Source organism: Ligilactobacillus sp. 110_WCHN (genome assembly GCF_030518115.1).
In the GTDB taxonomy this organism is placed as follows: Bacteria; Bacillota; Bacilli; order Lactobacillales; family Lactobacillaceae; genus Ligilactobacillus; species Ligilactobacillus aviarius_C.
This window is the reverse complement of record NZ_JAULLI010000013.1, coordinates 1-50,993: the sequence shown is the minus strand read 5'-3', so window position 1 is coordinate 50,993 and position 50,993 is coordinate 1. Positions and strand designations below refer to the sequence as shown.

At 41.6% G+C, this 50,993-nt stretch carries 55 protein-coding genes, 1 tRNA gene, 1 other RNA gene and 1 other annotated feature; of the genes, 45 read left to right on the top strand and 12 right to left on the bottom strand.

Annotated elements, in window-relative coordinates; translation table 11 throughout:
- Positions 1-282, bottom strand: a complete 282-nt coding sequence (locus Q3C15_RS05860; RefSeq protein ID WP_283579966.1) for a hypothetical protein — start codon at positions 280-282, stop codon at positions 1-3.
- Between the two features lie 112 nt (positions 283-394).
- Here Q3C15_RS05860 and Q3C15_RS05855 point away from each other — a divergent pair, with 112 nt between their 5' ends.
- The 20 genes from Q3C15_RS05855 (at position 395) to Q3C15_RS05760 (ending at position 17,361) form a co-directional block, all read left to right on the top strand.
- On the top strand, positions 395-931 hold the full coding sequence (locus tag Q3C15_RS05855; RefSeq protein WP_302704617.1) for a dUTP diphosphatase: 537 nt from the start codon (positions 395-397) through the stop codon (positions 929-931).
- 15 nt (positions 932-946) lie between these two features.
- On the top strand, positions 947-2,317 hold the full coding sequence (gene radA, locus Q3C15_RS05850) for a DNA repair protein RadA (RefSeq protein WP_302704616.1): 1,371 nt from the start codon (positions 947-949) through the stop codon (positions 2,315-2,317).
- Between the two features lie 15 nt (positions 2,318-2,332).
- Positions 2,333-3,448, top strand: coding sequence for a PIN/TRAM domain-containing protein (locus tag Q3C15_RS05845; protein ID WP_283579968.1), 1,116 nt, complete (start codon positions 2,333-2,335; stop codon positions 3,446-3,448).
- 130 nt (positions 3,449-3,578) lie between these two features.
- Positions 3,579-5,069, top strand: a complete 1,491-nt coding sequence (gltX, locus tag Q3C15_RS05840; protein ID WP_057826794.1) for a glutamate--tRNA ligase — start codon at positions 3,579-3,581, stop codon at positions 5,067-5,069.
- Positions 5,070-5,134: 65 nt separating this feature from the next.
- Positions 5,135-6,541: a cysteine--tRNA ligase gene (cysS, locus tag Q3C15_RS05835; RefSeq protein WP_278852256.1), complete on the top strand. Its 1,407-nt coding sequence runs from the start codon at positions 5,135-5,137 to the stop codon at positions 6,539-6,541.
- Positions 6,541-6,954: a Mini-ribonuclease 3 gene (locus tag Q3C15_RS05830; protein ID WP_086427368.1), complete on the top strand. Its 414-nt coding sequence runs from the start codon at positions 6,541-6,543 to the stop codon at positions 6,952-6,954. Before cysS ends, Q3C15_RS05830 begins: the two co-directional genes overlap by 1 nt.
- Before the next feature lie 10 nt (positions 6,955-6,964).
- Positions 6,965-7,687: a 23S rRNA (guanosine(2251)-2'-O)-methyltransferase RlmB gene (gene rlmB / locus Q3C15_RS05825; protein ID WP_064215206.1), complete on the top strand. Its 723-nt coding sequence runs from the start codon at positions 6,965-6,967 to the stop codon at positions 7,685-7,687.
- A gap of 3 nt (positions 7,688-7,690) precedes the next feature.
- Positions 7,691-8,212: an NYN domain-containing protein gene (locus Q3C15_RS05820; protein ID WP_278852253.1), complete on the top strand. Its 522-nt coding sequence runs from the start codon at positions 7,691-7,693 to the stop codon at positions 8,210-8,212.
- Positions 8,213-8,271: 59 nt separating this feature from the next.
- On the top strand, positions 8,272-8,424 hold the full coding sequence (gene rpmG, locus Q3C15_RS05815; RefSeq protein ID WP_057826791.1) for a 50S ribosomal protein L33: 153 nt from the start codon (positions 8,272-8,274) through the stop codon (positions 8,422-8,424).
- Between the two features lie 13 nt (positions 8,425-8,437).
- Positions 8,438-8,602, top strand: coding sequence for a preprotein translocase subunit SecE (gene secE / locus Q3C15_RS05810; RefSeq protein WP_289554988.1), 165 nt, complete (start codon positions 8,438-8,440; stop codon positions 8,600-8,602).
- Between the two features lie 113 nt (positions 8,603-8,715).
- Complete coding sequence (nusG, locus tag Q3C15_RS05805; RefSeq protein WP_204779241.1) at positions 8,716-9,267, top strand: transcription termination/antitermination protein NusG; 552 nt, start codon at positions 8,716-8,718, stop codon at positions 9,265-9,267.
- An 88-nt stretch (positions 9,268-9,355) separates the two neighbouring features.
- Complete coding sequence (locus Q3C15_RS05800) at positions 9,356-10,081, top strand: alpha/beta fold hydrolase (RefSeq protein ID WP_283579971.1); 726 nt, start codon at positions 9,356-9,358, stop codon at positions 10,079-10,081.
- A 28-nt stretch (positions 10,082-10,109) separates the two neighbouring features.
- Positions 10,110-10,994 (top strand): ribose/proton symporter RbsU, encoded by an 885-nt coding sequence (locus tag Q3C15_RS05795; RefSeq protein WP_302704615.1) that lies wholly within the window; start codon positions 10,110-10,112, stop codon positions 10,992-10,994.
- 137 nt (positions 10,995-11,131) lie between these two features.
- Complete coding sequence (gene rplK / locus Q3C15_RS05790) at positions 11,132-11,557, top strand: 50S ribosomal protein L11 (RefSeq protein WP_057826786.1); 426 nt, start codon at positions 11,132-11,134, stop codon at positions 11,555-11,557.
- A gap of 99 nt (positions 11,558-11,656) precedes the next feature.
- Positions 11,657-12,352 carry a 50S ribosomal protein L1 gene (gene rplA, locus Q3C15_RS05785; protein ID WP_057826785.1) on the top strand — a complete coding sequence of 232 codons (696 nt, stop codon included), beginning with the start codon at positions 11,657-11,659 and terminating at the stop codon, positions 12,350-12,352.
- Positions 12,353-12,393: 41 nt separating this feature from the next.
- Positions 12,394-12,509: a sequence feature (ribosomal protein L10 leader region), on the top strand.
- A 22-nt stretch (positions 12,510-12,531) separates the two neighbouring features.
- Positions 12,532-13,053: a 50S ribosomal protein L10 gene (rplJ, locus tag Q3C15_RS05780; protein ID WP_064208593.1), complete on the top strand. Its 522-nt coding sequence runs from the start codon at positions 12,532-12,534 to the stop codon at positions 13,051-13,053.
- 39 nt (positions 13,054-13,092) lie between these two features.
- Complete coding sequence (gene rplL / locus Q3C15_RS05775; RefSeq protein WP_057826783.1) at positions 13,093-13,461, top strand: 50S ribosomal protein L7/L12; 369 nt, start codon at positions 13,093-13,095, stop codon at positions 13,459-13,461.
- Positions 13,462-13,627: 166 nt separating this feature from the next.
- Positions 13,628-16,210, top strand: coding sequence for a bifunctional lysylphosphatidylglycerol flippase/synthetase MprF (gene mprF, locus Q3C15_RS05770; protein ID WP_283579973.1), 2,583 nt, complete (start codon positions 13,628-13,630; stop codon positions 16,208-16,210).
- Positions 16,211-16,322: 112 nt separating this feature from the next.
- Positions 16,323-16,859, top strand: a complete 537-nt coding sequence (locus tag Q3C15_RS05765) for a phenolic acid decarboxylase (protein WP_064208448.1) — start codon at positions 16,323-16,325, stop codon at positions 16,857-16,859.
- A gap of 16 nt (positions 16,860-16,875) precedes the next feature.
- Positions 16,876-17,361 carry a PadR family transcriptional regulator gene (locus Q3C15_RS05760; RefSeq protein WP_283579974.1) on the top strand — a complete coding sequence of 162 codons (486 nt, stop codon included), beginning with the start codon at positions 16,876-16,878 and terminating at the stop codon, positions 17,359-17,361.
- Positions 17,362-17,444: 83 nt separating this feature from the next.
- Here Q3C15_RS05760 and Q3C15_RS05755 read toward each other — a convergent pair whose 3' ends face one another.
- From Q3C15_RS05755 to nrdH, 5 genes are read right to left on the bottom strand one after another with little or no spacing between them, the layout of a single operon-like run.
- Entirely contained in the window at positions 17,445-17,855 is a 411-nt protein-coding gene (locus tag Q3C15_RS05755; protein ID WP_283580813.1) for a hypothetical protein, read from the bottom strand.
- 16 nt (positions 17,856-17,871) lie between these two features.
- Positions 17,872-18,855 carry a class 1b ribonucleoside-diphosphate reductase subunit beta gene (gene nrdF, locus Q3C15_RS05750; protein ID WP_057826778.1) on the bottom strand — a complete coding sequence of 328 codons (984 nt, stop codon included), beginning with the start codon at positions 18,853-18,855 and terminating at the stop codon, positions 17,872-17,874.
- A 19-nt stretch (positions 18,856-18,874) separates the two neighbouring features.
- Positions 18,875-19,315 (bottom strand): class Ib ribonucleoside-diphosphate reductase assembly flavoprotein NrdI, encoded by a 441-nt coding sequence (gene nrdI / locus Q3C15_RS05745; RefSeq protein ID WP_064208450.1) that lies wholly within the window; start codon positions 19,313-19,315, stop codon positions 18,875-18,877.
- A gap of 33 nt (positions 19,316-19,348) precedes the next feature.
- Positions 19,349-21,523 (bottom strand): class 1b ribonucleoside-diphosphate reductase subunit alpha, encoded by a 2,175-nt coding sequence (gene nrdE / locus Q3C15_RS05740; RefSeq protein ID WP_283579977.1) that lies wholly within the window; start codon positions 21,521-21,523, stop codon positions 19,349-19,351.
- 26 nt (positions 21,524-21,549) lie between these two features.
- Positions 21,550-21,783: a glutaredoxin-like protein NrdH gene (nrdH, locus tag Q3C15_RS05735; protein WP_057826775.1), complete on the bottom strand. Its 234-nt coding sequence runs from the start codon at positions 21,781-21,783 to the stop codon at positions 21,550-21,552.
- A gap of 194 nt (positions 21,784-21,977) precedes the next feature.
- Between nrdH and Q3C15_RS05730 the strand changes: the two genes are divergently transcribed.
- The 6 genes from Q3C15_RS05730 (at position 21,978) to Q3C15_RS05705 (ending at position 25,888) form a co-directional block, all read left to right on the top strand.
- Positions 21,978-22,595, top strand: a complete 618-nt coding sequence (locus Q3C15_RS05730) for a class I SAM-dependent methyltransferase (RefSeq protein ID WP_302704614.1) — start codon at positions 21,978-21,980, stop codon at positions 22,593-22,595.
- A 1-nt stretch (position 22,596) separates the two neighbouring features.
- Positions 22,597-23,058, top strand: a complete 462-nt coding sequence (locus Q3C15_RS05725; RefSeq protein WP_064208453.1) for a nucleoside deaminase — start codon at positions 22,597-22,599, stop codon at positions 23,056-23,058.
- Positions 23,059-23,104: 46 nt separating this feature from the next.
- Positions 23,105-23,204: signal recognition particle sRNA small type (gene ffs / locus Q3C15_RS05720), an RNA gene on the top strand.
- Positions 23,205-23,267: 63 nt separating this feature from the next.
- The gene (gene dnaX / locus Q3C15_RS05715) at positions 23,268-25,019 is read left to right on the top strand and encodes a DNA polymerase III subunit gamma/tau (RefSeq protein WP_302704613.1); all 1,752 of its coding nucleotides are present in this window, start codon (positions 23,268-23,270) and stop codon (positions 25,017-25,019) included.
- Between the two features lie 12 nt (positions 25,020-25,031).
- Entirely contained in the window at positions 25,032-25,631 is a 600-nt protein-coding gene (gene recR / locus Q3C15_RS05710; protein WP_064208455.1) for a recombination mediator RecR, read from the top strand.
- On the top strand, positions 25,631-25,888 hold the full coding sequence (locus tag Q3C15_RS05705; protein WP_057826770.1) for a YaaL family protein: 258 nt from the start codon (positions 25,631-25,633) through the stop codon (positions 25,886-25,888). Before recR ends, Q3C15_RS05705 begins: the two co-directional genes overlap by 1 nt.
- Positions 25,889-25,924: 36 nt before the next feature.
- Here the strand turns inward: Q3C15_RS05705 and Q3C15_RS05700 are convergent, their stop codons facing one another.
- Positions 25,925-26,311, bottom strand: a complete 387-nt coding sequence (locus Q3C15_RS05700; protein WP_302704612.1) for an iron-sulfur cluster biosynthesis family protein — start codon at positions 26,309-26,311, stop codon at positions 25,925-25,927.
- Between the two features lie 319 nt (positions 26,312-26,630).
- Here Q3C15_RS05700 and tmk point away from each other — a divergent pair, with 319 nt between their 5' ends.
- The 10 genes from tmk to Q3C15_RS05650 all read left to right on the top strand — a co-directional run bounded on the left by tmk (position 26,631) and on the right by Q3C15_RS05650 (position 34,282).
- Positions 26,631-27,278, top strand: a complete 648-nt coding sequence (tmk, locus tag Q3C15_RS05695; protein WP_278852231.1) for a dTMP kinase — start codon at positions 26,631-26,633, stop codon at positions 27,276-27,278.
- A complete protein-coding gene (locus Q3C15_RS05690; RefSeq protein WP_064208458.1) occupies positions 27,275-27,607 on the top strand; it encodes a cyclic-di-AMP receptor in 333 nt (110 codons plus the stop codon). Before tmk ends, Q3C15_RS05690 begins: the two co-directional genes overlap by 4 nt.
- Before the next feature lie 15 nt (positions 27,608-27,622).
- Positions 27,623-28,621, top strand: coding sequence for a DNA polymerase III subunit delta' (gene holB / locus Q3C15_RS05685; protein ID WP_302704611.1), 999 nt, complete (start codon positions 27,623-27,625; stop codon positions 28,619-28,621).
- A gap of 12 nt (positions 28,622-28,633) precedes the next feature.
- Positions 28,634-28,996 (top strand): DNA replication initiation control protein YabA, encoded by a 363-nt coding sequence (locus Q3C15_RS05680; RefSeq protein WP_057906573.1) that lies wholly within the window; start codon positions 28,634-28,636, stop codon positions 28,994-28,996.
- Complete coding sequence (gene rsmI, locus Q3C15_RS05675) at positions 28,974-29,858, top strand: 16S rRNA (cytidine(1402)-2'-O)-methyltransferase (protein WP_302704610.1); 885 nt, start codon at positions 28,974-28,976, stop codon at positions 29,856-29,858. The genes Q3C15_RS05680 and rsmI overlap by 23 nt, the downstream gene beginning before the upstream one ends.
- A gap of 25 nt (positions 29,859-29,883) precedes the next feature.
- Positions 29,884-30,630, top strand: a complete 747-nt coding sequence (locus Q3C15_RS05670; RefSeq protein ID WP_283596975.1) for an acyl-[acyl-carrier-protein] thioesterase — start codon at positions 29,884-29,886, stop codon at positions 30,628-30,630.
- 70 nt (positions 30,631-30,700) lie between these two features.
- Complete coding sequence (tsaB, locus tag Q3C15_RS05665) at positions 30,701-31,432, top strand: tRNA (adenosine(37)-N6)-threonylcarbamoyltransferase complex dimerization subunit type 1 TsaB (protein WP_302704609.1); 732 nt, start codon at positions 30,701-30,703, stop codon at positions 31,430-31,432.
- On the top strand, positions 31,407-31,976 hold the full coding sequence (rimI, locus tag Q3C15_RS05660; RefSeq protein ID WP_057826762.1) for a ribosomal protein S18-alanine N-acetyltransferase: 570 nt from the start codon (positions 31,407-31,409) through the stop codon (positions 31,974-31,976). The genes tsaB and rimI overlap by 26 nt, the downstream gene beginning before the upstream one ends.
- Complete coding sequence (gene tsaD / locus Q3C15_RS05655) at positions 31,976-33,004, top strand: tRNA (adenosine(37)-N6)-threonylcarbamoyltransferase complex transferase subunit TsaD (RefSeq protein ID WP_302704618.1); 1,029 nt, start codon at positions 31,976-31,978, stop codon at positions 33,002-33,004. Before rimI ends, tsaD begins: the two co-directional genes overlap by 1 nt.
- 93 nt (positions 33,005-33,097) lie before the next feature.
- Positions 33,098-34,282: an MFS transporter gene (locus Q3C15_RS05650; RefSeq protein WP_302704608.1), complete on the top strand. Its 1,185-nt coding sequence runs from the start codon at positions 33,098-33,100 to the stop codon at positions 34,280-34,282.
- 171 nt (positions 34,283-34,453) lie between these two features.
- Here the strand turns inward: Q3C15_RS05650 and Q3C15_RS05645 are convergent, their stop codons facing one another.
- Together Q3C15_RS05645 and Q3C15_RS05640 are read right to left on the bottom strand one after the other, a co-directional pair.
- On the bottom strand, positions 34,454-36,409 hold the full coding sequence (locus tag Q3C15_RS05645; RefSeq protein WP_302704607.1) for an ABC-F family ATP-binding cassette domain-containing protein: 1,956 nt from the start codon (positions 36,407-36,409) through the stop codon (positions 34,454-34,456).
- 56 nt (positions 36,410-36,465) lie between these two features.
- Positions 36,466-37,101, bottom strand: coding sequence for a CPBP family intramembrane glutamic endopeptidase (locus tag Q3C15_RS05640; RefSeq protein WP_204779260.1), 636 nt, complete (start codon positions 37,099-37,101; stop codon positions 36,466-36,468).
- 194 nt (positions 37,102-37,295) lie between these two features.
- Here Q3C15_RS05640 and groES point away from each other — a divergent pair, with 194 nt between their 5' ends.
- A complete protein-coding gene (groES, locus tag Q3C15_RS05635; protein WP_057826757.1) occupies positions 37,296-37,580 on the top strand; it encodes a co-chaperone GroES in 285 nt (94 codons plus the stop codon).
- A 26-nt stretch (positions 37,581-37,606) separates the two neighbouring features.
- Positions 37,607-39,226 carry a chaperonin GroEL gene (gene groL / locus Q3C15_RS05630; RefSeq protein WP_204779261.1) on the top strand — a complete coding sequence of 540 codons (1,620 nt, stop codon included), beginning with the start codon at positions 37,607-37,609 and terminating at the stop codon, positions 39,224-39,226.
- 61 nt (positions 39,227-39,287) lie between these two features.
- On the opposite strand, the gene Q3C15_RS05625 is transcribed toward groL, so the two are convergent.
- Positions 39,288-39,977, bottom strand: coding sequence for a YjjG family noncanonical pyrimidine nucleotidase (locus tag Q3C15_RS05625; protein WP_283596971.1), 690 nt, complete (start codon positions 39,975-39,977; stop codon positions 39,288-39,290).
- Between the two features lie 176 nt (positions 39,978-40,153).
- On the opposite strand from Q3C15_RS05625, the gene Q3C15_RS05620 reads away from it, so the two are divergent.
- Positions 40,154-41,251, top strand: coding sequence for a glycosyltransferase family 4 protein (locus Q3C15_RS05620; RefSeq protein WP_057826754.1), 1,098 nt, complete (start codon positions 40,154-40,156; stop codon positions 41,249-41,251).
- A gap of 19 nt (positions 41,252-41,270) precedes the next feature.
- Here the strand turns inward: Q3C15_RS05620 and Q3C15_RS05615 are convergent, their stop codons facing one another.
- Entirely contained in the window at positions 41,271-41,909 is a 639-nt protein-coding gene (locus Q3C15_RS05615) for a YigZ family protein (RefSeq protein ID WP_302704606.1), read from the bottom strand.
- Between the two features lie 51 nt (positions 41,910-41,960).
- Between Q3C15_RS05615 and Q3C15_RS05610 the strand changes: the two genes are divergently transcribed.
- From Q3C15_RS05610 to glmS, 5 genes are all read left to right on the top strand, one after another.
- Positions 41,961-43,292, top strand: a complete 1,332-nt coding sequence (locus Q3C15_RS05610; protein ID WP_302704605.1) for a DEAD/DEAH box helicase — start codon at positions 41,961-41,963, stop codon at positions 43,290-43,292.
- A 193-nt stretch (positions 43,293-43,485) separates the two neighbouring features.
- Entirely contained in the window at positions 43,486-43,977 is a 492-nt protein-coding gene (locus tag Q3C15_RS05605) for a ComF family protein (protein WP_302704604.1), read from the top strand.
- A 118-nt stretch (positions 43,978-44,095) separates the two neighbouring features.
- Positions 44,096-44,644 (top strand): ribosome-associated translation inhibitor RaiA, encoded by a 549-nt coding sequence (gene raiA, locus Q3C15_RS05600; RefSeq protein ID WP_057826750.1) that lies wholly within the window; start codon positions 44,096-44,098, stop codon positions 44,642-44,644.
- Between the two features lie 238 nt (positions 44,645-44,882).
- Positions 44,883-47,246 carry a preprotein translocase subunit SecA gene (gene secA / locus Q3C15_RS05595; RefSeq protein WP_302704603.1) on the top strand — a complete coding sequence of 788 codons (2,364 nt, stop codon included), beginning with the start codon at positions 44,883-44,885 and terminating at the stop codon, positions 47,244-47,246.
- Positions 47,247-47,458: 212 nt separating this feature from the next.
- On the top strand, positions 47,459-49,276 hold the full coding sequence (gene glmS / locus Q3C15_RS05590; protein ID WP_302704602.1) for a glutamine--fructose-6-phosphate transaminase (isomerizing): 1,818 nt from the start codon (positions 47,459-47,461) through the stop codon (positions 49,274-49,276).
- Between the two features lie 36 nt (positions 49,277-49,312).
- On the opposite strand, the gene rpoN is transcribed toward glmS, so the two are convergent.
- Complete coding sequence (gene rpoN, locus Q3C15_RS05585; protein ID WP_302704601.1) at positions 49,313-50,587, bottom strand: RNA polymerase factor sigma-54; 1,275 nt, start codon at positions 50,585-50,587, stop codon at positions 49,313-49,315.
- Between the two features lie 68 nt (positions 50,588-50,655).
- Here rpoN and Q3C15_RS05580 point away from each other — a divergent pair.
- Positions 50,656-50,727 (top strand) — tRNA-Arg (locus Q3C15_RS05580).
- The last annotated feature ends 266 nt before the right edge of the window (positions 50,728-50,993 follow it).

Here is a 50,993-nt window from a genome sequence, read left to right as displayed (position 1 = left end):
TTAAATTGAGTGAAGTGGTTTGGCTAAATATGAATTAAATTCAGGATGGTGGTTGAAAAATTCAAGGGCTTCAGGCCAAAGCGGGATAATTTGCAGATCATCGGCTTTGAAGTGCTGAATAAAGTCCTGAATTAATTTAATTTTCAAACTTTGGTCATCTTTGACCCACACCCGTTCAATAACATAGAGGGATGAAGGTGAAAAATGACGGAATCCAAGATTAGCGATCATTTCATCGTTCTCCTGGTAGATCAGTTCATTTTCATTCCAAATCGTTTCCATAATTTAACCTCCACTTACCATAAAGTTTAGCATATTCGCGCCAATAAAGTTATCCATATTCAAGTTTTTAATGGTATGATTAATAAATAAGAATGAGCAGAGGAGAATTACTATGAATCGTGGTTTTGAAGTTGTTTCACGTTATCAAAATGCAGGGCTGACGTTGCCGCAAAGAGCAACTCAGCATGCTGCCGGCTATGACTTTTGTGCAGCCGAAGATTTTGTTCTTCCAAGCATTTGGAAATTGAATTTTGTTAAAATTTTTAAAGCATTACGGGAGCAAAAGTCCCTTACTGATCAAGATTATGAAGATGCCAATCATGTTTTGAAACCATACCTTGTTCCAACGGGGATCAAGGCTTATATGGGCGATGATGAATTTTTGATGTTGGCGAACCGTTCAAGTTCACCATTAAAGCACGGCATCGTTCTTCCCAACGGGGTTGGAATCGTGGATGCCGATTATTACGGCAATGCAAATAACGAAGGCGAAATTTTCTTCCAATTAGTGAATTTTGGGGTCCGCGATCAAGTGATCAAAAAGGGTGAACGGCTTGGTCAAGGAATTTTTATTCCATATTTAACAAGTGATAATGAACAAGCTCCGCAAATGAAACGGACCGGAGGCTTTGGTTCATCAGGAAAATAAATAGGATGATTGAAAATGGCAAAAGCAAAAACACAGTATGTATGTCAGGAATGCGGGTATGTTTCCCCCCGTTATCTTGGTCGGTGTCCGAATTGCGGGGCATGGAATTCCTTAATTGAAGAGGTTAAAGAACAGCCGTCAGCAATTAAGCAGAAACCTCACATGACATTTGCAGGCAACGAAGTTAAACCGCAACTGATCGATGAAGTTTCAACTTCGGAAACGCCGCGGGTCAAAACGCAATATGAGGAATTTAACCGGGTGCTTGGCGGCGGCGTGGTTCCGGGCTCCCTTGTGCTGATCGGTGGGGATCCTGGGATTGGGAAGTCAACGTTGTTGTTGCAAGTTTCCGGCCAATTGGCTCAAACCCAAAAGGTACTGTATGTTTCAGGTGAAGAAAGTGCAGTTCAGATCAAATTACGGGCTAACCGGCTGGGTGTCGGCGGTAATAACTTTTACCTGTATCCAGAAACGAATATGGATCGTATTCGGCAAAATATCGAAGAGTTAAAACCAGATTATGTCATTATTGATTCGGTTCAAACCATGCAGGAGCCGGAGATGACTTCGGCAGTCGGCAGCGTTGCCCAGATTCGTGAAGTAACATCCGATTTGATGAAAATCGCGAAAACGAACGGCGTAACGGTTTTTGTTGTTGGTCACGTTACCAAAGGCGGCGCAATTGCTGGTCCGAAAATTTTGGAACACATGGTTGACACGGTGCTTTATTTTGAAGGCGACCAGCACCGGGCTTATCGGATTTTACGAGCAGTTAAAAACCGGTTTGGTTCGACAAATGAAATCGGAATTTTTGAAATGAAACAGGGTGGCCTGGTTGAAGTTGCGAACCCATCTGAAGTTTTTCTTGAAGAGCGGCTCCGTGGTGCAACTGGTTCCTCGGTGGTCGTTTCGCTTGAAGGAACGCGCCCGATTTTAGTTGAGATCCAAGCCCTGGTAACCCCAACGGCTTTTGGAAATGCTAAACGAACAACAACGGGGCTTGATCATAACCGCGTGGCTTTGATCATGGCGGTGCTTGAAAAGCGGGCCGGTCTGTTGTTACAAAATCAGGATGCATATTTGAAAGCGGCCGGCGGAGTGAAACTTGATGAACCGGCGATTGACCTTTCAATTGCAATCAGTATTGTTTCCAGCTACCGTGATGCAGAAACGTCGCCGACAGATTGTTTTATTGGTGAACTCGGATTAACGGGGGAAGTTCGGCGGGTTAACCGCATCGAACAACGGGTTGCTGAAGCCGCCAAACTGGGTTTCAAACGTGTTTTTATTCCGAAGAATAATCTTGATGGCTGGCAGATTCCAGATAATATTCAAGTTGTGGGGGTTCAAACCCTTGCGGAAACATTGAAAATGGTTTTCAGATAGGAAGAAGGTGAGATTATGCGGAAAAAGTTGATTCGCATTGCATTAATGATTTTAGGAATCGGTGCCGGATATTCATTCTTGCCGGCAGTTTGGGCAACATTTCATATTCACAATCCGTGGTTGGCAAATGCGCCAATGGATATGATGATTGGATTGATCGTCTTTACGTTGCTTTCATTTTTGCTTGTTGATCCATTTGACCGGATAATCGATCGGATTGAAGAGAATTTACTACACCAGCAAACAGATAGTTTGCTTTCAGAAGTAATCGCGATTATTTTAGCGTTGATTTTGGGCTTTTTGATTACGACCCCACTGACGCGGTCGCATTCGCTTTTCGTGAATGCCTTTTTGCCGATTGCAATTTTAATTTTATTGGGGTATCTCGGTTTTGTGGTCGGTCGTTCGCGGACGCTGGAATTCCGGAATCTTTTTAATCGCAAAAAGAAGGAAAAAAATTCACCGGATGGAACGGTTTTGGAACGCAAGGCCGGACAGAATTTTTACCACTATAAATTACTGGATACCAACATTTTGATCGATGGGCGAATCTATGATCTGGCCAAAACCGGTTTTCTTGAAGGAACTCTGGTCGTGCCCAACTTTGTATTATATGAGCTTCAATACATTGCTGATTCCGGTGATAGTATCAAGCGGGTTCGCGGTCGGCGCGGCCTGGACATTTTGAATAAATTACGGGCTGAAAAAATTGTCCCAATTGAAATGTATGATGGCGATTTTGATGATATTCAAGAAGTTGATAGTAAGTTGATCAAACTGGCGAAACTGATGGACGCTGAGATCATTACGAACGATTATAATTTAAACAAGGTCAGCGAGTTTCAAAACGTGCGGGTCTTGAATATCAATCAGTTAGCGAAGTCATTGAAACCGCGGGTCATTCCGGGTGAAAAATTACAGGTCACGATCATCAAAAACGGGACTGAACGGCAACAAGGGGTTGCATACCTTGACGATGGAACGATGATCGTGGTTGAAGACGGAAAATTCTTCATGAATAAAATGGTTGAAGTTGAGGTTACAAGTGCAATTCAAACGGATGCCGGTCGAATGATCTTTGCGAAATTGGCTCATTCCAAACGCGAACTGAATGAAAAAAATGATAATTAATGATGAAGCATTTATTTTTTTAAGATTTCATTGTAAAATTAAACGGTAAATATTTATAAATAAGAACGGCAAAGCGTGATCGCGGTTTGTTGCAGCTTTAGATAAAAATAACAAGGAAGAGGCGCTATTAATGGCTAAGAATAAAGTCAGAGTGCGTTACGCACCAAGTCCAACAGGACACTTACACATTGGAAATGCTCGAACAGCATTGTTTAACTATCTTTTTGCTCGGCATAACAAAGGAACTTTCGTTTTACGGATCGAAGACACTGATACAAAACGGAATGTTGCTGATGGTGAAAAGAGCCAAATGGAAAACTTAAAGTGGCTTGGAATCGACTGGGATGAAGGTCCAGACAAGCCAGGGAAGTATGGTCCATATCGTCAATCAGAACGGAAAGACATTTATCAGCCATTAATTCAAGAATTGCTTGATAAGGGCTTAGCATATGAATCATACATGACCGAAGAAGAACTTGAAAAGCAACGTGAAGAACAAAAGGCACGTGGCGAAGCTCCCCGGTATGTTTATGAATATGAAGGAATGTCGGATGACGAAATCAAGGCAAGTCAAGAAGCTGCACGGGCAAAGGGCATCAAGCCGGTTATTCGGATTCACGTTCCGCACAACAAGACATATGAATGGGATGACATCGTAAAGGGCCACATCAGTTTCCAATCAGACACGATTGGCGGCGACTTTGTCATTCAAAAACGGGACGGAATGCCAACTTACAACTTTGCGGTTGTTGTTGACGATCACATGATGGAAATCACCCACGTTTTGCGGGGTGACGACCACGTTGCTAATACACCAAAGCAATTGGTTGTTTACGAAGCCTTTGGATGGGAAGCTCCTCAATTTGGTCACATGTCATTGATCATTAATTCAGAAACCGGGAAGAAGTTAAGTAAGCGGGATGAAACGGTTCTTCAATTTATTGAACAATACCGTTCACTTGGTTACTTACCAGATGCAATGTTTAACTTCATTACATTGTTAGGCTGGTCACCAGTTGGCGAATCAGAAATCTTTAACCAACGGGAATTCATCAAGATGTTTGATCCAAACCGGTTAAGCAAGTCACCTGCTGCTTTTGATATTAAGAAACTTGAATGGATCAACAACCAGTACGTCAAGGCTGCAAACTCAGACGTAATTGCTGATTCGGCATTGAAGCAATTGATCAAGGCAGGTAAGGTCGAAGAAAACCCAGACACAATGAAGATCGAATGGGCACGTCAATTGACAAGCTTATACAAACAACAAATGTCATACACGGGTCAAATCGTTGAAATGGCTGATGTTTTCTTCAGTGAACCAGATAAGCTGGATGATGCTGCTAAGGAAGAACTTGCAGTTGAAACGGCACCGGTTGTATTAAAAGAATTTGCAGAACGCGTAAAGAAGCTGCCAATTTTTGATGCAACTGAAATTCAAAACACGATCAAAGCAATTCAAAAGGAAACCAAGATTCGCGGACGGCAATTATACATGCCGATTCGAATTGCCACAACGCGCGCAATGCACGGTCCGGACCTCGCACCATCAATTGAATTGCTTGGACGGGAAAAGGCATTGAAGCACCTTGAACAAACATTAAAGGAAATTGGTGCTTAGTGAAGGCAAATATTTGATAAAAGAGGGCGGACATTGTCACCCTCTTTTGTGTACAGGAGAGCAAAATGCAGATTTACAATACATTAATTAATCAAAAAGAAGAATTTAAGCCGATCCACCCGGGCAAGGTCATGATGTATGTTTGCGGGCCAACCGTTTACAACTACATTCATATCGGTAACGCCCGGAGTGTGGTTGCGTTTGATACTGTTCGCCGGTATTTAGAATACAAGGGCTTTGATGTTCAGTACGTTTCAAACTTCACGGATGTTGATGATAAGCTGATCAAGGCAAGTCAGGAAACTGGAATGACAGTCCCTGAATTAGCAGATAAATACATCAAAGCATTTTATGAAGATATTGATGCGTTAAACGTTAAACGGGCAACGTTAAATCCGCGCGTAATGGAAAATATGGATGAGATCATTGCGTTTATTAACGAATTAGTTCAAAAAGGCGCTGCCTATGCTGTTGACGGTGATGTGTACTTTAAAACCCGCGAGTTTAAGACTTACGGGAGACTTTCAGGCCAATCGATCAACGACCTTGAACAGGGCGCAAGCGAACGGGTAACGGATGAAGAACAAGCCAAAAAGCGTGATCCGCTTGACTTTGCTCTTTGGAAAAAGGCCAAACCGGGTGAGATTGCCTGGGATTCACCGTGGGGAAAGGGCCGTCCGGGATGGCACATTGAATGCTCGGTGATGGCAACTAAGTATCTCGAAGACACGATCGATATTCATGCTGGCGGGGCTGACCTTGAATTTCCACATCATGAAAATGAAATTGCCCAAAGTGAATCCAAGACAGGACATAAATTTGTTAATTACTGGATGCATAACGGGTTCGTAACGATCGGCAAGGAAAACGAAAAAATGAGCAAATCGCTGGGAAACTTTGTTACGGTTCATGACCTGGTAAAGAAGGTCGATCCGCAAGTAATTCGGTTCTTTATGGCAACAACGCATTATCGGCGGCCAGTTCAATATACAGAAGAAAACCTTGCCGAAGCCAAGACAAACCTTGAAAAGTTGACAACGGCTTACCGAAACCTTGATTACCGGATGAAGGATGCCAGTGAAATCTCAGTTGATGAAGCGGTTCAGCAACAATTTGAACAATTGGTCAACGACTATGAAAAGGCAATGGACGATGATTTTAACGTTCAAAATGCGATGACTTCGCTCTATGAATTTGCTAAGTTAATGAATGTTTACGCTGAAAAGGAGCAGGTTTCAAAGGATCTTGCCAAGGCAATGTTGGCGAAGTTTGAAGCATTGACCCAAATTATCGGAATCAAGATGCCGAAACAGGAATTACTAGATGAAGAAATTGAAAAGTTGATTCAAGAACGAACCGAAGCCCGGGCAAATAAAGACTATGCCCGCAGTGATGAAATTCGGGATGAATTGAAGTGCCAAGGAATCATTCTTGAAGATACTGCGCAAGGAACACGGTGGAGAAGAGAATAATGGCAATTGCAGATTATAATCAGATGAACGGAATTGCGCTTGCGTATATTGGCGACGCAATTTATGAAGTGTATGTCCGGCAGCATTTGCTTCAAAAGGGACTTACCAAACCAACTAAGTTGCACCATATCGCAACCCGGTATGTTTCGGCAAAGGCCCAAGCGTTTTTGGTCGGACGAATGGAAGATCAACACCTTCTGACAGAAGAAGAACAAGAGTATTTTAAGCGCGGCCGGAATGCGAAAAGTCATACATCAGCCAAAAACACATCGGTGATGACTTATCGGATCTCGACGGGATTTGAAGCCCTTTTCGGCTACTTATATTTAAGTGAACAAAAGGATCGGTTAGATGAAATAGCAGCATGGTGTATTAAAACGGTTGAGGAGGAAAATTTAAGTGGCTCAAAGTAATACAAATGACATGGTGATCGGGCGGCACCCCGCAATGGCAGCCCTCAAGTCGGGCCAGACGATCAATAAGGTTTTTGTCCAGGCGGGCTCAAACTCAGATGCCATCGCTGAAATCGTGACTCGGGCAAAACAAAAGGGAATCATTGTTTCCCAAGTTCCGAAAACTAAGCTGGATCAACTGAGCAATAATCAAAATCACCAAGGCGTTGTTTTAACGGTTTCGCCATTTGAATATGCAACGGTTGATGATTTATTTGCGCGGGCTGCCAAGCGCAATGAAGATCCGCTTTTCTTGATTCTTGATGGGATCGAAGACCCGCACAATTTAGGATCGATTTTACGGACCGCAGATGCAGCCGGCATTCATGGGATTATTATCCCCAAGCGCCGGGCAGTTCAATTAACGTCAACGGTTGCGAAGACTTCAACCGGCGCCATTGAATACGTTCCAGTAGCACGGGTCACCAATTTAGTTCAAACCGTAAAGCAGTTAAAGGAACGCGGAGTATGGGTCTTTGGAACGGATATGAAAGGCCAAGATTTCCGGAAGTGGAGTGCTAAGGGACCGACGGCAATGGTCATTGGAAATGAAGGAAAAGGAATTTCACCGCTTTTGAAAAAGGAATGTGATGAAATGCTGACGATTCCGATGGTGGGGCATGTTCAAAGTTTAAATGCCAGTGTGGCTGCTAGTTTATTGATGTATCAAGCATTTTCATCGCGAGGAGAATAACCGATGAAAAAGCGGATTTTAATTGTGGATGCCTATAATATGATCGGCAACTGGCCGCAGCTTGATAAGTTAAAGAAGGCTGACCGGTTAGAAGATGCGCGTGATCAGTTATTGAAAGTTCTTTCGAATTATCGCAAGCAAATGGACATGGAGATCATTGTTGTGTTTGACGCGATGTACGTTCCGGGACTTTCAAAAAGCTATCAACAATATGACTTAACGATCATTTGGACGGATGAAGGGCAGACCGCTGACAGTTATATTGAATCTTTGGCTGGAAGGCTCTTTTCACCATTGACGCAGGTAACAGTCGCAACCAGTGATCAGGCCGAACAATGGACGATCTTTTCACAAGGAGCGCTTCGGAAGCCGGCATGGGAATTATATCAGGACATTAAGCATGCCCGGCGAAAAGTCAGTGAAGCAACGAAAAATTATCAAATTCAGTCAACGGTTCGAAAAAGTCCGTGGGATGAGCAGCAATTGGAAAAACTTGCGCAATTGCGGGATGAACTTTCAGAATAATTTGACACGTGCAAAGAATTAATTGTATAGTTATCTTGAGATTTTAGAAGGAGAGAATTATGTCTTCAAAACGTAAAATTGCATTAGCTTGTTCAGTTTGCGGTTCACGGAACTATACGATTACTGAGAATCCGAACCGGACTGAACGCCTTGAAGTAAAGAAATTCTGTAAATACTGTAATAAACATACTCTTCACCGAGAAACGAAATAAAGGAGCGAGAACGTTGAAATTTTTTAAAGAAGTTATTCAAACAATGAAGGATACAACGTGGGAAAATGCCCGTGAAACCCGGAAGGATACATCAACGGTTGTTACAATGTCAATTCTCTTGATTATCTTTTTTGCAGTCATTGATGCTGCAATTCAAGGTTTGATTTCCTTTATCTAGTCAAACGCAGAAAAGTTTGTTATACTAACGTTAGTTGAAAGAACCTTCGCTTTGCGAGGTTTTTTTATTTTGCTTTGAAATTAACTGAATTAATGATGAATGGAAGGATTACAATGGCAGAAACATCAGAAAAAAAGTGGTATGTTTTGCACACATACTCTGGATATGAAAACAAGGTCAAGACAAACCTTGAATCACGAGCCCAATCAATGGGAATGGAAGACTACATTTTTCGCGTAGTTGTTCCGGAAGAAGAAAAGCATGAAACAACCAAGACGGGGAAGGAAAAGATCGAAACGTTAAAGACCTTCCCTGGCTACGTGTTAGTTGAAATGGTAATGACGGATCAATCATGGTACGTTGTCCGGAATACCCCAGGGGTTACCGGATTTGTTGGTTCTCACGGTTCAGGAAGCAAGCCAGCACCATTATTGGATTCAGAAATCCAAACAATTTTACATGGCCTTGGCATGAGTACCCGTCATCAAGACTTTAAGGTCAATGTGGGTGATTCGGTTGCAATTATCGATGGACCATTTAAAGGTCAAGTAATTAAAGTAACTGAAGTTGATGGCGAAAAGATGAAGATCAAAGGGAACATCTTAATGATGGGTCATGAAACAAACGTTGAAGTTGGTTTTGATGAAATCGACAAGATCGTTTAATTTGAGATTCAGTTTTAAGATTAACTATAATGGATGAGGTTGCGGAAACAACCTCATTTTTATTAAGAAATAGAAAGAATTGATAAAAATGCGAGTTCAAGAACCAACGCTTTTCATTCATGGTTATTCGGGAACGTATTTTTCTTTTCGCAAGATGTTGAAACGGTTTGCGAAAAACCACTGGGGAGAGAAGTCATGTATCGTGATCATTTCGCGCACCGGTCAGATTTATTTTTGGGGCCGGCCGCATTCATTGATCCAAGTTTTATTTTTAGAAAACCGCGATAATGTTGCCCATCAAGTTAAATGGATCTGGAAATTATTGAACCAGTTGAAGACAAATTATGGGATTCCGCATGTGAACCTGGTTGCCCATTCGATGGGATGCGTATCGGTTTTAATGTATTTGAATCAATATGGATATGATGAACGGAATTCGAAGGTCAAACGGGTGGTTACGATTGGCGCTCCGTTCAATGACCTTGAAGTTGGTAAGCGAACGCCGTACATTGAAGATCATCCGTTAACGACAACGGGGCCGGTTGAAATGTCGCCGCTTTACCGGTGGATGAAAGTCAATAATATTGGGATGCCCGCAGACATTCGTTTCCTAAACATCGCGGGAAATTTGCAGAACGGAACTTTTTCTGATGGTCAGGTTTCGGTCAATTCGGCGCTGTCATTACGTTATTTGGTCAGGGATGTTCGGCGGCAATATCAGGAGTATATTATTCGTGGGAAACAGGCTGAACATAGTCTTTTACATGAAAACGAACAGGTCGATCAAATTATCGGCAAGTTTTTAACTCACTAATAAAGGAATTGAAATGGAGTGAAATTCAATGAAGTTAGTTGCGATTTTAATTGGATTAGGGCCGTTGATTGGATGGGGAATTTATCCGACAATTGCATCCAAATTTGGCGGCAAACCCGTAAATCAAATTCTTGGATCAACGATTGGAACGTTAATTTTTGCGATTGTTTATAATCAGCTCGAGCATTTAGGCTTTCCTCAGGGTAAAGACCTGCTGCTGGCGATCCTTTCGGGAATTGGATGGGCAGTGGCGCAAGTGATCACCTTTTATTCATTTACGTTGATCGGGTCTTCGCGGGCAATGCCAGTTACAACTGCTTTTCAACTTTTAGGAGCTTCGCTTTGGGGCGTCGTTGCGCTTGGCGATTGGCCAACGATGGTCGATAAGGTTGTTGGTTTTGTTGCTTTGGCGGTAATTATTCTCGGTGCTTGGATGACAGTCTGGAGTGAGCATAAAACCAAGGAAGACAGTAATTCTTTGCGCAAAGCCGTTATTGTTTTGCTGATCGGTGAAATTGGATATTGGGCTTACTCAGCCGCTCCGCAAGCAGCAAGCATTAACGGCAAACAAGCTTTCTTGCCGCAAGCGATTGGAATGGTAATTGTCGGGGTGATTTATGGAATCATTACTTTGGTTCGAAAACAAGGCAATCCGTTTGCTCAAAAAGTAACGTATAAGCAAATTATTTCAGGATTTTTCTTTGCGTTTGCGGCCCTTACATATTTAATTTCGGCACAACCGAATATGAATGGACTGGCAACCGGTTTTATCTTGTCACAGACGTCCGTTGTTTTAGCAACGTTAACCGGAATCTGGTTTTTGGGACAGAAGAAAACGCATCGTGAAATGGCAGTTACGGTTGGTGGCTTGATTTTGATCATCGCTGCGGCTGCGATTACAGTCATTGTTTAAAAGCATAAGTTTCAGTGCAGACCATTGCACTGAAACTTTTTTTGTGGTATATTTTAAAAGTATGTTTTACACATACTTAGTGGGAGGTCAAATCTAAATGGCCATCCGAACCACACACGGAAGAGGAGGTTTTTACCGTGGCAAAGAATGTAGTAAACGTAGTTAAGTTACAAATTCCTGCTGGAAAAGCAACTCCAGCTCCTCCTGTAGGTCCAGCTTTAGGACAAGCAGGTATCAACATTATGGGATTCACAAAGGAATTTAATGCACGGACAGCTGACCAAGCTGGCATGATTATTCCTGTTGTTATCAATGTATATGAAGACCGTTCATTCGACTTCATTACAAAGACACCACCTGCTTCAGTATTACTTAAGAAGGCTGCTGGTGTACAAAAAGGCTCAGGCGAACCTAACACAAAGAAGGTCGCAACAGTTACAAAAGACCAAGTTAAGGAAATCGCTGAAACAAAGATGCAAGATCTAAACGCTGCAGACGTTGAAGCTGCTATGCGCATGATTGAAGGTACTGCACGGAGCATGGGCTTTGTTGTTAAAGACTAAGCATAACTAACATGCTTCTCAGTCGGACACTTTGCGAAAGTAAAGATGTCAAGTGGGAGGTTTATCCGATGACCACATTTTGCAAGGAGGAAAACACTAATGGCTAAAAAGAAAAGCAAGAAATATTTAGAAGCTGCAAAGCAAGTTGAAGCTGACAAGAGCTACACATCAGAAGAAGCCCTTGAATTAGTTAAGAAGATCGACTTTGCTAACTTTGATGCAACTGTTGAAGCTGCATTTAACTTAAACCTTGATACAAAGCAAGCTGACCAACAATTACGGGGCGCAATGGTTTTACCAAACGGTACAGGTAAAGACCAAAAAGTTATCGTATTTGCTAAGGGTCCTAAAGCTCAAGAAGCTAAGGATGCCGGTGCAGATGTTGTTGGTGACGACGATTTGGCACAACGGATCCAAGATGGCTGGTTAGACTTTGACGTTGCAATCGCAACCCCAGACATGATGGCTCAAGTAGGTCGTTTAGGTCGAGTTCTTGGTCCTAAAGGCTTAATGCCAAACCCAAAGACTGGTACAGTTACAATGGATGTTAAGAAGGCCGTTACAGACGCTAAATCAGGTCAAGTAACATACCGGACAGACCGTGATGGTAACGTTCACGTTCCAGTTGGTAAGGTTTCATTTGATGCCAAGGCATTAAACGAAAACTTCATGGCAATTTACGAAGTAATTGCTAAGGCTCGTCCAGCTGCCGTTAAGGGAACATACATCAAGCACTTATCAGTTGCTTCAACATTCGGACCAAGTGTTACAATCGACGTTAACACTCTTAAATAAAAAAGTAATTGACCGGTAAGACCGGTTATGATAAACTAAAAATGTTGATAATAGTTCTACCTAAGACTCAGGTGGCGCAAGCCTCAAAATCCTGCCGAGGAGAATACGGTTCTTTCTCTATGTCTTAGTGTAGACATAGAGTTTTTTATTACTCTAATCTACAACTAGGAGGTGAAAACATGGTTAAAGAAATTATCGCTAAGAAGGCTGCGATCGTTGACGAAGTTGCTGACAAGTTCAAAAACTCAGTCTCAAACGTTGTTGTTGACTATCGTGGTTTAACTGTTGAAGAAGTTACAGACTTACGTAAACAATTACGTGAAGCCGGAGTTGAAATGCGCGTTATTAAGAACACATACTTAAAGCGTGCCGTAGCTAAGGCTGAAATTGAAGGCTTAGATGACGTATTTGCAGGTCCAACAGCTGTTTGCTTCTCTGAAGAAGATGTTACAGCTCCAGCACGGATTTTGGTTAAGTTTGCTGAAGATCACGAAAACCTTGAAATCAAGGGTGGCATGATTGAAGGTAAGGTTTCATCATTAGACGAAATCAACGCTTTATCAAAACTTCCAGATCGCGAAGGTTTGCTTTCAATGTTACTCTCTGTATTACAAGCACCAGTCCGCAACTTTGCATATGCTGTTAAGGCTGTTGCAGATAGCAAGGACGAAGGTGCTGACGCAGAAGCAGATGCAGAATAATTAATTAAAAATAATTTTTAAATTTCGGAGGAAAATAAAATGGCATTAGATACAGAAAAGATCATTGCTGACTTAAAAGAAGCTAGCATTCTTGAATTAAACGACTTAGTAAAAGCTATCGAAGATGAATTTGGTGTTTCAGCTGCTGCTCCAGTTGCTGCTGCAGGTGCAGCAGGTGCAGACGGCGCTGCTGAAAAGTCAGAATTCGACGTTGAATTAACAGACGCAGGTTCAGCTAAGGTTAAGGTAATCAAGGCTGTTAAGGACATTACAGGTCTTGGCTTGAAAGATGCTAAGGGCTTAGTTGATGACGCTCCTTCAGTAATCAAGGAAGGCGTTGCTAAGGACGAAGCAGAAGACATGAAGGCTAAACTTGAAGAAGTTGGCGCAAAGGTTACTCTTAAATAATTAAGAGCGTGTCTTCAAGGAGGATGGATTTCCATCCTCCTTTTTTTTGTTGGAATTTTTAAAAATAGTTTTTAATTCAGAAGAGATTTCTCTTTTTTCCTTTTATCAAAAACGAACTTATTATATTATTTTAATTAGGACTGTTTAAGATTAAGGAGGAGCGATAATGCGAAAAGCATTTACGCGAGTAAAAGATTTTTATGAAAAACATGCCACGTTGCTGAAAATGGTTTTCATCCTTTCAGTATTACTGTTTGTTTTTACTGAAATCGGAAGAATTTTTCATCAATTAAATTGGCATCAAGTTGGCGAAGCCCTTTCAGATCAATCGCCCGTTGTCATTATCGCAATGTTGGTTTGCGGTTTGATTGCGGTCTTACCAATGTTGATTTATGACTTTGTCATTGTTAAGTTTTTACCGGGTGATTTTTCAACCGGATACATTGCGCGCAGCGGGTGGGTAACAAATACGTTTACCAACGTTGCGGGCTTTGGCGGTTTACTTGGAGCGACGCTGCGGGCAAACTTTTATAAAGACGGAGCAAGTAAAAAGGAAATTTTATATGCAATCTCCAAAATTGCATTGTTCCTGTTAGCCGGGCTTTCAATTTTTTGTTGGATCTCATTGGTAATGATGTTTGCCATTCCATCAGAAGCAATTTTCCATAAGTATTCGATTTGGCTGCTGGCCGGCGGATTGTACTTTCCAGTTTTATTCTTTATTACGAAGTTCAAAGATAATGAATTCTTCAAGGATTTAACGTGGAAACGTGAATTTGCATTGATTATTGGGTCAACGGTTGAATGGGGCTGTGCGGCCTTATTCTTCCTTGTGATCGGTGCCTTGATGGGGATTCACATCAAGTTGATCGATGTTATCCCGTTGTACATCATTGCTGAAATCTTAGGGATTATTTCAATGGTTCCGGGTGGATTAGGCTCATTTGATGTGTTCATGATTTTGGAATTGACCCACTTAGGAGTTTCAAGTGAATTGGCGGTCGTTTGGATTCTCTTCTTCCGGCTGTTTTATTACATTGTTCCGTTTATTTTAGGAGGCGTTTTCTTCGTCCATGATATGGGTCATCAAATCAATGAAAACTTTGATGGAATCCCGCAATCAGTTATTCAAAAGGTTGCCCATGGGTTGGTAACGTTATTTATGTACTTTTCAGGAATCTTCATGTTACTTGAATCTGCGTTGCCGAACTTTACCTTCTCAAATTCAATTTTGATGAAGTTTATGCCGTATACGTTCTTCTTCCTGAATCAGATGACGAATATTTTGTTTGCGTTCCTGTTGTTGGGAATGGCGCGGGCAATTCAACTTAAGCAACGCAAAGCGTATGTTCCAACGTTGATTATTTTGGCAATTGGGATTGTGAACACGTTGTGGAAAGAGTATACCCCGACCCTGGCAATTTTCTTGGTCTTTGTAATGATTTGCATTGTGCTTTCACGCAAAGAATTATACCGGGAAAAGATGCAGTTTTCATTTGAAAGTACGGTCTTAAGCATGTTGATGTTCGGAGGAGCGTTCTTGCTCTACATGTTAGTCGGAATCTTAAACCGGCCGCATCAACATCACCATCACCGGATCCCAGCTGGTTTGATTTTCCCTGATCAGCAAGTTTGGCTGTACGGATTAGTTGGAATGATCATTGCCGGCTTGATTTTGTTAGTCATGATGAATTACTTTACGAAGGGGAAAGATCCGTTTAATCAAATGAAATTCCCTGAAGAGCGCATTAAGGCAATCATTGACCAATACGGCGGGAATGAAGTTAGTCATCTTGCTTACTTAAAAGATAAGTTTATTTACATTTTCCAAAAAGATAATGAAGATCAGCTTTACCTGATGTACCAGATCAAAGCTGATAAAATTATCATTATGGGCGAACCGGTCGGAAATCAGCGGTATTTGAAGGACGCGGTGCGGGAATTAGTTTCACTATCGGATAAATATGGTTATCAGTTAGTATTCTACGAAATTAATTCGAAGTTAACGATGATCCTTCACGAGTTTGGTTTTGACTTTATCAAGACCGGGGAAGAAGGTTACGTTGAACTTGATAAGTTTACGTTGAGCGGAAAGAAACAACGGGCACAGCGGGCTTTAATGAACAAGTTCGAACGCGAAGGCTACGAGTTTTCAATAGTTGAACCGCCGTTTAGCGAAGAATTAATGACCGAATTAAAGGAAGTTTCTGATAGTTGGCTAGGCAGCCGGAACGAAAAGGGCTTCTCCCTTGGATTCTTTGATGAAAGTTATATTCAACGCGCACCGGTTGCAATTGTTCGCGATAAAGACGGAAAGTTAGTATCATTTGCGACCTTAATGCCAATGGAAAAGGACACGTTGTCGATTGATTTGATGCGGCATCGAAGCGACGCCCCATCGGGAATCATGGACAAGGTCTTTATTGAACTTTTCAAGTACGGTCAGGAAAATGGCTATAAGTACTTCGACCTTGGAATGGCCCCGTTATCTAACGTTGGGGATTCAAAGTACAGTTTTATTGAAGAACGGGTTGCCCATTTCATTTATGAATACGGGTATAAGTTATATGGTTTCCAAGGATTAAAGTCATTTAAGAACAAATATGCGAATGAATGGCATTCAAAATATACGACTTACCGGAAACGAAGCTCAATTGCAATTACGATGTTGCAGTTGGTAATGGTTGTAAATCAGAAGCGAAAACCAGAGAAATTTACGGTCTTGGCACCGAAGTTCTTGCAACAATAACTATGAAAGAGAAGCATTGTACATGCAGTGCTTCTTTTTTTGTTTTAAAAAGTATTTTAAAACTTGATATAATATTTGTGTCGATAACGATATAAGATGAAGGAGAAGCAAAATGGAAAGACAATTTAAAACCCTTGATGATTTTTTAGGAACTCATTTTATTTATACATATGACAATGGTTGGGAATATGAATGGTATGCCAAAAATGATCACACAGTTGATTATCGGATTCATGGGGGAATGGTTGCTGGTCGTTGGGTTAAAGACCAAGAAGCTGATATTGTAATGTTGACTGAAGGCGTTTATAAGATCACTTGGACTGAACCAACTGGAACAGATGTGGCGCTTGACTTTATGCCCAACGAAAAGAAAATGCATGGAACAATTTTCTTCCCCAAATGGGTTGAAGAACATCCAGAAATCACGGTTACTTTCCAAAATGAACACATTGATGTAATGGAGGAAGCCCGGGAAAAATATGAGACTTATCCAAAATTATTAGTTCCTGAATTTGCAACGATTACTTACATGGGTGATGCAGGTCAAAATAATGAGGATGTGATTGCCGAAGCTCCGTATAAAGGAATGACAGATGATATTCGGGCTGGAAAGTATTACGATTCAAACTATAAACGGATTAAAAAATAATTAAAGGAGAATCAAAGTGCCACGACCACGTGTATTACCATTTATTATTTTAGGATTACTGAATAAAAATGGATCAATGTCTGGGCGAGATATGATTAAAGAATTCAAGAATGAAATCAGCGAATTTTGGAGTGTATCGCACAGTCAGCTTTATCCTGAGCTTCAACGAATGCTTGAAGAAGGCGATATTGAAGTTCGAAAAGGTTCATCAAATCTTAAAGTCATTAATTATCAGATTACAAAGAATGGAATTGAAAAGCTTAATCAATGGTTTAGTGAATCAATCAATCTTAAAAATGATGATTTAACATCGGTCAAACTATACTGTATTGCTGATCGTCATTCTCCTTTATTATCTGAAATTTTTGAAAAAGAGTTTGATTTGCATAATCAAAAATTAAAGCATTTGAAAGAACGAAGGCAAATGCTATTTCAGAATCAAGAACAAATCAATAATGAATATGGCCACTATTTGATTCTTACCCGGGCAATTTCGGCGTGAAAAGGCATATTTAGACTGGCTTAAAATGAATAAGAGCAAAAAAAATCGATGATGAAAAATCCATCATCGATTTTTTATTTATTTTACTTAATAAACGGTTCTTCGACATCTTCGACCTTGATCCGGGCAAGTTGAACAGCAAGAAAATCATTGACTTTAAGCCATTTTGAGAGTTGAGTTGCATTTTGATCATTTGCTTGTTCATCCTTGGCAACGACAAGCGGGTCAAGTTGCTGAATTGCATGGGCAATTTGTGGGTAGTGATCAATTATAAAATCACGAATTTGCTGGTCACCCTTAAGTTTAAACTGGACGCCGGTATACCACAGATGATCTTTGAGAATCTGTTTTGCTGTGTTTTGAATGAAACATTCATTTTGATTCTCGTTTGAAAGATCGATGTACAGGTGATCAATATCGATCAGTCCTGAACTGGCATTTTCCTTTTTAAACCGCATGATATTATGAAACGTTGTAACTTCCTTTGATTGCATAAAATATTCCTCGCTTTTATTTTTCAGGGTCATCATTTGCCCATTTTTCGTAATCTTCATTGGTCATGGCTTCAACTTCCCCAAGACGATAGCCATTGCCGACCTGAGAGAAGAAATCATGGTTCGATGTGGTTGTTGAAATTCCGTTAATGACGGTTGGTTCAACGTCTTCGGCTGTATCAGGGAAGAGCGGATCTTGACCGAGGTTCATTAACGCTTTATTTGCGTTATACCGGACAAAGGTCAATACGTCTTCCGTCCAGCCAACTGGATCGTAAAGAAGGTGGGTGTACTTTTCTTCGTTTTCGTAAAGTTTCATCAAGAAGTCATACAACCAGTCCTTCATTTGTTGCTGTTCATTTTCGCCGCGTTCCTTTAATCCAAGTTGGAACTTGTAGCCGATGTATGTTCCGTGAACAGATTCATCCCGTAAAATCAATTTGATGATTTCAGCGGTGTTGGGCAATTGGTTGTGGCCCAAGTAGTAAAGGGGAGTGTAGAATCCCGAATAGAAAAGACATGTTTCAAGAAAAACATTCGCAACCTTTTGTTTCAACGGATCTTCAGCCGTATCGTTATAAATATCGCTGATCCATTTGGCTTTGTTTTGAAGAAATTCTTCAGAATCACTCCATTGGAAGATTTCGTCAATTTCGTCCGGAGTATTCAACGTTGAAAAAATCGTTGAGTAACTTTTGGCATGTACTGATTCCATGAATTGAATGTTATTTAAAACGGCTGTTTCATGTTGCGTGCGAACGTGCCGTCTTAATGATGCCATTCCATCCTGGGATTGAACGGTGTCAAGCAAAGTCAAGCCGCCAAAGACATGGCCAACAAGGTACTTGTGATCGTCATCAAGTTGGTGCCAATCCTTCAAGTCGTTTGAAACCGGAATCCGGGTATCAAGCCAAAACTGTTCCGTTAATTTTTCCCACGTTGCTTTATCAATTGCGTCATCGATCTTATTCCAGTTGATTGCTTTGTAATTATTGCTCATCAGAAATTTCCTCACTTTCCTATGCTAAAACGTCAAGCATTGTTTGATAGATCCGTTCCACATCGCGGCTGGTCCCCCGAAGTTCATATGTATCGAGAAACGGAACGTTGAATTGTTGGGCGTACCGGCGAGCAGTCAAACAGAACTGCTGGTTAAAATTCCGGTTTCCTGAACCAATAACTCCTAAACAGTGAGCAGCATTATCGCCATAATCAATGTATTCCCCTAAAGCATTCGTCATTAATTCCTTAACGCCGTTATCAATTCCGTTGCCGCCATCAAGGTAGGTTGGAACGAAAACAAAATAATCTTCAGTTTCGTCATCAAACGGATCGGCTTCACTGATCTCCTTTGCGTTGATCGTGTCGTCCGGCCGATGAGCTTCAGCATAGTCTTTTAACTTTTCAATAAATGCCCGTGTGTTGCCTTCAATTGAGGTAAATAAAATGTTGATTTTCATAAAATAAATTCCTTTCTTCCCCTAAAAAGAATGTTAGATTGAACAGCTTTCACATTCATTCACACTGAATGCTTCTGAGCCGTCGTCAGTATATGTTCTGACGTAGTATAAACTCTTGATTCCCTTATGCCATGCGTAGTTCCGGATGATCGACAGATCGCGGGTCGTCATCTTATCTGTACGGCCGTCCTTCCATGGGTACAGGCCTTCAGCAATCGTTGACTTAAAGTACAAGGTAATTGAGATTGACTGGTCAACGTGCTCTTGAGCTGCAGCGTAGACGTCGATCATCTTCCGCATATCTAAGTCATACGCGGATTTGTAATATGGCATTGTATCGGTTGAAAGGTAAGCAGCCGGGTAGTAGACCTTCCCAATTTTACCTTCTTGCCGTTCTTCGACCTTTTGAATGATTGGTTGAAGGGAAGCAGTCGTGTTGCCAACGTATGAAATTGAACCGGTTGGAGCAACCGCCATCCGGTAAGCATTATACAAACCATCACGCATGACGTTTTCTTTTAATTGAGCCCAATCTTCTTTAGTTGGAATAAAAATCCCGGCGAACAATTCCTTAACGCGATCGCTTGTTGGACCCCAATCTTGGTTAATGTACTTGTCAAAGTATGAACCGTCAGCATATGCACTCTTTTCAAATTCAAAGAACGTTTCTTGCCGTTCCTTGGCAATCTTGTTTGAAGCAACCAACGTCCAGTAATTTAATAACATGAAGTAGACATTGGTGAATTCAATTGATTCCGGCGAACCGTATTGAATGTGGTTCTTGGCTAAGAAAGCGTGCAGCCCCATTGCCCCTAATCCAACTGAGTGGCTTAACTTGTTGCCTTCATAAATCGACGGGACGACCTTGGCGTTTCCTTGGTCAGAAACGAATGTTAATGCCCGCATCATGGTTTCAACGGACTTGCCGAAATCAGGTGAAGCCATCAAGTTGACGATGTTGGTCGATCCTAAATTACAACTGATATCGGATCCAAGAACTTCGTATTCTTGAAGGTCGTTGATCTTTGATGGCCGCTGAATTTGGGCAATTTCTGAGCAGAGATTGCTCATGATGATTTTACCGTCAACGGGATTAGCCCGGTTCATAGTATCGATATTGACGATGTACGGGTAGCCGGATTCTTGTTGAAGCTTACTGATTTCCTCTTCAAGTTCCCGGGCCTTGATCTTCTTTTTATGAATCTTTGGATTATTGACTAAGTTGTCATATTCCTTGGTAATGTCAACGTATGAGAATGGAACGCCGTATTCCTTTTCAACGTCATATGGTTCAAATAAGTACATGTCGGCGTCTTGTTGAACTAATTCATAAAACTTATCAGGAACAATTACCCCAAGGGAGAGGGTCTTCATCCGAACCTTTTCATCGGCATTTTCACGTTTAGTTGCTAAAAATTCGATGATGTCGGGGTGGAAGACGCTTAAGTAAACCACGCCGGCCCCTTGACGTTGGCCGAGTTGGTTTGAGTAAGAAAAACTGTCTTCCAAAAGTTTCATTACCGGAACAACTCCCGAAGCCGCGTTTTCGATTCCTTTAATTGGAGCTCCAGCACCGCGGAGATTGTTCAACGTAATTCCAACGCCGCCGCCGATTTTTGAAAGCTGCAATGCAGAGTTAATGCACCGGCCGATCGAATTCATATCATCAGTTGGTTGAAGTAAGAAGCAGGATACGAATTCTCCCCGGCGTTTCCGCCCGACATTCAAGAACGTTGGGGTTGCAGGTTGGTACCGTTGATGGATCAATTCATCGGCAAGCTGCATTGCAAGGTCTTCATCGCCGTTTGCCATGTAAAGGGCGTTCATTGCAATTTTATCCTCATAAGTTTCAAGGTAATAATTGCCATCGTTTGTTTTTAAAGCATATTGATTGAAGAATTTGTAAGCGGCCATGAATGATTGAAATTCGAAATGTTGGTCTTCAAGGTAGGCATACAGTTTCTTGATAAATTCAAAATCGTACTTTTCAACAAATTCTTTTTCGATGTAGTCATTTTCGATGAGAAATTTAAAACGTTCCTCTAATGAAGAGAAGCGTTTGGTGTTTGGTTCAACATTCTCTTTAAGGAAGGCTTGTAAAGCTTCCTTATCTTTTTCCAATGGAATTTTATTATTTACGGGAATGTTGATCTGGTTATTTAAGTCATAGTAGGTTACATTGCTGATATCGATGTCTTTAATTCCCAAGATGATCGCCTGCTTTCTGTGAGGGTTTAGTTAGCAGCAACAAGTTCCTTTAATTGGTCTGGCCGGAAGCCGTTAATGATTGGTTCTGAATTGTTTTCAAGGACGGGAACACTTTGAAATCCTTTTTCTTTTAAGTAATCAACATATTCAGGTTCTTCTGAAATGTTGTGTTCTTCAAAGGTAATATTGTTTTGTTCTAAGAAGCGTTTGGTCATTTTGCATTGGATGCAGTTGTTTTTTGTATATAAAACTAAATTCATCTGGATGTCTCTCTTTCCGTTAATTTCGTGTACGTGATGTAAGTATACACTTTTGAGAAAATAATACAATATGTAGTTGTTTAACAATTTGATAAGCATATATATGGTGGATATTCAGGAATCGCGTCATCAAAGGGTTTGCTTTTAATTTTAAAAATTCGTATCATAAAAACAAAGAGAAAGGACGGAAAATTTTGACAAATTATTACTATTCAGAACACCCAGATGTTGAGCATCAGGAACGGCGGTGGAATTTTAATTTATTAGGAAATGAATTTCATTTTGTGACTGATAATGGGGTTTTTTCAAAACGCACGGTTGATTTTGGTTCCCGCACCCTGTTGGATGCATTGGAAGCAACGGGAATGTTTGAAAATCTTCAAGGAACGGTCCTTGATGTCGGTTGTGGGTATGGTCCGATTGGATTGGCACTTGCAAAATGTTATCCGCAATTAACGGTTGAAATGGTCGACGTCAACCATCTGGCACTTGACCTTGCTAAGGAAAATGCGACATTAAATGAAATCAACAATGTGGATATTTTTGCATCCGACGTTTATGCCCAGGTGGATAAGACAGATTATCAAGCAATTGTTTCGAATCCGCCGATTCGGGCGGGCAAGAAAATTGTTCACCAAATTCTTGAAGGGGCATTTGATCACCTTCAGGCAGGCGGAACGTTAACCGTGGTAATTCAAAAGAAGCAGGGCGCCCCGTCTGCGAAAAAGAAAATGGAAGAAGTTTTTGGAAACTGTCAGATGATTGCCCGCAATAAGGGATACCAAATCTTGCAAAGTCAAAAGGAATCATAAAATGGAAGAAAAGCACGCGCAATTTATGCAGGCTGCCCTGCATGAAGCACAGCAAGCAGCTACAATTGGGGAGATCCCGATTGGCTGTGTAATTGTGAAGGACGATCAAATCATTGGTCGCGGATTTAATTACCGCGAACACTCCAAATTGGCGACGGACCATGCGGAGATCCGGGCAATTCAAATGGCCAATCAGGCCCTTCAAAGCTGGCGGCTTGAAGACTGTACGTTATATGTTACCTTGGAACCATGCCCAATGTGTACGGGAGCAATTTTAAACGCCCGGATTCCGGAAGTTTATTATGCCGCGGCCGACGAAAAGGCGGGAATGGCTGGAACACTTGATAACCTGTTGAATGATCCGCGGTTGAATCATCAAGCAATTATCCACAAGGGCTTGCTGCAGGAACAAAGTTTGAAACTTTTGAAGTCGTTTTTTGCACAGGCCCGAAAAAAATCATAAAAAAGACTGGAATTTTTAGTGGAGTTACGGTATCATATTAATTGCCGTAAGGCCTTAAGACAATATCGTCTTAACGAATCGTGTCAGGTCCGGAAGGAAGCAGCACTAAGTTCTGTTCGGTATGTGTCTTAAGTTGATATGAATTTGAACTCTCGGTCTTAGGGATCGGGAGATTTTTTTTAGAAATTTATTGATAGGAGGAACCTTTCATGGCATATCAAGCTTTGTATCGAACATGGCGGCCGCAACGTTTTGAAGATGTTGTGGGACAGGAAATGATCACTAAAACTCTTCGCAATGCAGTGATGACGAATCAAACGTCCCATGCATATTTGTTTACTGGTCCCCGGGGAACCGGGAAAACGTCGACAGCGAAGATCTTTGCCAAGGCAATTAACTGTCACCACCAGGAAAACGGTGAACCATGCAACGAATGCGAAATTTGTAAAGCCATCACAAACGGCAGTTTGAATGATGTGCTTGAAATTGATGCGGCCTCAAACAACGGGGTCGAAGAGATCCGTGATATCCGTGATAAGGTTAAATATGCTCCAACTCAGGCCGACTATAAGGTCTACATCATTGATGAAGTTCACATGTTATCCACGGGCGCATTTAATGCTCTGTTGAAAACCCTTGAGGAACCGCCGGCCAATGTTGTGTTTATTTTGGCAACCACGGAACCGCACAAGATTCCGGCAACGATCATTTCACGAACACAACGGTTTGACTTTAAGCGCATTACTTCAGCAACGATTCTAAAACGGATGGAATACATCTTGAATCAAAAGGATATCCAGTATGAAGATGCGGCGTTAAAGGTGATCGCCAAGGCTGCAGAAGGCGGAATGCGGGATGCGTTAAGCATTCTTGATCAGGTTATTTCGTTTGGTGAAAATAACGTTACGCTGGAGAATGCATTGCTGGTAACGGGCAGCGTGACGAAAACGGATCTTTTGAATTACTTACAGGCGGTTGTGGATCAAAAGACGCCGGAAGCATTGGAAATGATCCACAAGTTGGTTCAAGACGGCAAGGATGCTTCCCGAATTGTGGAAGACTTGGTGGAATATTGCCGGGATTTATTACTTTATCAACAATCTCCAGCAATGCTTGAGGAAACGGAACTTGGAATGCTGGATGAAGACTTCAAGAAGTTTGCGCAAGAAATTGAACCGGAAACAGTTTATCAAATGATCAATATTTTAAATGAACAGCAGGAAAACATGCGGTATACGTCGCACCCAACGGTTTACCTGGAAGTTTTGACGGTTAAGCTGAGTCAGCTTAAAAATCAACCGCAAGTTTCTCAAGCCAATGCCCAACCGACAATCAGTGCGGATCAAGCCCAGATCGACCGGTTAATGAATCGGATCCAACAGCTTCAAGATCAAATCAACAGTTTGCAGCAGACCCAACCACAAGCAGCCCGGCCTGCTCGGCGGCAAGTGGTTTCAACGAACCAGACAAAGGTTAAAGAAGTTAAGGTCAACTACGAAAAGGTTAATGAAGTCTTGGGGAACGCTACCCGGGCAGATTTGAATCGGTTCCAACAAGTTTGGGGCGATTTAGTCAATATGCTGACGGTTCCGCAACGGGCAATTATGAGTGTCAGCAGACCGGTAGCAGCAAGTTCAGAGGGTGTCGTGATTGGATTTGAATACCCGTACCTTTGCCAAAAAGCCATTGATGACCGCGAACTTCAGGATGCACTGACTAATGGCTTAAGTCGGCTTGTGGATCAAGATTTAAGTTTACTTTTCTTACCAAATGAACAATGGTTAAAAATTCGGAAAGATTACCTTGCAAAGCGGAAGGTTGAAAAGACAAACGCCCAACCAACAGCCCCAGCGGGAAACAACGCGGCTGATTCGCAAGACGAAGAACCGGCTCAACCGCCGATCGTTGCGGAGGCCCAGAAATTATTTGGAAAAGAAGCAGTTCAAGTTAAAGAAGATTAATGAGGTGATTAAATGCAGTATCCAGAACCAATTGCAAAATTGATCGATAGTTACACGAAGTTGCCGGGAATTGGCAGCAAAACGGCTACCCGGCTTGCATTTTTCACCCTTGATATGGATGAAAAAGATGTGGAAAACTTTGCCAAGGCCCTTGTTTCGGCAAAGAAGGACCTGCATTTCTGCAGCATTTGCGGCAACATTACTGAAAGCGATCCATGCGTGATCTGTGCAGATAAATCACGGGATCAAAGCCAGGTAATCGTTGTGGAACAGCCAAAAGACGTGATGTCGCTTGAAAAGATGCGGGAATATCATGGCTTGTACCACGTTTTGCATGGCGTTTTATCACCAATTGAAGGGAAAGGTCCGGAAGATATCAACATTACGGGCTTGATCAAGCGCCTGCAGCAAAATGACCAAATCAAAGAAGTGATTTTGGCAACCAATGCTACTCCGGAAGGGGAGGCAACCGCAACGTACATTGCGCGGTTGATCAAACCGGCTGGGGTAAAGGTTACCCGGCTTGCTCACGGCTTAGCGGTCGGCAGCGACATTGAATATGCAGATGAAATGACCTTATTTAAGGCGATTGAAGGGCGGACAGAACTGTAATGTTTGGATTTGGAAGAAAAAAACGCAATCAAGAAACATTGAAGAAACAATATGATCGAAAACTATTAGCTGATATTGAATTGGCCAAGGATGAATTCAATAACATCCGGCACAACGACGATTTGTTAGCAACCATGTCAACGGAAGAATTGCTGGCAAGTGAGCAAATTGCCCGGGCGAAGTTTGAATTCCTTTTCCGCGAAGCAAAACATCGGAAAGTAAAGGCTAAAATTCAAGAATCAGTGATTGTTCGATAGAAATAGGCTTGCGATGAAAATCGCAGGCCTGTTTTTTTATAAATGATATCGATTATCATTTTCTTGATCACGATAATCTAAAATTTTCAGGTTTGCAGTAATGATTCCGCGATATTGACCGTGTAAGGATAGTTGCTGGTCATGAGGATTTAATTTGATTGTCATTTCGTCATCCATGAACATCTTGGTGTAATCCTTATAATAGAAATTTCCTAAAGAAGTGGCTAAATTTTGATTATATTCGTGAAAATCACAGTCTTTGTGGACAATCAAAATTCGAAACGCTTGGTTCAAGGTGCATTCGGTTTTGCCTTCTGCTAAAAAGCCATTGCCGTCACCATAATCAAGTAGGACGATTGAATCTGGATCGTCAAAGAGCGGTGTCAATTTGGACGCTGCTTCAGAGGTAAGTGATAATTTCATTGTAAAGACTCCTTTCATTGTTAGTATAACTTACTTTAGGTTAGAAAATAGTTAAAATGCTTTTTGAATAGATACTAGTATAATGATTATATTTTATTAAACTATGCAAATTTTGATAAGATAGAAGTAGGACTTAGAGAATCAGGAAGATATTTTAGGATATTTGTTAGGGGAAAACACCTTGCAAGTGGAAGCTTGCAGGGTGTTTTTATATGCTTTTTGATTGCGAAAAATAAAAAGACAATTTAACAAATCTATTGGAGAATTCTTCCAAATTAAAGTACAATTAAAGTATTAATATTGAAGAGAGTTGTTGGCATTGAGTGGAAAGTTTATTACGTTTGAAGGCCTTGACGGGTCAGGGAAAACGACCGTCATTCGAAATGTAATTAAAGCCTTTGAACAGTCGCCGGACGCTGACCGCTTTATGTATAGTCGTGAGCCCGGCGGCAATCGGATTGCGGAGGCAATTCGGAAGATTATTTTAAGCGAAGAATATGCCGAAATGGATGCCCGGACGGAGGCGTTGCTGTTTGCAGCGGCGCGGCGGCAACACTTGGTTGAAAATGTTTTGCCAGCGTTGAAGAACGGCAAAATTATCATGAGTGACCGCTTCGTTGACAGTTCATTAGTGTATCAAGGCGCTGGCCGTGAGATCGGAATGGATGCCGTAGCCAAAATCAATGAATTTGCAACGAATGGGTTAACGCCGGATCTGACGTTGTATTTTGAAATCGATCCGGAAGTCGGATTAAGTCGGATTCAGAATAACCGGCAGGATGAAGTCAACCGGTTAGATAAAGATCAGCTTGATTTTTACCGCCGGGTCCATCAGGGATATTTAAAACTTGCTCAAGATAATCCGCAACGCATAAAGGTTATTGATGCCAGTCAGTCAATTGAGAAGGTAACTGACGATGTGCTTGCAATTTTGAAACAGTTTTTAAAGGTTAAGGAGCACGAATGAAATTAGTAATCGCAATTGTTCAAGATAAAGATAGCGATCAATTAAGCAACCAGTTCATCGAGCATGATGTGCGGGCGACAAAACTTGCATCGAGCGGCAGCTTTTTGCGGTCCGGAAACTCAACTTTTTTGATTGGAATTGATGATCAACGGGTTGATGAGGTGCTTGAAATTATAAAGCATGTCTCGAAGAAACGGCGGAAGTTTATTACCCCGCCAGTCGGAGTCGATACCCACGTTGAAGGGGTGCATAATAATTATCCGCGCCAAGTCAGCATTGGCGGCGCAACGGTTTTTGTCCTCGATGTTGCTCAGTTTGAACAGTATTGATTTGATGGAGGAATCATGGAGCAGGAGATCACAGCAATTCAACCACAATTAACGCAGCATTTTGCGAAACTGATAAATGAAAATCACCTTGCACACGCGTATTTATTAAGCGGAGCATCCGGAACAGGCAAGCTTAGTCTTGCAGTTTGGATCGCTCAGGGAATTTTCTGCAATCAGCGCAACGCGGATGGAACGCCATGTTTAAAATGCTCGGAATGTCGGCGGATTGCTGCAAATGAACATCCTGACGTGGTGCGGATCACTCCTGAAGGACGGTCGATCAAGGTCGATCAGGTCCGGTACTTAAAATCAGAATTTTCTAAAAGCGGGTTGGAAGGTAACCGGAAAGTTTTCATCATTCAAGACGTTGAAAAGATGACGACGAGTGCAGCCAATAGCTTGCTGAAATTCATTGAGGAACCGAACGGCAGCATTACGGCGTTTCTCCTTTCAAGTCATGCCAATCAGATTTTGCCGACGATCGTTTCGCGGTGCCAGGTTGTTGAAATGGCGAGCTTAAACCGGGAAACCCAATTGAAAAAGCTCATGGATGCTGGAGTTGATAAGGCGGTTGGATCTGTTTTGGTGAACTTAAATGCTGATTTTGATGAACTGGTCGCGTTAGGGACCGATGAACAGTTTCAGAAATTGCTTACCGAAGTTGTGAACTGGATGAAGGCGATTTTAGCGGATGATTGGCGGGCATTTGTCTATGTTCAGACCCGGTTGATGCCGTTAGTTGATGAACGGCCTGCTCAAGAACGCCTTTTGGAATTGATGGTCATGATTTGCCGGGATTTGATTTTATTGCGGTATCATCAGGAGGCCGAAGTTGCATTTATCACCGAAAAGCAGATGCTTGCTCAGGCAGCTGAACAAATCCCAGCTTCCCAGCTGACCAAGGGCGTTGAATTGGTGATGAATTACTGGAACCAACTGGCAGTTAACGTTTCATATCAAAATGTATTAGAAGGATTAACATTGCGGTTATGCCGCTGCTACCACAAAAGATAGGATATGATAGGAATGGATAAAGGAGAATTATACGATAGTTTTGAAACGATGGAAGCTCAAGCAAATGAAATGGCAGCGACCCTTTCATTGATGCGGAACCAAATGACGCAGATTATTGAAAAGAACAACCAGCTTGAAGTTGAAAATACGCATTTGCGCGAGCGGCTTGCTGAACTTGAAAATAATAAGAAAACAAAGAAAAACAGCGGTCTTTCCCGGTCGCGGCAAAACTTGGAAAACCTTTATCATGAAGGATTCCATGTATGTACCCAGTATTTTGGTTCGCGCCGGACGGATGATGAATGTATCTTTTGCCAGGATATAATTTACGGAGAAAAGTGGAGAGAAATCGATGGCGATTCAAAAGGTAAGTAGTTTTCAAAATGTCGATCCGCAGGTTGGAGCGCTGTATTTAGTTCCAACCCCGATCGGAAATTTAAACGATATGACGCCCCGCGCGGTTGAAACGTTAAAGCAGGCAGATTATATTGCTGCCGAAGATACGCGGAACACCCAGAAACTGTTAAATCACTTTGATATCCACACAAAACAGATCAGTTTTCATAAGTTTAATACTCAGGAGCGCATTCCTGAATTGATTGCAATGCTGAAAGATGGCAAGAATATTGCCCAGGTCAGTGATGCGGGAATGCCGTCGATCAGTGATCCGGGACATGAATTGGTTGAAGCATGCGCGGCCGAAGGAATCCGGGTGATTGCGCTTCCCGGACCAAGTGCGTCATTGACAGCTTTGATTGCTTCTGGTCTTGTTCCCCAACCATTCTTGTTCTACGGTTTTTTGCCGCGGAAAAAGACGGAACAGGTGGCGGTTCTTGAAAAGTTGAATTCGCAAACGGTAACGATGATTTTCTATGAAGCCCCGCATCGCTTGAATAAAACGTTGAAAAACTTGATGGCCGTTTTTGGCGAAGAGCGGAAAATTGTTTTGTGCCGGGAACTGACAAAACGGTATGAAGAGTATTTACGCGGAACACTTGCCGATGCGGTTGAATGGAGCGGACAGGAAGAAGTTCGCGGCGAGTTTGTCTTGATCGTTGAAGGTAACGCACATCCGGAAGAAACCCAACCGGAAAAGGTTAGCGGGTCACTGAAAGACCAGGTTCAACAATTGATCGATGATCATCAAATGAAACCGAATGCCGCTATTAAACAAGTTGCAAAGAACAATCACTTAAAGAAACAGGACGTTTATAACGAGTATCATGGGCTGAATTAAAAGTTAGTTTTAAGGAGTGGGCACTGTGCCAGGAAAAAAGTATACCGAAGAACATAAAGTTGTTTATTTTGAAACCAATGTGACTGGGCGGTTGAATATTGGAAATTTGGTCGACCTGTGCATGTTGGTTTCAACTGATCAAAGTTCGAATCTTGGAATCTCAACCGAAAAGCTTGATTCAATGGGATATGGATGGATCGTAAGCCAGAATATTATTGATGTCAAACGGCTTCCAGTCGATCATGAAAAGGTTAAGATCACGACCCAGGCTGAATCATATAACCGGTATTTCTGCTACCGGGACTTTATGATGGAAGATGAACAGGGTGAAGAGATTGTTAAGATGCACACTGTCTTTTGCTTAATGGATAAGGAAAAGCGGAAAATTGCCCGAATTAAAGATGAAATCGTTGGTCCGTATGAAGGCGATTATACGACGAAGGTTGAACGCTTAGCAGTTCCACCGGCTTTGAAACCGGAAGAAGCGGAGATCACGAAGAAGTATCGTGTCCGCTTTATGGACATCGACAGCAACCAGCACGTGAATAACATTCACTACTTTGATTGGATGCTTGATACATTACCGGAAGAATTTTTGCGGACGCACGAAGTTAAACAGTTTAACATCGTTTATAAAAATGAAGTTCGGTCTGGCGAAGTCGTTGATAGTTTGACGCACTTTGATGAAGAACGGTTGGAATCGATCCATGAAATTCGGGTTGGCGATAAGGTCAGCTGTACCGCAAAGGTTGAATGGCAAGAATTAAAGTAGGCCGTGAAGGTTGTTATTCTTCATGTATGTGGTATTATGTTTATGATTTTAATTAATAAGGACGAAAAAAATGAAAATATTAGCAATTGATACGTCAAACCAGCCGCTAAGCGTAGCGGTTTTAGATGACGATCATCTTTTGGCAACCAAGACGATGAATATTTCACGCAATCACAGTACAACGTTAATGCCGGTCGTGGCTGAATTACTGGAAGACAGTCACTTAGATGTTGCAGATATCGATCGGTTTGTTGTTGCTGAAGGCCCTGGATCATATACAGGACTTCGGATCGGAGTAACAACGGCGAAGGTTTTAGCTTCGACCCTTAACAAGGAACTTGTTGGGGTTTCAAGTTTAAAAACCGTTGCAGCCAATATTGACCCGGAGACAGACCGGGTGATCGTTCCATACTTTGATGCCCGGAACTTAAATGTGTTTGCGGGGGCATACCAATGGAAAGATGGTCAATTAGTTAGTGTGATTGAAGATCAGCATATCAGTTTTAAGAACTTACTTGCTCAACTTCAAGACTTGCACCAGCCAATCATGTTTGTTGGTCCGCAAAAGGACGAGTTTGCTGAAATGAGTGCTCAAGTTTTAGGCGCTCAAGCAACGTTTGCATCAGCTGACTTTCAACTTCCTCAAGCTGCAGTTTTAGGCAGATTGGGAAGAACAATGGATCCGGTTGATATTGATTTCTTTGTTCCTCAATATCGGCGGTTAACTCAAGCTGAATTACAATGGATGGAAAAACACCCTGAGGAGAAGGATCGGCATGCCAACTATATTGAAAAAGTTTAAAGAGAAATTTGAACATTTGCTTTCGCCAGGAGCAGATGACAAGAAAATTGACTTTGAAAATCAAACCGTAACCCTTGATGATCAGGATTACCTTTTTTGTCGGGCAGTTGTTTCATCAATTCCGGAAATGTTGTCGGTTGAACGGGCGGTTTATAACGGGAAAACGCCAATTAACTACGCCGTGTTTGAAAAGCAGATCCAAGATGTTGCTAACCAGCTTGTGTTGTTAGTGCGATTTGAAGACCGCGTGGTTGCATATGTTGCTTGCAATTATGCTCATGGCGAAGCGCGCATCACGGATATTGCAATCGTTCCGCGATTTCAGCGTCGTGGAATTGCAACTAAGATGTTGAAGTTTGTGATTGCTGAAGCACAGAAATTACGGTGCCGGCGGGTATCACTCGATGTTCGTCAAAGCAATCTCCAAGGTCAAAAGTTTTATGGCGATTTAGGATTTAAGAAAGAACGCATTAAGCATCATTATTTTAGCGACAATGATGAAAATGCATATGAATATGGATATTTACTTAAAGGTGAGAAGTAATCGTGGAAAAGCGGAATTTAATTTTATCATTTGAATCGAGTTGTGATGAGACCAGTGTTGCGGTAATTGAAAATGGCTGCAAAGTACTGGCAAATATTGTTGCGACTCAAATTAAAAGTCATCAGCGGTTTGGCGGCGTGGTTCCTGAAGTTGCCAGCCGGCACCACATCGAAATTATTACAACCTGCATTAAGGATGCCCTCGAAGAAGCAGGGGTAACCTATGACGATTTGGATGCCGTTGCAGTAACATACGGTCCGGGACTTGTGGGATCACTCTTGATTGGGGTAATGGCAGCCAAAGCCGTTGCATTTGCTCATCATTTACCACTGATTCCGGTTAACCATATGGCAGGCCATATTTATGCAGCCCGGTTTGTTGACGAAATTAAGTTTCCGGCCTTGGCACTATTGGTTTCAGGCGGCCATACGGAATTGGTTTACTTGCCACGGGAAAATAAATTTCAAATCATTGGTGAAACCCGGGATGATGCTGCTGGTGAAGCCTTTGATAAGGTCGGCCGGGTTCTTGGAATCAATTATCCTGCCGGCAAGGAAATTGATGAGTTAGCTCATCAAGGAAAAGATACATTCCATTTTCCACGGGCAATGGAAAAGGAAGACAACTTTGATTTCAGTTTTAGCGGCTTAAAGAGTGCCTTTATCAATACGGTTCATCACGCTGAACAAGTTGGCAAAACGCTGGATAAAGCCGATTTAGCTTGCAGTTTTGAAGCCAGTGTTGTTGATGTTTTAGCTGCCAAGACTGTTCATGCGTTAAAGAAGTTCCCGGTCAAACAACTGATCCTTGCGGGCGGAGTTGCTGCCAACCAAGGCTTACGGGAACGGCTTGACCAAGAATTAAAGGCTTTTCCAGATGTCCAATTATTAAAGGCACCGCTTAAATTATGCGGGGATAATGCTGCAATGATTGGCGCTGCGGGATACGTTAGGTATAAGCATGGCGTCCGGGCTGGCCTTGATTTAAATGCTGATCCAAGTTTGGAATTTGACTGGATCAATGAATAGAATAAATAAGTAAGAGAGCCATATCTGGCGGTGATGTTTTGTTAAACATTTGCTCGCAAAGGATATGGTTTTCTTTTTAGAAAAGAGATTACAATGAAGAAGAGTTCAAAATTTTTATTTTTCGGATTGATCATGATGGGGCTGATTTTGCGGGTTCCATTCACGTCAATTCCACCAATTTTAACGGACATTGCCCGCGGACTGCATATTAGTGTCAGTTCGTTGGGAATTTTAACAACGATTCCGTTGCTGATGTTTGCAATTTTCTCGCCGATCGCGCCACGCATTGCCCAGAAAGTCGGAATTGCCCGGACATTTGCCGGGGTGTTGATCTTATTGATGATCGGATCGTTACTCCGAATCGTGAATGTTCCGTTCCTGTTTATCGGGACCGCCTTGATTGGAATTGGCATCGCAATGTTAAACGTTTTGATGCCGTCAGCGGTAATGACGTATTTTCCAAATAAGATCGGCAAACTGACAGCGATTTACACGACCGTGATGACCTGTGCCACCGCGTTAATGTCGGCATTGGCGGTTCCGATTACCCAGCATAGTTCATGGCAAATGGTCATTATTGTATTGACCGTTTTGCTAGCAATCACGTTTGTAATTTGGTTACCGAACATTAAACGCGAAAAGCAGGTTCAAGCCCAGTCTTCGACGGATGAGCAAAAACAAACCAAACACCGCGAATCAGCATGGCGGACCCCAAAAGCATGGATCATGCTTGTGTTTAGCGGTTTGCAATCTTTATTATTTTATACGGGGTTAACGTGGCTGCCAACAATGGCAACGGAAGCCGGACTTTCGCAAACCCTTGCCGGAAACTTATCAGGAATTTATTCATTGATTGGAATTCCGCTTGCACTCGTGTTACCTGCAATTGTTGAAGCCATTTCGCTGCGCAAACGCCAGTTATTGATGGGATTCTTTGATGCTTTGGGAATCATTGGAATCGTGATGCTTTTCTGGCAACAATCATCCTTTACATATTGGTTAATTGTCAGTTTATTGATTGGGTGTGCTGCTGGCGCTTTATTCCCATACTTAATGACGACTTTCTCATTAAAGGCAACAACTCCAGAACATAGTGCAGAATTATCCGGAATGAGTCAGTCAGGCGGTTATTTGATTGCTTCAGTTGGACCGTTTTTATTTGGATACGGCCATACGCTATTCCATTCATGGACGTTTGTAACAGCATGCTTCTTGGGATTGATTATTATCATGACGATTGCCAATCTTTTATTGGAACGCGAAGAAAAAATTTATTAAAAAACAAGGTGTGACAAAACGTTAAAAACGAGCGTGGTGGAAGCAGAAAAGCGAACGAATCGCGTCAGCATAGATTCGGAGGCTTGCGTCCTTCCACTTAGCTCGTTTGTTTTGAAACTCGATTATGCTGATATAGCAAGGAGGTTGCGATATACATCACAACCTCCTTTTTTAATTTTCAAATTCATCAAGTTCGAGTAATTTTTCTTCCCACTCATCTTCAGCAGCTGAAAGGTCAGTTGTTACTTTTTCAAGTTGTTTTTGCAGGTCCTGCATTTTGGCAACGTCATTAAAGACTTCCGGATCAGTCATTTGCTGTTCGATCGCTGCTTTTTGGTCTTCAAGGTCGCCAACTTGATTTTCAAGTTTATCAACTGTCCGGCGAAGCTTCCGTTCTTGCTTTTGCCGTTCCTTGCTTTGCTTATAATTTTGCATTCCGGCAGACGGTTGCTTCGGTTGTTCGGCTGAAGCTGGGTTTTCCTTTGCAGCTGCTGCTTGGGCAAGCAATTCTTGTTCCTGTCTCTTTTCAACGTAGTAGTCATAATTTCCAAGATAAAGGGTGCTGCCTTCGGGACTGATTTCAATCACTTCAGTGGCAACTTTATTAATAAAGTACCGGTCGTGTGAAACAAATAGAACCGTTCCGTTGAAATTCAATAATGCCTTTTCTAAAACCTCTTTACTTTCGATGTCTAAGTGGTTCGTCGGTTCATCAAGAATCAAGAAATTATCGTGCCGCATAGCGAGCTTTGTCAGCATCAAGCGGGCCTTTTCCCCTCCGGAGAGACTATGAACCATCTTTTGAACGGCGTCACCTTGGAAAAGAAAACTTCCTAAAATTGAACGGATATCCTTTTCCGGCGTTGTCGGGTGTTCATCCCAAATTTCGTTTAAAACCGTCTTGTTTTCGTGAAGGCTTTGCTGTTCCTGATCATAGTATCCAGGGTGGACGTTGGTGCCAAACCGGGCGCTGCCTTTAATAAATGGAATTTGGCCTAAAATACTCTTCAGAAGAGTTGATTTTCCAATTCCGTTTGGCCCAACGATGGCAAGCACCTTGTGTTTTCGCAGCTCAAAGTTGATTGGTTCAGCAAGAATTTGCTGGTCATAACCAATGGCTCCGTCTTCAACTTGAAGAACGATGTCGCCGCTTTCCTGATCACTCGTGAATTCAAAATGCGGGCCTTTTTCATATCCTTCGGGGCGTTCAAGCCGGTCGATCTTATCAAGTTGTTTGCGTTTGCTTTGAGCCCGTTTAGTTGTTGAAGCCCGGACAATGTTTTTATTAACAAAGTCTTCAAGATGGCTGATTTCGGCTTGTTGCTTTTCATACGCCTTCCATTGAGCCTTTAATCGGGCATCTTTTTCCTTAATATACTGGCTGTAATTACCGGTATAGTGGCTTGATTTATGATGGCTGATTTCGTAGACTTCGTTAACGATCCGATCTAAGAAGTACCGGTCGTGCGAAACAATCAGCAATGCGCCCGTATAATTTTGAATATAGCCTTCAAGCCAGGTAAGGGTGTCAATGTCCAAGTGGTTTGTTGGTTCGTCCAAAATCAAGAGGTCGCGTTTTTCAAGCAAGAGTTTGGCAAGGGCCAACCGGGTCTTTTGACCACCGGAAAGTGAACTGACAGGGCGGTCAAAGTCGGCATCTTCAAAGCCTAATCCATGTAAGACGGCTTTAATTTCATTTTCATAGCCATAGCCGTTCTGTTCTTTAAAGTCGTGCATCAGCTGATCATAATTTTTTAAAAGCTGCTGGTAAGCTGCTGATTCCGAATCAGCATTCGGGTCAGCAATTTGACTTTCAAGCTGATGGATCTGGGTTTCCATTTCAATTAATGGTTGGAAAACACTTTCCATTTCATCATAAATTTTTTGATCAGATTCTAAACCGGTATTTTGGGCAAGGTAGCCGATTGAAAGGCCTTTTTTCTTTACGATTTGGCCTTCGCTTGGTTCCTGTTCACCGATAATCATTTTGATCAGGGTTGATTTTCCAGCACCATTCCGGCCGACAAGAGCAATCCGGGAGTGGTCCTGAATATCAAGGTTAACGTCTTCGAATAAAACATCCGCTCCAAAGTGGCGTGCGACGTGTTGTGCTTGAAGAAGGAGCAAAATGTCACCTGCTTTCTAAAAAGTCCTGTTTCCTATTTTATCACGTCAAATTTTTTTTAGTGAATTCCCCATAAAAGAAGGGTAATTAAATTCAATCCAGCATGGGCGATCATTGATGCCCGAATGTCGTGTGCTTTATAATAGATGAATTCAAAAATACATCCCATAACGAAGTACGTAAGAAAATGACCGTCATGATGAGCAATCACAAAGAGAAAACTTGAAATGATTGCGGCGATCCATGGTTTAAAATAGTAAGTTAAGTTTCCAAAGAAAATTTTTCTGAAAATCAATTCTTCAACAATGGGGGTCGCAATCACGATATCAAGTAAGTAAATTGGCGAATGGTGAAAAACGGTAATCAAGGCATTTGTATTTTGTGAAATCAGTGATTGATGAAAAAGAACGTGGGCAAGCGTTAGGGTTACTGCCTGACCTAAAATGACTAGCAACGCACCACTTAATCCCCATAAAATAGTCTTTTTAAGGTTGGATTGCTTTTTTTCAATGATATTTTGATAACTGTATTTTTGGTTTAGCTTCCAAATAATCAATGCTCCAAGCAGACCGATGACGGTTAAAACGGGGTAAAGCATCTGGGTTCCCCAGCAAAGTTTCTGCGCAAGCATTTGGGCGATCATTAAGGCGAGGTAGCCAATCAAAATTGAGAGTGAATTCTTCTCAATTGCCATGAGTTCAACTTCTTTCGTTATTGTGAATTTACTTGTATTGTAGCATGTTTCAGCCATCATCAAAAATTAAATTAGCACTCTCGAGGTTCGAGTGATAAAAAATCCTTGCTTTTTAGAAACAAAGCGTATATAGTAATAATTGTAATCAGTTAGCACTTGAAACTATCGAGTGCTAAAAAATGGAGGGATTTATTGTGCTTAAACCATTAGGAGACCGTGTAGTCTTAAAAGTTGAAAAAGAAAAAGAAGAAACAGTTGGCGGAATCGTTTTAGCAAGCAATGCTAAGGAAAAGCCACAAACCGGAAAAGTAATCGCAGTTGGCGATGGTAAGATGTTAGATAACGGTCAAAAGGCTGTTCCTAGTGTAAAAGTTGACGATAAAGTCTTATTTGATAAATATGCAGGTACTGAAGTTAAGTACGATGGTGAAGATTATTTAATTGTTCGTGATAGCGACATCATGGCAATCGTAGACTAATTAAATTTACTTAGAGGTGATATTTCATGGCAAAAGAAATTAAGTTTTCAGAAGATGCACGTGCAAAGATGCTTGCAGGTGTTGATAAATTAGCTAATACTGTTAAATCAACAATTGGTCCTAAAGGCCGCAACGTTGTTTTGGAACAATCATATGGTGCCCCAACAATTACCAATGATGGGGTTACAATTGCCAAGGCAATCGAATTAGAAGACCACTTTGAAAACATGGGTGCCAAGTTAGTTGCTGAAGTTGCTTCAAAGACAAATGATATTGCCGGTGACGGAACAACAACTGCAACAGTATTGACTCAAGCAATCGTAAACGAAGGAATGAAGAACGTTACTGCTGGCGCCAACCCTGTTGGAATCCGGAAAGGAATCGAAAAGGCAACGAAGACAGCCGTTGATTCATTACACAAGATGTCACACAAGGTTGAATCAAAGAGTGATATCCAACAAATCGCTTCAATTTCAGCTGCTAACGAAGAAGTCGGCAAGTTTATTGCTGATGCGATGGAAAAAGTTGGTAATGATGGGGTAATCACCGTTGAAGAATCAAAAGGAATTGATACTTCATTAGATGTTGTTGAAGGAATGCAATTCGATCGCGGTTACTTATCACAATACATGGTAACTGATGAAGACAAGATGGAAGCCGACTTAGACAATCCATACATCTTGATCACTGACAAGAAGATTTCAAACATCCAAGAAGTCTTACCATTGTTACAATCAGTTGTTCAACAAGGTCGTCCATTGTTGATCATCGCTGATGACGTTGACGGTGAAGCATTACCAACCCTTGTATTGAACAAGATTCGGGGAACATTCAACGTTGTTGCCGTTAAGGCTCCTGGCTTTGGTGATCGCCGGAAAGAAATGCTCCAAGATATCGCTATTTTGACAGGTGGGACCGTAATCACAGATGACCTTGGCTTACAATTGAAAGACACAACGATCGATCAATTAGGTTCAGCTGCAAAGGTAACCGTTACAAAGGAAAACACAACAATTGTTGAAGGTTCAGGCGACAAGGACAAAATCGAAGAACGGGTTGCCCAAATCAAGAAGCAAATTGCTGAAACAACATCTGACTTTGATAAAGAAAAGATGCAAGAACGGTTAGCTAAATTAGCTGGCGGGGTTGCTGTAATCAAGGTTGGTGCTGCAACTGAAACCGAATTGAAAGAACAAAAGTACCGGATCGAAGATGCTTTGAACGCTACTCGTGCAGCCGTTGAAGAAGGCTTCGTTCCTGGTGGTGGAACAGCATTAGTAAATACCATTAAGGATGTTGCTGCATTGAAAGAAGAAGGCGACGTTCAAACTGGAATCAACATTGTAAAACGTGCTTTGGAAGAACCAGTTCGTCAAATTGCTGAAAACGCAGGTCTTGAAGGTTCTGTAATTGTTGAAAAACTTAAAGAACAAAAAGACGGTGTTGGTTACAACGCAGCCGCAGACAAGTGGGAAGACATGGTTGAAGCTGGAATCGTAGACCCAACTAAAGTTACCCGTTCAGCTCTTCAAAATGCCGCATCCGTATCAGCATTGTTATTAACAACTGAAGCAGTTGTTGCTGATAAGCCAGAAGAAAAAAAGGATGCTCCTCAACAAGATGCCGGCATGGGCGGTATGATGTAAAATCTGATAAATAAACAAAAAGACAGTGTGGTTGAAAAAATCACACTGTTTTTTTGTTTATTTAGATAAGCTTTTTAATTTGTAATAAATCATCAATTTCGTAGGTCGGCTGGGCCGATGACGAATTTTCAAGGTGTTGCGGATTGAACCATACCGTATCGATGTTGGCATTATTGCCGCCTTGAATATCAGATGTAAGCGAGTCGCCGATCATCAATGTTCGGCGAGCATCAAAGTTTTCAAGATGATCTTCGATATAATTGTAAAATTCAATGTTGGGTTTATTGACGCCGATTTCTTGGGAAACGAAAACGTGATCAAAGTAATTCATAATTTCGGCTTCCTTAAGGCGTTTGTATTGGGTTTGCGGAACGCCATTGGTGGCAACTTCAAGCCGAATTGCTGGGTTTTGTTCGAGCAGTTGAAGAAGTTCGGCAGCATGGGGCATTAAATCATGACCGTCGCTTAGGTAATTAATGTACCGGTCATTCAAATTTAAGTCCGTTACATCGCGGTTAAAGTTTTCTTTAAAGAAGGCGTTAAAACGGGTCGCAAGGAGTTCTTCACGGGTAATTTCATTACGTTCCAGTTTCCGCCAAAGACTTTGATTATAAGTTGAATATTTTTGATGAAGATCAGCGGTCAATTCAATTCCGACAAAATCAAAAAGACGCTTTAAAGCCTGGCTTTCATCAGCTTCAAAGTCAAGTAATGTATTGTCAATGTCGAAAAGCAAGGTATCATATTGCATAAAAATTCCTTCTTTCTCTTCCATGTATCGTATCATATTGAACTTTAAACGTGAATTTAATTTGAAAATTAAGGTGTGATTTTCAATATTCATCCCCCTTGGCAGGTTAATTATGATATGATATCAGGTAGTATCGTGTCGAATTGATGATACGGATAACAGAAAGAGGACATCCTATGTATAAAATTTTTGCGTCGATTTTCGCAACAATTTTAATTTCTGCATTGCTTGTTCCGGTGGTACGGCAGCTTGCATTTCGCGTGGGCGCGGTTGATAAGCCAAATGCACGCCGGGTAAATAAGAAAACAATGCCGACGATGGGTGGCTTAGCAATTTTTATTGCATTTAACTTTACAAACTTTGTTTTATTGCATGGCCAATACCCAATGCGGATGATGATTGCGCTGTTTATTGCGCAGTGCATTGTATTGATTACAGGAATTATTGATGACATTTATGAATTAAAACCATTTCAAAAATTGATTGGATTAACAACGGCGGCCCTGGTCGTTTACTATGTTGCCCATATCCGAATGACAACGCTGACGATTCCATTTGCCGGAACGGTTAAGCTCGGACTGTTGAGCTTGCCGATCACGTTGATTTGGATCTTGGCAATTACAAACGCGATTAACCTGATCGACGGGCTTGATGGATTGGCAACGGGGATTGCGATCATTGCCCTCACAACCAGTGCATTGACCGGGTATTTCTTTTTAAACGTTACGAATACGTTTATTTCGTTGATGATTGCGACGCTGGTGGCTGCGCTGATCGGCTTTTTACCATATAACTTCCACCCTGCGACGATTTATCTTGGGGATACCGGATCGTTATTTATCGGCTTTATGATTTCAGTGTTTGCGTTGTTTGGACTAAAGAACGCAACGTTTATTTCGATCATTATCCCGGTAATTATTTTGGGAGTTCCAATCACAGATACGGTTTTTGCGATTATTCGACGGGCATTAAATAAGAAACCGATTATGAAACCTGATAAGCACCACTTGCATCACCGGTTGATGCAGATGGGATTATCGCACCGGCAAACAGTGCTGGTAATTTATGGAATCGCATTGATTTTCTCGTTTATTTCATTGCTTTATCCAATCTCAAATATTTTTGGTTCATTGTTGCTGACGATTGCAACGTTGCTTGGACTTGAAATTTTTGTTGAATTGATTGGATTGGTCGGCGGCAATCACCAACCGCTTTTGAATTTGATCAAACGGATCGTATTAAAATCAAGCGAACATAAAAACGGTAAGGAATAATAATTTCCTTACCGTTTTTTTATTTTTCAACTGGTTGATCAGCATAACTTTCTTTGCCGATGGTAAATGATAATTGCACGCCGAGAAAATTTTGAAGGACTTCTTCAAAGTGATTGATTTCAGCGTGTGGAAGCAGAACAGTCAGGGTAATTTTTTCCGCATAGTCAGTTGAAGAAAGGTGAACATCATGCTGTTCTAAATAATATTTAACCTTTTCAAAGCGCGAATATTCAACCTGAAACTGAACCTCGTTCATTCCGATGCGCTCAACGATTCCAATTTGGCGAATCGCTTCGGCCGTTGTGCCGTTATATGCCCTGATTAATCCGCCGGTTCCTAATTTAATTCCGCCAAAGTAACGGGTGACGACTGCGACCACGTTATGCAAATGGTTTTGTTTGAGCGCGTTTAAAATGGGGACGCCGGCAGTTCCAGACGGCTCACCGTTATCACTTGCACGTTGAATCTGATCGTTTAATCCGACCATAAATGCAAAGCAATTATGCCGGGCCTTATTATGTAGATTTGAAACTTGGTCGATAAAATCAAGGGCTTCTTTTTCTGATTGACAGCGGGCAATTGAGCAGATAAATTCCGATTTTTTGATAATCTGCGAAAAATTTCCTGACTGGCGAATCGTACGATAATTTTCTTTCATGATTGCTCCAAAATGATAAACAATTGCGTAGTTATTAGTGGAGGGATGAAAATGGAGATTTCCCAATTATACGGTCGCCAAGTAACGGACCGTCAACTAGCGCCTGATGACATTATACAATTAAATTTAACCGGTGAGAATGCGCTTTTAAAATCTGGATCTGAAGTGTGTTGCCAACGTTGTTTAGGACGCACACCGTTGAATGAGGCGATGTTGCCTAATGGTGACTACTATTGTCGTAATTGTATTCAATTTGGGCGATTAACAAACTGGAATAAGCTTTATCGGATTAGGGAACCGAATCAGTTTGACATTCCATCTGAAATTTTAACGTGGAAGGGGACGCTTTCGCCGTTTCAAGCGCAATGCGCGCAGCAACTGATCGAAAAGGTTGCGCACCGGCAAAATCATTTAGTTTGGGCAGTTACCGGAGCGGGCAAAACGGAAATGCTGTTTCCGATGTTAACGGAAAGTATTCGGCAGGGGAAAAGAATTGCGCTTGCATCGCCGCGAATTGATGTTTGTAATGAATTATTTCCACGAATTCAAGCAGCATTTGCAAACGTTGATTGTTTGCTGCTTCACGGACAGGCAAATCAATATTTTTATTCGCAATTGACGGTGTGCACGACCCACCAGTTAATGAAGTTTTACCATGCATTTGATGTTTTAGTCATCGATGAAGTCGACTCTTTTCCATACGTAAATAATTTAAGCCTTGCAGCCGGGGCAAAGAATGCATGTAAGGAAAACGGCGTAATGCTTTATTTAACGGCGACGCCAGATGAAAATTCGATGAAAATGATTCGAAAACGTCAGCTGACCCTTGACTACCTGCCATTACGGTTTCATCAGCATCAGCTCCCTGAAATTAAATTTATGGTTGAGCGTCAAATGAAGCGGCAGATTGATCACCAAAAGCTGTCATCTAAACTTCGGAAAATCATTCTAAAGTGGGTTACGCAGCAAACACCGTTTTTAATTTTTGTTCCGCGGATAAAAATGCTTGCGCCGCTTTATGAAGCGATCCAAAAAATTGTTCCTTCAACGGTAGCCGGGGATACGGTCCACGCCAATGATCCGCAGCGTCTCGAAAAGGTGCAACGGTTACGAGATGGAGAGTACCGGTATTTAGTAACAACAACGATTTTAGAGCGGGGCGTGACGTTTAAAAATTTGGATTTAATGGTTTGGGATGCCAATGATTCAAATTTTTCACGGTCATCGCTGGTTCAAATTGCCGGCCGGGTCGGACGGAGTCGGGAGCGCCCCACCGGAGACGTATATTTTGTGATCAGATATTATTCTTTAAAGGTTCAGCAAGCGGCAAGGCAAATAAAACAATTAAACCGAAAGGCGGCTAAATTACTCCATGAATCGTAAATGCTTATTATGCAAACGTGACTTAGAATATTCATTAAGCCTTGCGTGGATTTTTTCACTAGATCCTTTTAAAGAAAAATTCATTTGCGATGATTGCCAAAGCTGCTTTCAGCGAATTGACGGTCCAACTTGTATGGGATGCGGACGGATGTGTGCTTCACAATATTGTGCTGACTGTGTGCGGTGGCGAAAAGTGGGAAAACCGCTTTTGGATAATCAGGCATTATATTGTTATCATAACGAAGCAATGCGGGATTATTTTGAACAGTATAAATTTGCGGGCGATTACTATTTACGAAAGGTTTTTCAAGCCGAATTTCAACAGTTTATTCGGCAAAAATATCCGCAACGCAAATGGAAGTACTGTATTATTCCAGTTGATCAGCAAACCATGGTTAGTGAGCGGGGATTTAACCAGGTAAAAGGATTAACTGCGAATTTGAAGACTGAACAGTGGCTGGTGATGGATGACGATCGACATCAAGTCAAACAATCGCATAAAAACCGGGTAGAACGGATGCAAACGCAACAGCCGTTTATTTTGCAATCTCCTGCGAAAGTCAAAAATCAATTTGTAGTATTGATCGATGATATTTACACAACGGGCCGCACCCTTTATCATGCGCAAGATCTCTTACTAAAAGCCGGCGCGGCTGAGATTCGGTCAGTTACCCTTGCACGTTAAGATTTATTTAAATTAATGCAATTGATTGTTAATTAAAGCGTTTTCGGATATAATAAAAGTGAAGAGATGAGAGGTCTCTTTTGAGTAGTGATACTCAGTTGTGAAAGGAGAAATTATTATGTTAAAGGTTAACGTTCGCGGGGAAAATATTGAAGTAACATCGGCAATTCGGGACTATATCGAAAAGAAAGTTTCCAAATTAGAAAAGTATTTGGATCAAAATATCAATGCAACGGCGCATGTTAATTTAAAGACATATCCAGATAAGACGGCGAAGGTGGAAGTTACAATTCCGCTTCCATACTTGGTATTGCGTGCAGAAGAAACATCAACTGACATGTATGGCAGCATTGATTTGGTTACCGATAAATTGATCCGTCAAATTCGGAAACACAAGACAAAGGTGAACCGTAAGTCACGTGAAAAGGGCTTTGACCATGCAGACTTCGTTAACGACGTTGAAGGCGAAGCTGATGAAAAGAAAATTGAAATCGTAAGAACAAAGAACATTGCCGTTAAACCAATGGACAGCGAAGAAGCAGTTTTGCAAATGGAAATGCTTGGGCATAACTTCTTTATTTACAAAGATGCTGAAAATGACGACATTAACATTGTTTACCGGCGGCGTGATGGTCGGTACGGTTTGATTGATATTAATGAAGAATAATTAATTAAAAACTAAATCGAAATTGCGGTAAAGTGGGCATTACCGTGGGAGAGGCTGCGCTAGGTTAGTGCGGCCTCTTTTCAATGTTAACGGCAAAATAACTAAATTTTTTAATTAAATTTTTCATAAAAGGGAAGAAACGCTTCTTTAGCGGTTTGAAAAGCCGTTGAAAAATGATATTATTAGACTTGGTATATTTTTCAATTAACCAAATGAAAACTTTAGAAGGGAATCAGATATGGTTAATATTCTTAAAAAATGGGTTGAAAGTGATAAACGCGAAATTAAACGCTTAAATAAAATTGCAAATAAGGTTGAAAGCTATGCTGATCAAATGGCAAAGCTTTCAGATGAAGAATTAAAAGCTCAAACACCGAAATTTAAAGAAAGATATCAAAACGGCGAAACATTAGATGATTTGCTTCCAGAAGCATTTGCCGTTGCTCGTGAAGGTGCTAAGCGTGTCTTGGGCTTATACCCGTACCACGTTCAAGTTTTAGGTGGAATTGTTCTTCATGAAGGTAACATTGCTGAAATGAAGACTGGTGAAGGAAAAACTTTGACAGCTACCATGCCAGTTTATTTGAACGCTCTTTCAGGGAAAGGGGTTCACGTTGTTACGGTTAACGAATACCTTTCAGAACGTGACGCAACTGAAATGGGTGAATTATATAAGTGGCTTGGATTAACGGTTGGATTAAACGTTTCAAGCAAGTCACCAGAAGAAAAACGGGAAGCATACAATGCGGACATCACATATTCCACAAACAGTGAGCTTGGGTTCGACTATTTGCGGGATAACATGGTTGTTTATAAAGAAGATATGGTTCAACGGCCATTGAACTACGTGATCGTCGACGAAGTAGACTCAATTTTGATCGATGAAGCGCGGACGCCATTGATCATTTCTGGTCAAGCAACGGGTTCAACGTCATTGTATGTTCGGACAGACCGGTTTGCGAAAACATTAACTGAAGATGAAGACTACAACATTGATCTTGAATCAAAGACCGTTTCATTGACTGAAGAAGGAATTCAAAAAGCTGAAAAGTACTTTGGATTGACAAACTTGTTCGATCCGGACAACACAGCATTGAATCACCACTTGGACAATGCTTTACGGGCAAACTACATTATGTTGCGGGATAAAGACTATGTTGTTCAAAAGGGTGAAGTTTTGATCGTTGATCAATTTACTGGACGTGTAATGGATGGTCGGCGTTATTCAGATGGATTGCACCAAGCCATTGAAGCCAAGGAACACGTTGAAATCCAAGAAGAAACGAAGACCATGGCTAACATCACGTATCAGAACTTCTTCCGGATGTACAGCAAGTTAGCCGGAATGACCGGAACAGCGAAGACCGAAGAAGAAGAATTCCGTGAAATCTACAACATGCAAGTTATTACGATTCCAACTAACAAACCAGTTATTCGGGATGACCGTCCAGACTTGTTGTACCCAACATTGAAGAGCAAGTTCAATGCGGTTGCCGATGACATTGAACGGCGTCACAAAGCTGGCCAACCAGTCTTAGTCGGAACGGTTGCGGTTGAAACATCTGAATACCTTTCACAATTGCTTGATAAACGTGGTATTCCACACGCTGTTTTGAACGCGAAGAATCACGCTAAGGAAGCGGAAATTGTTGCGAATGCTGGTCAACGCGGCGCAGTTACGATTGCGACGAACATGGCTGGTCGTGGGACTGATATTAAGTTAGGACCTGGCGTGCGTGACTTAGGCGGTCTTGCCGTTATCGGAACTGAACGGCACGAATCACGGCGGATCGATAACCAGTTGCGGGGACGTTCAGGTCGTCAAGGTGATCCAGGATTGTCACAATTCTATCTTTCACTTGAAGATGACTTGATGCTCCGGTTCGGTTCAGAAAAGATCAAGGATTTGCTTGAAAGCATGAAGGTTGCCGATGACGAAGCAGTTATCCAATCAAAGATGATCACCAAGCAAGTTGAATCTGCTCAAAAACGGGTTGAAGGGAACAACTACGATACCCGGAAACAAGTTCTTCAATACGATGATGTTATGCGGGCTCAACGGGAAGTCATTTACAAGCAACGTCAAGAAGTAATTCTTGAAGATAAGAGTTTGAAAGACGTTATTATGCCAATGATTCGTCGGACGGTTAAACACGCCGTTGAAGTTCGGACTCAAGGTGACAAGTCTGAATGGGATTTAGATGGTTTGGTTGAATTTGCAGAAGCTAACATGGTTAAGGAAGGCAGCATCACGGTCAATGATTTTGCCGGCAAGACCCCGGAAGAAATCCAAGACTACTTGATGGATCTTGCAGAAGAAAACTATCAAGGCAAAGCAAAACAACTGAACGATCCCGCTCAAATGCTTGAATTCGAAAAGGTTGTTATCTTGCGGGTCGTTGATGACCACTGGACAAACCACATTGATGAAATGGACCAATTACGGCAATCAATCGGATTGCGGGGATATGGTCAATTGAATCCGTTAGTTGAATACCAAGCAGATGGTTACGAAATGTTTGAACGGATGGTTGCTGATATTGAAGCGGACGTTACAAAATTGTTCTTGAAAGCTGAAATTCGGCAAAACATTCGGCGGTAATTAATTAATATCTAAGAGGATGCAATTGCGGTTGCATCCTCTTTTTGATCTCTTTTTTGATATTGGTATAGTCCTATACCAATAATTGATTTTATGTTTGACATTTAATCAAAACATGGATATATTATTAATTGCATTGATTAATATCATTTTAAATTAATCTATACCAATTATAAAAATCTTAAATTGATAAACAGGAAGAGGATAACATTATGTGTGGAATTGTCGGTGAAGTCGGAAACGACAACGCAGTTGAATTATTGATTCACGGATTAAAGAAATTGGAATATCGGGGATACGATTCAGCCGGAATTTACGTTAATGATGAAAAAGGAAAAGATTATTTAATCAAAACGAAGGGTCGCATCTCAGAACTTGAAAAGAAGATCGGCGACGACGTTCATGGAACAATTGGGGTTGCTCATACACGGTGGGCAACGCACGGAATTCCGAGTGAAGCCAATGCCCACCCGCATGTTTCAGAAGATGGTCGGTTTTACCTTGTTCACAATGGGGTAATTACAAACTTTAAGGAATTGAAAGAAGAATATCTTCAAGGGGTTAAATTTGCTGGCGAAACAGATTCTGAAGTGATCGTTCAATTAGTCGGTCATTTTGCGAAGGAAGGAATGTCAACCCTTGAAGCATTCAAGAAGACGATCAGCGTTTTAGATGATGGTTCAACTTACGGGATTTTGATGATCGACCGTGAAAATCCAGAAACCTTATATATCGCAAAGAAGAAGAGCCCATTATTGATTGGGGTTTGTGACGGCTTCAACGTTGTCTGCTCAGACGCAATGGCAATGTTAAATGTTACGCATGATTTCATTGAATTACATGACGGCGAAATCGTTGAATTAACTGCAGATGAAATTAAGATTCAAGATGCTAACGGCCAACCGGTTGAACGGAAGACCTTCCACGTTGATGAAGATGCAAGTGCTTCAGAAAAGGGTGCTTACGAACACTTCATGTTGAAGGAAATTGGTGAACAACCAGCAGTAATGCACAAGTTAGTTCAAGAATATACAAATGAAGACGGCTCAATGAAGATCGACCAAGATTTGATCAATGCGATCGAAGATGCTGATCGGCTTTACATTGTGGCTGCCGGAACAAGTTACCATGCTGGGTTGGTTGGCCATGAATTGTTTGAAAAATTTGCCAAGATTCCAACTGAAGTGCACGTTGCTTCCGAATTTGCTTACAACCAACCATTGTTATCAAAGAAACCATTCTTCATTTTCTTGACTCAAAGTGGTGAAACTGCAGATAGCCACCAAGTATTAACACAGGTTAATGAAGCCGGTTATCCAAGCTTAACGATCACGAACGTTGCGAACTCAACGTTATCACGGGAAGCAACGTATACCTTATTATTGTATGCTGGCCCAGAAATCGCGGTTGCTTCAACCAAGGCATACACTGCTCAGATTGCAGTTGAAGCATTATTAGCAAAGGCTCTTGGGGTTGACATGGGATACCAAGAAGCCAAAGACTTTGATGTGCGGAAGGAATTATCAATTGTTGCAAACGGAATGCAGGAATTGGTTGATGAAAAGCATGACATTGAAAAGCTTGCTCAAAAGTATCTTGCAAAGGCACGGAACGCATTCTACATTGGCCGGGCAATCGACTACGATACAGCAATTGAAGCAGCATTGAAGCTGAAAGAAGTTTCATATATTCAAACTGAAGGCTTTGCTGCCGGAGAATTGAAACACGGAACGATTGCGTTGATCGAAGAAGGAACACCGGTAATTTCAATTATCACCGATCATGCAATTGCATCACACACACGGAGTAACGAAGAAGAAGTGGTTGCCCGGGGCGCAAACGTGATTTCAATTGTTTCAAAAGATTTAGCAAAGGATACCGATCAAATCGTATTGCCAACGGTTCACCCGTTATTAACATCATTGGTTGCAATTATTCCCGCTCAATTACTTGCTTACTACGCAAGTGAACAACGCGGATACGATGTTGATAAACCACGGAACCTTGCAAAGAGTGTAACGGTTGAATAATAAAAAAATCATTGGCTGAAAATGCCAATGATTTTTTTATTGCTTTCGTTTACTTGATGATGGAATTCCAAGTTGCGAACGGTACTTTGCAACTGTTCGTCGTGAAATTTTGATTTCCTTAGCCGTTAAAAGATCGACGATTTTTTGATCAGAAAGCGGATGATGCGGATCTTCGTTTGCAACTAAATCTTGAATCATTCGTTGAACAGAATCGGTACTCAATTCTTGATCAGCCGCATAGCGGGCAGCGGTTGTAAAGAAGGACTTCAGTTCATACGTTCCAAAGTCGGTTTTTAAATATTTTCCGTTGACCGCCCGGCTGATAGTCGATTCATGAAGTTGAAGCTGATGAGCGATGTCACGCAAGAGTAGCGGTTTGAGCGGATGCGTGGGATCCGTAAAGAATTTTTGCTGGCGGGCAATAATTGCTTGCCCCACCATCAAAATTGTTTTTTCACGCTGATTGATCTGGCTATCGAGCTGGTCATATTCCCGCTTTTTCTGGTTAACAAAGGACTGAACGGCAGGATCAGCCGACTGGTTCATTTCCTCGAAGTATTCCTGATTGAATGTCAATTGCGGCAGTGCATGCTTGGTTAGTGTAACTGCAGGAATCCTGTCATTTACCGTAACTTTCAGGTCAGGATAGATGTATTCGGTGTTGGGATGCTGGTATCCGAGACCTGGAGCAGGTGAAAGCGTCTGAACGTAGTGCAAAATGGCAATCGCATCATCTTCGGTAATTGAGTATTTAGTTGCAATCTGATTCCAATTTTTATTTACGAGCTGTTCAAAGTCGTTTTGCAAAATTGGAACCGCGAGTTGCGGCGCACCAGGATCAAGCTCGGCTTGAAGCAAAAGGCATTCTTGGGGATTGCGGGCCCCGATTCCGGGCGGATCAAGCTGATGCAAGAGGGTCAACGCGTCCGCAACCAATGTTGGGTCAAATTTTTGTTCATGGATCATTTGATCAACGTCAAGTTTCAAATAACCATTATCATCTAGATTTTCAATAAAGTAGATCACCAATGTCCGGATCGGAGTATTGCGCATCGTAAGGTGAACCTGGTCAAGCAGGTAATCATCAAGCGATGGTTGTCGGTTGGAGATTAAGTTAGTAAAATCAACCGTCTCAGAATTTTGCGGATGTGAATCATGAACTTCGATAAATGGATTTTCGAGCTCGCGTTGCTTGATCAGTTTGGTAAGTTCTTCGTTAGTCGATTTTAAAATTTTGATCGATTGCTGCATTTGTTGCGTCATTGCAAGCTTTTGCAGCTGTTTTTGTTTCAAATTTTGTGAAATTTTCATTTTTTCCCTCACAGATTGAAAATAGGTGTTGCAATTTTATAGTGAATAGGTTAGTATAATAAAGTAATGCGCCGATAGTGTAATGGATCGCACACAAGATTCCGGTTCTTGTAATCTGGGTTCGACTCCCAGTTGGCGCATTCATCAAGAGGTTCAAATTTTGAACCTCTTTTTTTGTACCCATAAAAATAAAAAATTATTGGGCGCCAAATCTATTCGAATTTTTTATATGCATAAGTATTGTACACGCTTTACTAAGAGAATAAAAGTCTTGGGCGAAAACGTTTTACTGGGATAATAAATATTTAGTCTCTTATAAGATGAATATGCTTGCATACGTTTATTTTTACTGATATAATTCAAAAGTGTTGAGGGTTATTAAGGATTCTTAATTTCCTTTAAGTAT

Bases quoted from the DNA above. Each gene is read 5' to 3' on its own strand.
- Q3C15_RS05860 (WP_283579966.1), bottom strand. From the start codon at position 282: ATGGAAACGATTTGGAATGAAAATGAACTGATCTACCAGGAGAACGAT.
- Q3C15_RS05855 (WP_302704617.1), top strand. From the start codon at position 395: ATGAATCGTGGTTTTGAAGTTGTTTCACGTTATCAAAATGCAGGGCTG.
- radA (WP_302704616.1), top strand. From the start codon at position 947: ATGGCAAAAGCAAAAACACAGTATGTATGTCAGGAATGCGGGTATGTT.
- Q3C15_RS05845 (WP_283579968.1), top strand. From the start codon at position 2,333: ATGCGGAAAAAGTTGATTCGCATTGCATTAATGATTTTAGGAATCGGT.
- gltX (WP_057826794.1), top strand. From the start codon at position 3,579: ATGGCTAAGAATAAAGTCAGAGTGCGTTACGCACCAAGTCCAACAGGA.
- cysS (WP_278852256.1), top strand. From the start codon at position 5,135: ATGCAGATTTACAATACATTAATTAATCAAAAAGAAGAATTTAAGCCG.
- Q3C15_RS05830 (WP_086427368.1), top strand. From the start codon at position 6,541: ATGGCAATTGCAGATTATAATCAGATGAACGGAATTGCGCTTGCGTAT.
- rlmB (WP_064215206.1), top strand. From the start codon at position 6,965: ATGGTGATCGGGCGGCACCCCGCAATGGCAGCCCTCAAGTCGGGCCAG.
- Q3C15_RS05820 (WP_278852253.1), top strand. From the start codon at position 7,691: ATGAAAAAGCGGATTTTAATTGTGGATGCCTATAATATGATCGGCAAC.
- rpmG (WP_057826791.1), top strand. From the start codon at position 8,272: ATGTCTTCAAAACGTAAAATTGCATTAGCTTGTTCAGTTTGCGGTTCA.
- nusG (WP_204779241.1), top strand. From the start codon at position 8,716: ATGGCAGAAACATCAGAAAAAAAGTGGTATGTTTTGCACACATACTCT.
- Q3C15_RS05800 (WP_283579971.1), top strand. From the start codon at position 9,356: ATGCGAGTTCAAGAACCAACGCTTTTCATTCATGGTTATTCGGGAACG.
- Q3C15_RS05795 (WP_302704615.1), top strand. From the start codon at position 10,110: ATGAAGTTAGTTGCGATTTTAATTGGATTAGGGCCGTTGATTGGATGG.
- rplA (WP_057826785.1), top strand. From the start codon at position 11,657: ATGGCTAAAAAGAAAAGCAAGAAATATTTAGAAGCTGCAAAGCAAGTT.
- rplJ (WP_064208593.1), top strand. From the start codon at position 12,532: ATGGTTAAAGAAATTATCGCTAAGAAGGCTGCGATCGTTGACGAAGTT.
- rplL (WP_057826783.1), top strand. From the start codon at position 13,093: ATGGCATTAGATACAGAAAAGATCATTGCTGACTTAAAAGAAGCTAGC.
- mprF (WP_283579973.1), top strand. From the start codon at position 13,628: ATGCGAAAAGCATTTACGCGAGTAAAAGATTTTTATGAAAAACATGCC.
- Q3C15_RS05765 (WP_064208448.1), top strand. From the start codon at position 16,323: ATGGAAAGACAATTTAAAACCCTTGATGATTTTTTAGGAACTCATTTT.
- Q3C15_RS05755 (WP_283580813.1), bottom strand. From the start codon at position 17,855: ATGCAATCAAAGGAAGTTACAACGTTTCATAATATCATGCGGTTTAAA.
- nrdF (WP_057826778.1), bottom strand. From the start codon at position 18,855: ATGAGCAATAATTACAAAGCAATCAACTGGAATAAGATCGATGACGCA.
- nrdI (WP_064208450.1), bottom strand. From the start codon at position 19,315: ATGAAAATCAACATTTTATTTACCTCAATTGAAGGCAACACACGGGCA.
- nrdH (WP_057826775.1), bottom strand. From the start codon at position 21,783: ATGAATTTAGTTTTATATACAAAAAACAACTGCATCCAATGCAAAATG.
- Q3C15_RS05725 (WP_064208453.1), top strand. From the start codon at position 22,597: ATGGAAGAAAAGCACGCGCAATTTATGCAGGCTGCCCTGCATGAAGCA.
- dnaX (WP_302704613.1), top strand. From the start codon at position 23,268: ATGGCATATCAAGCTTTGTATCGAACATGGCGGCCGCAACGTTTTGAA.
- recR (WP_064208455.1), top strand. From the start codon at position 25,032: ATGCAGTATCCAGAACCAATTGCAAAATTGATCGATAGTTACACGAAG.
- Q3C15_RS05705 (WP_057826770.1), top strand. From the start codon at position 25,631: ATGTTTGGATTTGGAAGAAAAAAACGCAATCAAGAAACATTGAAGAAA.
- Q3C15_RS05700 (WP_302704612.1), bottom strand. From the start codon at position 26,311: ATGAAATTATCACTTACCTCTGAAGCAGCGTCCAAATTGACACCGCTC.
- Q3C15_RS05690 (WP_064208458.1), top strand. From the start codon at position 27,275: ATGAAATTAGTAATCGCAATTGTTCAAGATAAAGATAGCGATCAATTA.
- holB (WP_302704611.1), top strand. From the start codon at position 27,623: ATGGAGCAGGAGATCACAGCAATTCAACCACAATTAACGCAGCATTTT.
- Q3C15_RS05680 (WP_057906573.1), top strand. From the start codon at position 28,634: ATGGATAAAGGAGAATTATACGATAGTTTTGAAACGATGGAAGCTCAA.
- rsmI (WP_302704610.1), top strand. From the start codon at position 28,974: ATGGCGATTCAAAAGGTAAGTAGTTTTCAAAATGTCGATCCGCAGGTT.
- tsaB (WP_302704609.1), top strand. From the start codon at position 30,701: ATGAAAATATTAGCAATTGATACGTCAAACCAGCCGCTAAGCGTAGCG.
- rimI (WP_057826762.1), top strand. From the start codon at position 31,407: ATGCCAACTATATTGAAAAAGTTTAAAGAGAAATTTGAACATTTGCTT.
- Q3C15_RS05650 (WP_302704608.1), top strand. From the start codon at position 33,098: ATGAAGAAGAGTTCAAAATTTTTATTTTTCGGATTGATCATGATGGGG.
- Q3C15_RS05640 (WP_204779260.1), bottom strand. From the start codon at position 37,101: ATGGCAATTGAGAAGAATTCACTCTCAATTTTGATTGGCTACCTCGCC.
- groL (WP_204779261.1), top strand. From the start codon at position 37,607: ATGGCAAAAGAAATTAAGTTTTCAGAAGATGCACGTGCAAAGATGCTT.
- Q3C15_RS05625 (WP_283596971.1), bottom strand. From the start codon at position 39,977: ATGCAATATGATACCTTGCTTTTCGACATTGACAATACATTACTTGAC.
- Q3C15_RS05620 (WP_057826754.1), top strand. From the start codon at position 40,154: ATGTATAAAATTTTTGCGTCGATTTTCGCAACAATTTTAATTTCTGCA.
- Q3C15_RS05615 (WP_302704606.1), bottom strand. From the start codon at position 41,909: ATGAAAGAAAATTATCGTACGATTCGCCAGTCAGGAAATTTTTCGCAG.
- Q3C15_RS05610 (WP_302704605.1), top strand. From the start codon at position 41,961: ATGGAGATTTCCCAATTATACGGTCGCCAAGTAACGGACCGTCAACTA.
- raiA (WP_057826750.1), top strand. From the start codon at position 44,096: ATGTTAAAGGTTAACGTTCGCGGGGAAAATATTGAAGTAACATCGGCA.
- secA (WP_302704603.1), top strand. From the start codon at position 44,883: ATGGTTAATATTCTTAAAAAATGGGTTGAAAGTGATAAACGCGAAATT.
- glmS (WP_302704602.1), top strand. From the start codon at position 47,459: ATGTGTGGAATTGTCGGTGAAGTCGGAAACGACAACGCAGTTGAATTA.
- rpoN (WP_302704601.1), bottom strand. From the start codon at position 50,587: ATGAAAATTTCACAAAATTTGAAACAAAAACAGCTGCAAAAGCTTGCA.